A 57,671-nucleotide genomic window follows, 5' to 3' on the forward strand; every position below is an offset into this window, starting at 1 on the left:
GGGCCATACAGCGTGGTGTTGAAGCTGATCACACCCAGGGTGCGGGTGCGTCGGGTCGCCAGCGTCCGGGCGGCGGCGTTGGGGCGGTAGCCGAGTTCGCGGACCGCCGCGAGCACACGGTCCCGGGTGGCGGGCCGCACGTTCGGATGGTCGTTGAGGACCCGTGAGACGGTTTGGTGCGAGACGCCCGCGATCCGGGCCACGTCCGCCATCACCGGTGCACGAGTCCCGTCCATGCTCTCCACCTCCTGACGCGTCATCACGTTCTGGATCGGGTGCGTTCTCCGGTGGGAGCTGACGCGCCGTGGGGAATTGTTAACGCACACATTCTGAAGGGGTCAATTACTCCAGCCGCTCTCTTTCGGAATTCTTAACAGCACCGCCATCCCTCCCGGGACCGTCTGACCTGCTCATACGTCACCAGAAACACGCTGCTACGCCACGGCCGAGCATCGGAATCAAAGGAGTACATGACCTTTGTTTCCACACTCTTGACTGTTCAACATGTGTTGCCTGCTGTTCACACCAGCGTAAAAAGATGGGGTCGCGAGACCGGTCGATCACCGTCGGCTGTCCGAGAACGGCGCAGCTCGGCAGCAGTGCTCCCAAAAGAACAGCACGCAGTCCGGTCGTACCCGTCCCCACGGAGCTCGGATGAGTGTGGGCATCCGAGGGTCTTGATTGTTAGCGCGCACATTCCCCTGTCGGGCTGTTGGCGAGTCGCGTTCAGCGCCAGCTCCGCGGCCCGGCGTCAGTTCCCCCACGACGGAAGAGGTTCACAGTGAAAGCCAGACACCTGAGAGGACTCCGGCTGAGGGTGGTGGGCGCGGTCCTCGCGCTGCTCGCCGGCATCCTGGCCGGAGTCATCGGCACCGCGGGGACGGCTCAGGCCGCTTCGTCCCTGCCGTGCGACATCTACGCCTCCGCGGGGACACCCTGCGCCGCGGCGCACAGCACCACGCGGGCGCTCTACACCTCCTACAACGGGGCTCTCTACCAGGTCAAGCGCGCCTCGGACTCCGCCACCGCCGACATCGGCGTACTCACCGCCGGCGGCTACGCCAACGCCGCGGCGCAGGACTCCTTCTGCGCCGGCACGACCTGTGTCATCACCAAGATCTACGACCAGAGCCCGCACCACAACGACCTGACCATCGAGGGACCGGGCGGCAACGGCGGACAGGACGTCGGCGCGATCGCCAACGCCCTGCCGGTCACGGTCGGCGGCCATGCGGCGTACGGCGTCTTCGTGTCGGCCGGCGTCGGCTACCGCGACAACAGCACCACGGGCATCGCCACCGGCGGCTCCCCGGAGGGCGCGTACATGGTGACCAGCGGCCACCACGTGAACCACCGGTGCTGCTTCGACTACGGCAACGCCGAGACGTCCACCAACGACACCGGCAACGGCCACATGGACGCGATCAACTTCGGCACGGAGTGCTGGTTCTCTCCCTGCTCGGGATCGGGGCCGTGGGTCCAGGCAGACCTGGAGAACGGTCTGTTCGCCGGCGGCAACGGCTCGAACACGAACAACAAGGGCAACTCCAGCGAGTACGTCACCGCCATGGAGAAGAACAACGGCACGACGACCTACGCCATCAAGGGCGGCAACGCACAGTCGGGCTCTCTGACCACCTGGTACAACGGTGCCCTACCCAACCTCGGCGGATACACCCCGATGCACATGGAGGGCGCCATCGTCCTCGGCACCGGCGGTGACGACAGCAACGGCTCCAACGGCTCCTTCTTCGAAGGCGTGATGACCTCCGGCTACCCGACCGACGCCGCCGACAACGCCGTACAGGCCAATGTCACCTCCGTCGGCTACACCACCCCGGCCGCCACCTTCCCCGTCACCGGCACCGCCTACCGCCTGACCAACACCAACTCCGGCAAGGTCCTGGACGCGGTGAACTGCGGTACCGCCAACGGGACTTCCATCGACATCTGGTCCTCGCTCGGCACCACCTGCCAGCAGTGGAAGTTCGCGAGCGCGGGCAACGGCCACTACACCATCACCAACCTCAACAGCGGCACGGTCCTGGACGACAAGAACTGCGGGGACAGCAACGGCACCGCCGCCCAGTTGTGGGCCTCGCTCGGCAACACCTGCCAGCAGTGGGACGTCACCAGGGCCGGCAGCCACTACACCATCACCAACGTCAACACCGGAATGGCGCTGGACGTCGCGAACTGCGGAACGGCCAACGGCACCGCGGTCCGCCAGTGGCAGCAGCTCGACAACGCCTGCCAGCAGTGGAACATCGCCCCCTGACCGAACCGACCGGGTCACCGCCGGCGGCGGCGAGCAGTGCGGCACCGAGGGCAGTACGCCCGCCGTTCGCCGACGGTGGAGGCCCACACCGGACTCCGGATCCGGCCGCGCGCCAACACCGGCATCCACGCCCGCACGGGCCACCCAGGCCGTTTCTCCCGCGGCAGCGTCGGCGTCGGCGTCAGGGCTGCCGCTGCGGTTTCACCCGGGACAACAGATGGATGTTCTTCCCGGGATGCCCGTTCGCCATGGTCCTCCCCCGCCACACCCCACCCCGCCAGTTGCCTGACCGACTCGTCTCTCGTTAAGGAACGTCGCACATGTCTTCAGAAGCCGGGCTGCCCCGCAGGACCGTCCTCACAGCCGCCCTTGGCGCCGCGTCCCTTGCCGGGACCTTCGCCGCCTCCGCTCCCGCCCGGGCCGCCGAGCGCTCCGGCGCGGCAGCGGACGCCCCCGCCGCGGACCTCCCCGCCGCAGCCGCTCACTGGACCTTCGACGAGGGCTCCGGGACCTCCGCCGCCGACTCTTCGGGCAACGCTCGCACCGCGGTCCTCCAGGGCGCGGCCACCTGGGACACCGGCAAGGTCGGCGCCCACTGCCTGAGCCTCACGGCAGGCGGCAACGCCGCGGCGTCCGGGCCGGCCCTCGACACCTCCAAGGCATTCTCGGTGGCCGCGTGGGTCAACCTCGCTCAGGCGGGCGGCTACCAGACCGCCGTCAGCATCGACGGCCAGGTCGTCAGCTCCTTCTACCTGGGGCTGCGCGACGACACCGGCACCTTCGCCTTCGCCCGGCTGAACGGGGACGCCACCGGAAACGCCGCCGTGGCGGCCGCCGCCTCTGCCCCCGCCATCGGCGTCTGGACCCATCTGGTCGGCGTCAGCGACCCCTCAGCCGGCGTCAACCGCCTCTACGTCAACGGCGTGCTGGAAGGGGAAACCGCCTACACGGCAGGCTGGGCCGGCAGCGGCGACACCGCCATCGGCCGCGCCCTCTACGGCGGCGGGCACGTCGACCAGTGGCACGGCCTGATCGACGACGTGTGGATGTTCCCGTCCGTCCTCACCTCCGACCAGGTCGCGGCGCTGGCCGGGGTGCCGGTGGAGACCACGACACCGCTGCTGAGCGTGGACGTCGCCAACCCCGCGCACGCCGTGTCCCCCATCCTTCCCGGCCTGATGTTCGAGGACATCAACCACTCGGGCGAGGGAGGTATCTACGCCGAACTGGTGCAGAACCGCTCGATGATGGCCAGCGACACCGCGCCGGTCCACTGGTCCGCCGTCGGTGGGACGTCTCTCGCGCTCGACACCGCCACTCCACTCAACGACGCGCTCAAGCGTTCCCTCAAGGTCGTGCTGCCGGGCAGCACCGGGGCCGGAAACCGGGCCGGGGTGGCCAATGACGGCTTCTGGGGAATACCGGTGCGGCCCCGAACCACGTACACCGCCCGGCTGTTCGCCAAGGCATCACGCCGGATCGGGCCCCTCACGGTGACCATCGAGTCGGCGGACGGCGCGACGGTGTACGCGTCCGCACAGGTGCCCCACGTCGGCACCGCGTTCCCCGGCCGTCCTTTCGAGCTCACCCTGCGCACCGGTCCGGGCACCCCCGTGGTCGGTGACGCGAAACTGACCGTCACCACCGCCGACGCCGCCGCCGCGGGCGAGACCCTCTGGCTCCAGCACGTCTCCCTCTTCCCGCCCACCTACAACAGCCGTCCCAACGGACTGCGCATCGACCTGATGGAGAAACTGGTCGCTCTGAAGCCGAAGTTCCTGCGCTTCCCCGGCGGGAACTTCGTCGAGGGCAACACGATTGCCACTCGGTTCGACTGGAAGAAGACCATCGGTCCAGTTTGGGAGCGCCCTGGCCACATGGACGACGCCTGGGGCTACTGGTCGACGGACGGGCTCGGAGTGCTGGAATACCTGGAATGGGTCGAGGACATGGACGCCCAGCCGGTCCTCGCCGTCTTCGCCGGCTACTCGCTGAAGGGCGAACACGTGACCGGCGACGCACTCAAGCCATACGTCCAGGACGCACTCGACGAGATCGAATACGTCACCGGCCCGGTGACCAGCACCTGGGGCGCGAAGCGGGCCGCCGACGGACATCCGCAGCCGTTCCCACTCGAGTTCGTGGAGATCGGCAACGAGGACTTCTTCGACCGCTCCGGATCGTACGAGGAGCGGTATGCGGCCTTCCACGACGCGATCAGGGCGAAGTACCCGAAACTGAAGCTGATCGCCACGACGCCGGTGACGAGTCGCGAGCCGGACCTGATCGACGAGCACTACTACCTCGCGCCGTCCGCCGCTCAGGCCGCCACCCACAAGTACGACAGCCGAGACCGCAACTCGACGAAGGTCTTCGTCGGGGAATGGGCCGCGCAGGAGGGCCGTCCCACACCCGACCTCAACGCCGCGCTGGGCGACGCCGCATGGCTGGCCGGGCTGATCCGCAACTCCGACCAGGTCCTCATGGAGTGTTACGCGCCGCTCTTCTCCCACGTCAAGAACAACGTCTGGGCGACCAACCTGATCGCCTATGACAACCTCACGAGCTACGCCTCTCCCAGCTACTGGGCGCAGCACATGCTGACGAGCAGGCTGGGCAGCACGGTGCTGCCGGCCACCGCCCGTGCGCTGCCGGCCGTCGCCACCGTCGCCACCCGCTCCGGGAGCCGCCTCTACCTCGCGGTCGTCAACTACGGGACGGAGAAGGTGAATGTGCCGGTCGAACTGAAGGGGCTGGCCAGGGGGGTCGAGAGGAACGCCACCGCCACCGTCCTGACCGGAGCCTCACGTACCACCACCAACACGCTGACCGAACCCACCACTGTGGTGCCCAGGACCAGCACCGTCATCAGCGCCGCGGCTTCCTTCACCAGCACACTGCCGCCGCTCTCCGTCACCGTCCTGGAACTCACCCTGACCTGATACGCCACTGGCGGCAACGCGAACGCGGCCCATTGGACCGGGTATCCGGCACGGCAGCCCGAGTAGGTGGTGGTGATGTGCGTTCGGCTGCCCGGCGCGGGCTCGCGCGGGCTCTGGGAGGTGCAGCCGTTGTTGCTGACGAATTTGTCGCGCAGGGACCGTCCTTGCGCGATGTTGAGGACGGAGTCGCTGATGCCGTGGATTCCGAAGTAGGCGATGGGCTGGGTGCCGCCGCTGCACCCGCTGATCTGAGCGCCGGAGATGACCGCGACGGCCCTGAAGGCGTTCGCCCGGCTGCATGCGAGTGCGTAGCTCATTCCGCCGCCCCAGCTGAATCCCGTGGCGAAGCGCTGTGCCGGGTTGACACAGAGGCCGCCCTCGATGCGCCGGATCATGTCGTCGACGAAGGTGATGTCCTCACCGCCCGAATCGGCCCAGCCGTTGCCGAGGCCCTGGGGGGCGACGAGGATCGCGCCGTTGTTCGACTGTTCCTGTTGGCCGTAGTAGGACCAGGCGTTTTCGCTCGTGCCACCCGAGGCGACGTCGCCGGCGGTTCCGCCCCGCCAGTGGAACGCGAAGATCAGCCGGTAGGGGTGGCTGTTGTCGTAGTTGGCGGGAACCCTGAGGATGAAGCTGCGGCTCTTGCCGCCGCTCTGAATCGTGTGCGTACCGCTCGCCAGAGTCGGGGCGCTGCCGCATCCCCGCCGCCACCGGACGACAGCTTGACCATCTGCCATTGCTGGTTGGCGCCGCCCCAGCCGGAGTACTGGACGACGTTGCCGCCGTCGGCGGTGGAGGCGCCCTGCACCTCCACCGCCTTGCTGCTGGTGCGGTTGATCAGCCGGACGTGGCCCGCGTCGGAGTCGGCCAGACGGAACCTTGCCCGAATGCCGGGCCTTGAGGCGGTAGAAACCCCCGCCGGAGTCCACGAACTGCCACTGCTGGTTGGCTCCGTCATGGCGCGCCCACTGGCTGACCCGCGCGCCGTCGGCGGTGGACGTGCCAGAGACGTCCAGCGCCTTGCCGCTGTTGCGATTGACCAGGACGTACCAGGCATTGGTGTCCACCGTCGCCGCCTCAGCGGGCGCCGGATTCACCGCGGCGAGCATGCCGATCGCGAGGGTCGCCGCCACCACGGCGGCGACCCGGGACCATCAGCGACGTCTGCGTGGAGGGGCGGGGGAAGCCGCACCGTAGGTCTTCATCGACTCACCCTTTCGTTTGTGGCAGGTCCCATCAGGTGCGGGTCCAGCGTTGGTTGCTGCCGTTCGAGCAGGAGTAGAGCTGGATCAGGGTGCCGTTGGCGGTGCCGCTTGCGACGGCGTCGAGGCAGAGGCCGGACTGGACGCCGACGATGGATCCGTCGGAGTTGAGGCGCCATTTCTGGTTGTCGCCGCCCCAGCAGCTGTAGATCTGGACTTTGGTGCCGTTGCCGGTGCCGGCGGCGTCCAGGCACTTGTTGCCGTAGACCCTGAGCTCGCCCGCGGCGGTGTGCGTCCACTGCTGATTGGTGCCGCTGTGGCAGTCCCACAACTGGACCTGGGTGCCGTCGGCGGTGCTGGCGTTCGGCACGTCCAGGCAGCGGCCTGAACCGACGCCCTTGGTCTGTCCGGAATCCCCAGGGGGCGTGGACGAGCCGCCGTTGAGTGCGTTGAGGACGGCGGTGTAGGCGGGCTTCTTGCTGCCGTCGGAGTTGAACAGCAGCGGCGTGTGCTGCGGTCGCCAGGAGTCGCTGTCGCGCACACCCCAGACGGTGATGCCGAGGCAGCGCGGGACGGCCAGGCAGTCGTTGGTCACGTTGGCGTAGGTCGAGGGCGAGGCGCCCTGGATGTCGAGTTCGGTGATGGCCACGTCGACGCCGAGGGCGGCGAAGCTCTGCAGGGTGGTGCGGAAGTTGCTGTTGTACGGGCTGTCGTTGTTGAAGTGGGCTTGGAAGCCGACGCAGTCGATCGGGACGCCGCGCTGTTTGAAGTCGCGGACCATGTTGTACATGGCCTGGGTCTTGGCCCAGGTCCAGTTCTCGACGTTGTAGTCGTTGTAGCAGAGCTTGGCGGCCGGGTCGGCGGCGCGCGCGGTGCGGAAGGCGACTTCGATCCAGTCATTGCCGGTGCGCTGCAGGTTGGAGTCGCGCCGGGCTCCCGAACTGCCGTCGGCGAAGGCCTCGTTCACGACGTCCCACTGGGCGATCTTGCCCTTGTAGTGGGCCATCACGCCGTTGATGTGGTTGATCATCGCCTGGCGCAGCGTGCTGCCGCTGAGGCTCTGCATCCAGCCGGGCTGCTGGGAGTGCCAGGCCAGAGTGTGGCCGCGCACCTGCTTGCCGTTCTGTACCGCCCAGTTGTAGACGCGGTCACCGGCGGTGAAGTTGAACTGGCCCCGCTGTGGTTCGGTGGCGTCGATCTTCATCTCGTTCTCGGCCGTCACCGAGTTGAACTCACGGCCCGCGATCGTCGTGTACGCCGAGTCGCCCAGCCTGCCCGAGGCGATGGCGGTGCCGAAGTAGCGGCCGCTCTGCGCCGCCGCGGCGCCGAGCGTGCTCTCGGCGGCGTGTGCGGTCGGCGGCGCGACCAGTGCGGCGACCGTACCGAGGACGCCGACGACCAGCGCCAGCAGCAGGCCGCGGATCTTCCGGCGGATAACGGGTCTGGGAAGGGCATACAAGCCCATGGCTGTGCCTCCAAGGTAGAAATCACGGAAGGACTGAAGCGCAGGGGAATGCGTCGTCCGCTCCCACTCGGCAACGGACGGGGCGGGCCGGAACCCGGGCAGCACGCAATCACCGGACACCGCGGTGATGGGACCGGGCCGATCTCAACCGGCACGGACGGCACCCCGGCCGGCCGCCGGGTGACCTACGGCGGGTGGCGGCGGTGTTTCGACACAGGCATGGGGGTACCTCCATCGCGGCTCAGCCGGGGGACCGCCACGCGGCGTCGCGCACCTCTCCAACTGCGCGAAGAGCCAGGATGCGCTGGTGCGAGCCTCACCGGAACGAAACGGGGGTGGCGCAGGTGCTTTGGTGCGCGGATCTGCCGTGCAGCTGTGCGCGAATCTGCCGTGCAGCTGTGCGCGAATCTGCCGTGCGGCACAGATTGCTCATGGCGACGTGGTTCGATATCTCGAACTGCGGCCGCTTTCTCAGACAGGGATGATTGAGGTATTGACGATGGATCGTCAATACTCCCGCACAAGAAGTTTCGGTTCCTCGCCCGAAACTTTCCGGAGTCCCGGCGAGCCGGAAGGCGAACCCCCGGCGCCGCCGTCGGCGGATGCCGTAGGGCCGGGGCCGGGGCGGTTCCGGTCGACGCGACAGCTTGCCAAGCCCAAAGGGGAGCCGCTGTTTGTGGACAGATCGGCGACAGGCCTTGACCGGAGAGCCCCACATTCCTAGCTTGTGGCGTCACAGCATCCGGGAATTCTTCGAAACATTCGAGATTTTCCCTGCCTCCGGCACGTCCGCTCCACGGTTCATCGGGCTCACCTCACCCCGCCCCTCAAAGGAGTGCCCTCTGATGCGGTTTCGCCACCCGTCCCCGGTCCGCCCAAGACGCTTACTCGCCGTCCTCGCGCCCTTACTGCCCGTGGCCACCTTCCTCGGTGCCCAGCCCGCCAGCGCGGCGGCCGTCGACCCCAACGCCTCATATGTGCTGGTCAACCGCAACAGCGGGAAGGCCCTGGACGTCTACAACCTGGCGACCAACGACGGCGCCCGCATCACCCAATGGACCAGGAACGATCAGACCCAGCAGCAGTGGCAGTTCGTCGACTCCGGCGGCGGCTACTACCGCATCAAGTCCCGCCACTCCGGCAAGGTGCTGGACGTCCACAACTTCTCCACGGCCAACGGCGGCTCGATCGTCCAGTGGGCCGACCTGAATGGCACCAACCAGCAGTTCCGGCTGGCCGACAGCTCGGATGGCTACGTGAGGCTCATCGCGCGCCACAGCAACAAGGCCCTCGAAGTACAAGGCGGCTCCACCGCCGACAACGCGAACATCGTCCAGTACGACGACTGGGGCGGCACCAACCAGCAGTGGCAGCTCGTCAAGGTCGGCAGCGGCAATCCCGGCCAGTGCGATCTTCCGTCGACATACCGCTGGACATCGACGGGCGCGCTGGCGCAGCCCAGGGCTGGGTGGGCCTCGCTCAAGGACTTCACCGTCGCCCCCTACAACGGCAAGCACCTCGTCTATGCGACGACACACGGCGCGGGACAGGGAACGGGCTGGGGTTCGATGAACTTCGGCCTGTTCACCAACTGGCCGGAGATGGCCTCGGCCAGCCAGAACACGATGCCGAATTCCACCGTCGCGCCCACGCTCTTCTACTTCGCGCCGAAGAACATCTGGGTGCTCGCCTACCAGTGGGGTCGGACCGCGTTCGCCTACCGGACGTCGAGCGACCCCACCAACCCGAATGGCTGGTCATCGGAGCAGGCGCTCTTCTCCGGAAGCCTCCCCGACTCCGGAACAGGGCCCATCGACCAGACGCTCATCGCTGACGGCACGAACATGTACCTGTTCTTCGCCGGTGACAACGGCAAGATCTACCGGGCCAGCATGCCGATCGGGAACTTCCCGGGAAGTTTCGGCTCGACCTACACAACGATCATGAGCGATACGAGGGACAACCTGTTCGAAGCCCCGCAGGTCTACAAGCTCCAGGGCCAGAACCGCTACCTCATGATCGTCGAAGCGATCGGCAGGCAGGGCCGCTACTTCCGCTCGTTCACGGCCACCACTCTGAACGGCTCATGGACGCCCCAGGCCGCGACCGAGGCCAACCCCTTCGCCGGCAAGGCCAACAGCGGCGCCACCTGGACCAACGACATCAGCCACGGCGAACTGATCCGCACCAGTGCCGATCAGACCTTCACCGTCGATCCCTGCAACCTGCAGTTCCTCTACCAGGGACGCGACCCCAACTCCGGCGGCGACTACGGCCAATGGCCCTACCGTCCGGGTCTGCTGACACTGCGGCGCTGACGGCGTGACACGGGTCCGGCTCCGGTATGGAGCCGGCGCGGCTGGCTCGGCGCAAGGCCGAGCCCGCCCGGGTCACGCGAGAACGTCAGCGCTCATACGGCGCCGGAGCGCGGGGTCGGGCAACGCTCACCAGCCCGAGGCCATCCCGCAACGCGATGCCGCCGCCGGTGGCGGACCGGCCAGGCTCCGGTGATGTGGGTGAACATCGCCTCGGCCGCACCGCTCGGGTCGTGGGCGGCGATGCGCTCGTACACGCGGCGATGGCCGCGATTGGACGCGACGCACATGGCTGAGAACCTCGACCCGGGCGAGAAGCAACAACCCGTCGCCTTCAGCCGGCAGCCTGCGGACGCACAACTCACTCCCCGTCTCGCCAAGGCACAGCGGTACTGACGTCGCGGGTGGGATCGAGCCATGGAGGAGTGATGGGCAACTGGTGGTTGTGGGAGCGGACGGCTCGTCGTCGAGTCTCGCCGCGGTGGAGACGGCCGCCAGGAAGGCCCGGCGACATCGTGCGGAACTGCGCTTGGTGTACGCCCTCCAGCGGAAAGGGCCTCCTGGTCAGGGACATCCGCAACGCACGACAGGCGTGTGATTCAAGTGACGCTATTTGACTAGAGGTTGAGGAAAAAGAAGGAGCTTGACTCTCCCGCGGGGCCTGACATCGACTGGGGTCATTGGCTGACCACTCGTCAGTTGAAGACGTTTCGGTTTGTCTCCGCCCTCTCACCTCCACCGATGTGCGAGCGCGTCGCTGAGAACCGAACGCGTCCCACGCGCGTGATAGCGGAGAACGCATTGGCATGCACACAAAGGCGGGGGAACGCGAGTGGGATCCACAGTACGCGCGAGAACGGCGGCACTTGCCGCCTTGACGGCCGGGGCGCTGCTCACGGCGGCGGTGTCGGCCGACGGCCTGCCGGCGCAAGGCGTTGGTGCCGCCGCGCATGAGGGGCCGAAGCCACCGGCGGCCGTCACGCTGGTCACCGGTGACCGCGTGGACGTCGGCTCCGACGGCCAGGTCGTTCGGCTTGTGCGCGGCAAGGGCCGCGAGGAGATCGGCTTCTCGGTGCGGCGCGAGGCCGGCCACACGTACGTCGTCCCGCAGGACGCCCTGCGCCTGGTCGCCGACGGCGTGCTCGACCGGCAGCTCTTCGACGTCGCGCAGCTGGTCCGGGACGGGTACGGCGACGCGCACCGCACCACGCTGCCGCTGATCGTCGGCTACCGGCAAGACGGCGCCGGAACAAGGGACTTCACCGGCGGCGGCGACCCGTTCGCGGGCGTGGTCGTCCGGGAGCGCCGTGCGCTGCCCGCGGTCGACGGCGAGGCCTTCGAGGCACCCAAGGCCGGTGCCCCTGCCCTGTGGGCGGCAGTCACAGGCCGCTCTTCGGCCCGTACGTCAGGAGGTAGGGCCGCCCCCGCGCGGCCCGTCGCCCATGTCTGGCTGGACGCGAAGGTCCGGGGCACCCTGGCCGAGAGCGTGCCGCAGATCGGTGCGCCCGCCATGTGGGAGTCGGGCTACACCGGCAAGGGCATCAAGGTGGCGGTCCTGGACTCCGGCGTGGACGAGACCCACCCGGACCTCGCGGGCGTCGAGATGGCGCAGAAGAACTTCAGCGACTCCCCCGACGTCAAGGACCGCTTCGGGCACGGAACGCACGTGGCCTCCATCCTCGCCGGAAGCGGTGCGAGGTCCGGTGGCCGCTACACGGGCGTGGCGCCCGGTGTGAAGCTGCTCGACGGCAAGGTTCTGGACGACAACAACCTGGGATCCACCTCGGACATCGTCGCCGGCATGCAATGGGCCGTCGACCAGGGCGCGAAGATCGTCAACATGAGTCTGGGCTCCCCCGACACCCCGGGCGTCGACCCGAAGGAGGCGGCCGTCGCCCGGCTCTCCGACAAGGCCCTGTTCGTGGTGGCGGCGGGCAACTCGGGCGACGGGCCCCGCACGGTCTGGTCGCCCGGCAGCGCCCCCGCGGCGATCACCGTCGGCGCCGTGGACAAGCAGGGACAGATCGCTGGCTTCTCCAGCCGCGGCCCGAACCTCGACGGCACGCCGAAGCCGGACCTCACCGGCCCCGGCATGGACATCACCGCCGCTCTGACCACGCAGAGCGAGCTGCCCCCGAGTGAGGATTACGTGCCGCTCTCCGGCACGTCGATGGCCACCCCGCACGTCGCGGGCGCCGCCGCCCTGGTGCTCCAGCAGCACCCGGACTGGAGCGGAGCCCGGCTGAAGGCGCTGCTGACCGGTTCGGCCAAGCCCAACCCGCTGCTGAACGCCCATCAGCAGGGCGCGGGGGGGGTGGACCTGGCGCGCGCCGCCACGGCCTCGGTCGTCTCCGAGCCCGGCTCCCTCGGCTTCGGCACGCACGCCTGGCCGCACGCCGACGACAAGCCGGCCTCCAAGACCCTCACTTACCGCAACTACGGCAGCCGGGCCGTCACCCTGCGGCTGAGCGTCTCCGGGACGGACCCGGCGGGCCGCCCGGCCCCGGACGGCATGTTCACCGTCAAGGACGCCCAGCTCACCGTTCCGGCCGGAGGCACCGCGAAAACCACCGTCACCGCCGACCCCCGCAAGGGCACCGTCGACGGCGTCTTCGGCGGCAGCGTGCTGGCGTCGGGAGACGGCCAGGAGGTGCGCACCGGTCTGGTGGTCGACCGGGAGGTGGAGTCGTACGACGTCAGGGTGCGGCACATCGACGCCGACGGGGCGGCCCCGGGCACCTACGCGACGACGATCACCCCCATCGGCGGGCTCGGCGACCGCGTGGAGCTCGCGTACAGCGCGAACGGCACGGTGGTCCAACGGCTGCCCAAGGGCTCGTACCAGCTGGAGAGCCTGGTCTTCGCCAGGGACAACGAGCTGGGCTTCTTCGTCCAGCCGGTTTTGAACGTGACCGGGAACGTCACGGTCACCCTCGACTCCCGCAAGGCGAAGCCTTTCGCTGTGAAGGCTCCGGATCCGGCCGCGAAGCTCGTCACCTCCACCGTCGGGTATGACGACGAGGCCGCGGACGTGTCCAACACCTGGTCCAGCAGCGGCGTGCCGCCGATGCGCACCGCTGCCCTCGGCCCGGCGTCCGACACGATGCGTGCCCAGTTCATCGGGGTGTGGAAGAACCCCGGCGCGGCCGGCAAGAACGTCGACTACCGGTTCGCTTTCAACCGCGAGGGCAGCTTCTTCACCGGCCTGACCCGCACCGTCACCCGGGCCGAGGTCGCCGAGGTGAAGCTCGGCTTCGGCGCCTCCGCCACCGGAGCCAAGGGCCAGGTCCACATCACGCCGATGGACGAGCGCGGGAGGACCGTCGGCACACAGGAACCGTTGGAGCAGAAGCTGCCGCAGGCCACCACGCATTACCTCAGCGCGGCCGGCGTGCGATGGTCCTGGACCGCCACGCAGCTCAACGCCCGCGGCGAGGAGCGCATGCAGTACACGAAGGAGTGGGTGGCCTACCGACCGGGCTCCAGCCACACACTGAGGTTCAACACCGGCGTGGTCGGACCCGATCTGGCGGCGGGGAGCCCGGAGCAGCAGGGCGCCGAGCGGACCGGCGACCACATCAGCGCCAAGGTCCCGCTGTTCAACGACGGTAGCGGCAACCCGGGGTCCTCGATCGTCACCGGCGGCTTCGCCCGGCTGGAATCCGGCGGCCGGGTCCTCGCCGAGGGCTCGCCCACGGACTGGGTGGACGCCGAGGTTCCCGCCGCCTCCGCCGCGTACCGCCTGACGGTCGAGGCGAGCCGCTCCGCCGAGGACACGTCCACCAGCACGAAGGTGGCAGGGGTGTGGACGTTCACCTCGGCCCGCCCGGCGTCGGACCGCACGACCAGGCTGCCGCTGTCGACGGTGCGGCTCGCGCCGAAGCTGAGCCTGCGCGGTACGGCTCCGGCGGGCAGCACACTCACGGTGCCGCTGAAGCTGAGCGGCGCGGCAGCCGCGGCCGGGCAGGTCGCCGCGCTGACCGTGAATGTCTCCTACGACGGCGGCCGGACCTGGAAGCCCCTCACCGTGACGACCGACGCGAGGGGCGCGCGCTCGGTGAGCGTGAAGCACCCGGCGACCGCCAAGGCCGTGTCCTTCCGGGTGGACCTGAAGGACACGGGGGGCAACACCGTACGCGAGACGATCACGAACGCTTACCGGCTCACTCCGTGAGGTGACCCCGAGACGGTGACCGTCACCCGGCGCCGGTGAACCCTCCGGCCTGGTCCCCGCACCTGCGGGGACCAGGCCGGATCACACAGCACGGCGGGAAACAGCGAAAGTGTTTCAGCGCCGGGCACCTCGCGGATCACCGCCCGGACAGCGGAACGGAACCGCGCCCACTTCGGCGGACACGCTGCGGCTGCTGTCGAGCGGAGCGCAAGGGCCCCAGCGCCAGTCGCTCCGACACCTGGCACCTGGCACCTGGCACCTGGCACCTGGCACCCCGAACGCACCGGCCGGAGCGCGAGCCGCCGATCAGGCTGCGGCTGATTCGCGATACGTCCCTGATCTGCGAGGTCTCCGACGCCAGCAACCCCGCTCCGCACCAACGCCGGGCCCCGCCTTCGACGACGGCGGCCGGGGCCTGTTGCTCGTCGCCCAGCTCGCCCAGGGATGGGGCACCCGGCACACCACCAACGGCAAGACGCTCTGGTGCGCGCAGACCCTCCCCTAGTTCCTCACGATGCGCCACCGGTTGTCGGCAGTGCCATTGTCCGAGTCCTGGACAGCGAACGCGCCGACAGCGGTGGAGTTGTTCGCGATGGCGAGCAACTTGCCGCTGTGCACGTTGCGGATCTTGTGGGTCCCGTCTCCCTGGTCGAGCAGCGTCCATCTGTGGTCGGCGGTGCCGGTGTCCGACCACTGCAGGACGGTCGCGTTGTCAGCCGTGGACATGTCCTGGACGCCGAGCACCTTGCCGCTGTGGGCATTGCGGAAGCGGACCGCGTTTCCGTCGGTGATCATTTGCCAGTTGTGGTCGGCGGTCCCTGAGTCGTTCCACTGCAGAGCGCGGCCACCGTCGGCCGTGGACATGTCCTGGATGCCCAGCACGAGACCGCTGCCCACGTTGGCGAGACGGACGGTGCCGCCGGTGTTCCAGTAGACGGTGTAGTTGTGGCCATGCGCGTCGTGGAACGGGCCGAGGTTGACGGTGGCGCCGTTGGCGGTGGCGGTGAAGGCGAGCGAACTGGTGCTGGTCCGTCTGATCGAGGACGTGTTCAGCGTCGGGAGGGAACTGAGCGAGGAGTTGCCGTAGTTGCCGGACAGGACCACCGGGCCGTAGGTGATCGCGGCGACGTTCGCGTTGTCGTTGGCCGCTCGCATGACGATCCGCATGGGCAGGCGGACGGTGACCGTGTCGCCGGAGGTCCAGGAGCGGGTCAAGGTGGCGTAGCTACCGGGCGTGGTGGTGATGGTTTGCGCCGCGCCGTTGACGCTGACAGTGGCCCCGGTGGTCCAGCCCGGGATGCGGATGCGCATCGCCCAGGTTCCGCTGACGTTGCCGGTGACGTGCAGGGTCGTGGTGTCGCTGTTCGGGTACGACGTGGTCTGGGTGACCGTGATGCCGCGCTCCGACCAGTTGAGCACCGAGGGCACGAACAGGTTCACGATCAGCGTGTTGTCACTGCGGAAGTAGATGGAGTCCATCAGCCTGGTGTGCATCTCCAGGCCCGTGCCCTGACAGCACCAGAAGGTGCCGTAGTCGGTGCTCCAGGTGCCGCCGCCCCATGCCGGGCCCACACCGCGTCGGCCTCCCGGGTTGAGCGGGGTGAAGTAGGTGACGTGGCCGTGGTCGTCGGCCGGGTTCTGCTGGCCGATCATCTGGTTCAGCCATGCCCGCTCGTAGTAGTCGAACAGCGCGACCCGGTTCGGGTCCAGCGCGAACAACTCCCGGGTGAGGGTGAGCATGTTGAAGGTGTTGCAGCTTTCGCAGGTGTCCTGGTTCAGGTAGCCGGCGATGGCGTTCGGGGCGCGGAAATGCTCCGCCTGGCTGTTGCCGCCGATGGCATAGGTGTGCGTGTTGACGCAGATGTTCCAGGCGTTGGTGGCGATGTCCCGGTAGCGGGTGGTGCCGGTGGCCTTGTACTCCCGGGCGGCCCCTATCCACTTGGGTACCTGGGTGTTGGCGTGCAGTCCGTTGAGCCGGTCCTGGTTGGACGCCAGCGGGTCGAACACCGCGGCGTGGTCGAACCGCCGGGCGACGGTGAGCCACCGCGCGTCGCCTGTCTGCTGGTAGAGATCGGTCAGCACGGTGTTCATGCCGCCGAACTCGGTTTGCAGCATGGCCTGCATCTGCTGGCCGCTCAGCCGGCCGGTGCGCCGGTCGACCCATCCCGCCAGGGCGAGCAGCACATCACGGGCTTGTGTGCTGCCGATGTGGCGCCATACGTCCAGCAGGCCGACGAGGGTCTTGTGGATGGTGTAGTACGGCACGTTGCCGTTGCTCAGGGTCCGCTGCTCGAGAGCCGTGAAGTCGGACTCGGGGTAGCCGGAGAGGTACCCGGCGCTGAAACCGGCGGCGCTGTTGTTGGCCTGGCATTTGGCCAGCTCGGCGACCATGTGGGTTGCCTTGTCCCGGCAGGTGGTGTCCCCGGTCACGGCGTACAGCTGCGCCCATGCCGTGAGGAAGTGCCCTTGGACGTGGGTGCGGAAGGGGAAGTTCGGCGCGTCCCAACCGCCGCCCGCAGCCGCGCCGTTGGTGGACAGCCGGTGGTTGGCGCGGAAGTTGTACAGCAGCCGGTCCACATCGACGAACCGCAGGTAGTTCCTCGTACGGTTCTGGTTGTCCAGCCACCGGCTTGCGGTGAGCCGGACCTGGTCGAGAGCGAAGGGGTGCGCGGAGACCCCGATGTCGGCCCTTGCGGGCGGGATGGAAGCCGCTCGGGCGGGAGAACTGCCGATGACGGAACCGGTGGCAGAGGCGACGGCGGTGGCCCCGGCTGCTTGCAGGAGGCGCCGTCTGCTGACGGAGGAAGACATCTTGCACCCCTTTCCGTTGGGGGGAAGAGCGGTGAACGGTGGTCGGTGCCGTCACCAACTTGTCGGCAGACCGGCGATGAACGAGGTGAGCCGGTCGGCGATGATCCGGTCGTCATGGGCCGAGTAGTGCCAGTCGCAGCCGAGGAAATCCAGGCCCGAGTCGTCGAGGAACCAGTAGCGGACCCCGCTGTCGCCGGCGTCGTTGCGTGCCTTGACCACCTGCTGGACATGGCCGGCGTACTGGCCGGCACCGACTGCCACGATGGTCGTCCCGGCTCCGTAGCGCGTCCGCAGCTTCTGGAGGAACTCGCCGTAGGCACTTCGGTAGCCGGCCGCGAGGCTGTCCGGCGTCCACGGCTCACCGGGGTTGACGGCGGTCGAGAAGTCGTTGGTACCGAGGTTGACCACCACGACCTGGGGACGCCAGGTGCCCGGGTTCTGCCAGACGTCGCCGGACACGTTCAGCAGGGCACGGTCGTAGAAGGTCCGGTACGTGACGTCCGGCCGGCCTCCGTTGTAGTTGCGCACCATGCCGAGGCCCGAGTAGCCGTTGATCTGGTAGTCGGCGTTCAGTTGCCGCGCGGTGAGGGCGCCGTAGCTCACATCGGAGTTGGTGGTCCGTTTGACCTGGTCCGCAGTGCAAGTGCGGGAGGTCGAGAGGTTGCCGTAGCCCACCGTGAGGGAGTCACCGATGAACTCGATCTGGCGGTTGCGGGCGGCCGGTTTGCTCAGTACGGCACCGCCGGGCGCCGCGACGAAGCCGCCGAACGTGCTGGTGTCCCCCGGGGTGTCGTTGCGCTTGACGAGCCGGACGGTGTGCGTGCGGTCCTGCAAGCCGTTGATCCAGTGCGTGGTGTTGCCGGGCGTCACGAGCGTGGCGACAGTGGCTCCGTCGATCTGGACGTCGTAGTCGGCGGCCGAGTCGTTGAGCACGATCCCCACGCCGGTGCCCCTGACGGTGCCCTCGAAGTACACGCCGGGCCAGCTGTACTGCACCGTGTTTCCAGCGTCCTTGACCCGCCCCGCGGTGTGCACCTGCGCCAGCACTCCCGACGCGCGCACCAGTCGCCACTGCTGGTTGGCCCCGCCCCAGTCGGTGAACTGCACGACCTTGGCACCGTCCGCGGTGGAGGCGTTCTGGACCTCGACGGCCTTGCCGCTGTTGCGGCTGATCAGCCGGACGTAACCGTCCGAGGAGTCCGCCAGCCGGAACTGCTGGTTGGCGCCGCCCCCATCGCTCCACTGCACGATGTCCGCATGGTCGGCGGTGGACTTGTTGAGGACGTCCAGCACCTTGCCGGAGTGCTGCGCCTTCAGCCGGTAGTAGCCGCCGCCCGAGTCGACGAACTGGAACCGCTGATTGGCGCCGCCATGGCGGGTCCACTGCGACAGGCCGGCCCCGTCGGCGATGCTCCCTCGCGACACATCGAGCGCCTTGCCGCTGCCACGGTTGACCAGCGCGTACCACGCGCTCGTATCCACAGTGGCCGCCTGCGCCGTCCCAGCAGCGCCAAGTCCGGCCAACAGCGCCGCCATCAAGGCGGTCACCGCGGCGAGCACCCCCGTACGCCTCCCGCATCCGCGCCACGGAAACCTGAATGTCATATACATGCCCTTCATCCGGGTCTCCTTCTCCGGACGCGATACTTCCGGCGCACACCATATTGTCGAAGCGCTTCGAAGAGAACCGTGCGGACCACACGGCATCTCAGCGCGGTCCGCTGGAAGTTGGGGCGGACGAACGGCAGGAGCCTCCATCGAAGCGCTTGATCAGAACAAGGAGCAGCAGTTCCGGCGCCGGGTCAAGGGCGAGCGCCGTCCCCCACCTTCTCGAAGAAGAACTCGTGCTTGAGGAAGGAGACGTTGTACTCGTGACCGGGCTGCGGCGGCAGCAGTTGGGAGGCCTGGAACAGGCGCCGGCCGTCGTGCAGCGCGGCAAGCCCCGTGGGGTAGGGCGGCTCGTCGCTGTCGCCGGTCGTCGGACGGGTCCGGCCGGTCCCGTCGTATCGGGACCAGCCCACGACGTCGGAGTCCAGCGCCGAAGTCGCGAGACAGAGGACCAGGACCTGCTGATCTCCAGTCGGGCCACAGCCCACTCGTACCAGGGGAAGTACGTGTTGAGTTCCGCGGTCACCGCAGGGTCGTGCAGGTCGGAGGTGTCCCACAGACGCACCTGCGGCACGGTCGGGTTGAGGCGGAGTCTGTACATGTAGCGACGGCCCGCTGTGTCATTGCGGCGGCCACCGCGCCAGATGCCGTGGTGAGGTTCTGGACGCGGCCGATGTCCGTCTCGTTGATCCTGCGCGGATGACTACCGGGCACACTGGTGCCGCCCATCTCGGCGGTCACCTCGTGCGGGTAGTACATGAGCTGGATGTCGAACGCATCCGGCCGTACGTCGATGATCGCGTCGCCGTGGAGCGGCTGCGCGTGTCCCTCGTGCGGCTCGCGCACATGAACCGCAGGGTTCGGTACGGGAGCCCCTGCCACCGAGGAGAGCTTCCTCGACGACTCCTCCACATCGTTCAGGGGGCGCGCCCCGGCAATTGTCCGAGCCACTGGGGAACCGGGGTGGATCAGGGTCACAACCCAAGCGCACGGACTCCCGGACACCTCCGCCGACATCGGCCGGCTCGCCCACCATCGAGGTCGGCCCGAAGTGGCAGCGGCCTGACAGGGAGTTGCTGGAGGAGTTCCAGCGGCACTCGGTCGCGAACATCGGTGACGCGCTCGGGCGCCTGGGCATGCCAGACGGTGGCCTCACGCCTGTCTGGGAAGGCTGCTGCCGTGCCGTGGGCAGCGCCCTGACGGTCCTCACGGGCGCCGGGGACGATCTGGCCGTGATCGACGCCGTGGCGCACATCGAACCCGGCGACTTCCTCGTCATCAACGGGTTCGGCTACGCGGGCCGGGCGGTGATGGGCGACATCCTCGCCCAGTACTTCTCCTCGCGGGGTGCCGTAGGAGCGATCGTCGACGGAGCGGTCAGGGACCGCGACGAGATCCGGCGGCAGGGATTCCCCGTGTGGTCGCGTTCGGTCACGCCCGCAGGGCCGTGGAAGGCGTCGTCGCAGTGCCCCTGAAGAAGCCGCATGGCATCGCCGCCGAACTGGCGCGGATCGCGGGGGCCGAGCAGAGCATGCGCGCCCAGGCCAAGCAGGCACCCGAGAACTGAGCCGCGTAGATGAAAAGGACGCGCACACGCAGGGACCAGCGGTTGAACAACGCCAAGCTGGTCCAGGCCGCTGCGGAGCTCTTCGAGCGGTCCGAGCAGCCCATCAGCCTCGCCGACATCGCTCGCCGGGCGGATGTGTCCGTTGCGACGGCCTACCACGCTCTCAGTGCCTACCGGCGGGACATCACGGGCAAGTTCCGCGACTACGGCCTCGGGCAGTCGAGTAACGGTCTTGCCCTGCTCGAAAAGCGGCTGCGGCTACTGGGTGGATCTCGTCCTGGCCGAAGGTGCCGCGCTGGTGCATCGGCGGTCGCCCGAGGGATTTCTCGCTCGGTACAAGGCCGATGAGTCCTATCTGGAAGGCCAGGCAGAGGCCCTGGCCCGGCCCATTCGCGAACTCGTGCTGATCATCGGAGTCAGCGAACTCGCAGGGATCGAAGACGAGGCCGCCTTCCTGTGGAGCGTCCTCTTCGACCCCCGGGAGATCTTCGACCTGCGTGACACACTCTCACTGCCGCCCGCTCACATCACGCGCCGACTGGTATCGGCGTTCCGCGACGCACTGCTCGGCTGGGCGACTGCCCGGCTGAGCGAACCAGCCTGACGGTGCGGAAGCCATCGCTCCGCACGAGCAGGCGGGCGGGACCCTCAGCAGCCCCGGATTGTTGTGAGGAAGAGGACGATGACTGCATCCATCACCGAGACCGAGCAGCCAGGCGGCCGACGCTTCCGTCTGGACGACCGCTATCGCCGTGAGGAAGGCGTCGTGCACCTCTCCGGGATACAGGCTCTCGTCCGCGTTCTCCTGGACCGGTCCAGGCACGACCGTCTGAACGGACTGCACACAGCGACCTTCGTCTCGGGGTACGAGGGATCCCCCCTCGCCGGCTACGACATCGAGTTGGGCCGACGCGGGGCGTTGTTGCACGAGCACGACATCGTCCACAAACCGGGGCTGAACGAGGAGCTCGCGGCGACCGCCGTCATGGGCAGCCAGTTGGCCGGCCAGGTCGGCACCTCGCGGTGCGACGGCGTCGTGGGCATCTGGTACGGCAAGGCCCCCGGCCTCGACCGCGCCTCCGACGCCCTCCGCCACGCGAACCTGGTGGGAACCGGCCCCTCCGGCGGCGCCGTCGCGCTGGTCGGCGACGACCCGGGAGCCAAGTCATCCAGCGTGCCGTGTGCCAGCGAGGCGACGCTCGCGGACCTGGCGATTCCGACGCTCTACCCGGCCGATGCGCAGGATGTCCTCGACTTCGGGCTGCACGCGCAGTTCCTCTCCCGGTTCAGCGGCCTGTGGTCGGGCCTGAAGATCACTACCGCGGTGGCGGACGCGGCGTCCACGGCCGTCGTGGCGCGCGATCGGATCACGGTCACCGAGGGCGGCGCCGGCCCCAGCCCGCACAAGCCGAGCTCGATGCTCCTGGGCGCCAACCTCATGGCCCTCGAACGCAGCCTGCACGACATCCGCCTCCCTCGCGCCGCGGAGTACGCCCGGCTCAACGGCCTCAACCGCGTAGTCCAGCGCGGGCCGTCGGACAAAATCGGCATCCTGACATCCGGCAAGACCTATCTCGACGTCCGCGAGGCCCTCCGCATCATCGGCCTCACCGACAAAGACCTCGCACGGTACGGCATCAGGATCCTCAAGCTCGGCATGATCTTCCCCCTCGAACGCGACGCCATCATCGACTTCGCGACCGGTCTCGACCAGCTGGTCGTCGTCGAGGAGAAGCGGCCGTTCCTCGAAACCGCCGTCAAGGAGATCCTCTACCGCCGCCCCAACGCCCCGGTCGTCCACGGCAAACAGGACCAGGACGGGCGATCGCTGTTCAGTCGCTCAGGAGAGCTCGACGCGGACAGCATCGCGACCGGACTGTCCAGGGTGCTCGCTCCGCTCGGCATCGAAGCCGCCCGCGCATGGCGTCAGCGGCCCAAAACCCGTGCGGCGTTGGCGCTGCCGCTCCTGGCCCGCAGCCCGTACTACTGCTCGGGATGTCCGCACAACACCTCGACCACCGTCGGCGGGGACTCACTGGTAGGCGCCGGCATCGGCTGCCACTCCATGGTCGTGTTCATGGATCCCGTACAGGTCGGCTCGGTCGTCGGCATGACCCAGATGGGCGGGGAAGGGGCTCAGTGGATCGGAATGGAGCCGTTCGTCGACGCGGACCACTTCGTGCAGAACATCGGTGACGGCACCTTCATGCATTCGGGCAGCCTGGCCGTGCGGGCGGCGATCGCCGCGGGGGTGAACGTCACGTTCAAGCTGCTCTACAACGGAACGGTCGCCATGACCGGCGGGCAGGACGCCGTCGGCGCCCTCCCGGTCGACCGGCTCGCCGCCACGCTGCTGCACGAAGGCGTCGCCAAAGTGATCATCACGACGGAGGACAAGGCACGGGTACCCCGGGCCCGGCTGCCGAAGTCGGTGAAGGTTCTGGACCGGGCCGAGATCGAGGGAGCGCTGGCGGAGCTGAAGGCCACTGCCGGTGTCACGGTCCTCATCCATGACCAGGAATGCGCCGCCGAGAAACGGCGTGCGCGTCGGCGCGGCAAGGCCGAGGCGCCGACGACGCGAGTGTGGGTCAACGAGCGTATCTGCGAGGGCTGCGGTGACTGCGGCCGCAAGTCGAACTGTCTGTCGGTTCACCCGGTCTCGACCGAGTTCGGCCGCAAGACCATGATCGACCAGTCCTCGTGCAACCTGGACTACTCGTGCCTGGACGGCGACTGCCCGGCGTTCATGACCATCACGCCCGCAGGCAAGCCGAAGCGCGCCGGGCTTCCCGCCCTGGGGGCCACTGACATCGCCGAGCCGGCCCGCACGGCCGCAGCCGACTCCTTCGACATGCGGATCACCGGGATCGGGGGAACCGGCATCGTCACCATCTCGCAGGTGCTGGCGACCGCGGCCGTCATCGACGGCCGCCACGCCCGCAGCCTCGACCAGACCGGACTGGCCCAGAAGGGCGGCGCGGTCGTCTCCGACATCAAGATCACTGCGGATGCCGTCGAACAGGGCGCCAAGATCGCCGAGGGGCAGTGCGACCTCTATCTCGCGTGCGATCCGCTCGTCGCGACCGACCCGAAGTACCTCTCCGTAGCCTCCGCGGACCGCACCGTCGCCGTCATGACCACGACCGAGATACCCACCGGGCAGATGGTGGTCGACACCGCCGTCAGTTTCCCGGCTCCCGATGTCGTACGTCGTGCCGTCCACGATGCAGTGCGCCAGCTCATCGCTCTGGACTCCGGCGCGCTGGCCGAGCGGCTGTTCGACGACGAGCAGTACGCCAACATGCTGCTGGTGGGAGCCGCGTACCAGACCGGGCTGCTGCCGATGTCGGCTTCGGCCATCGAAGAGGCCATCGCCCTGAACGCAGTCGCCGTCGACCGCAATGTGCAGGCCTTCCGACGAGGCCGCCAGGCGGTCGCCCACCCCGAAGCGCTGAGTGCCGCGCTGGACGACCCGACGCTCCCAGACGTGGAACTGCGGCTGCCCGCCGGAACCACCGAACTCGTGGCGATGGTCTCCGACGACGAGGAATCGGAGCTGCATCGCCTCCTCACCGTGCGCGTGGCCGACCTCATCGACTACCAAGACAGGCGCTACGCCCGCGCCTACGTCGACTTCGTCCGGACGGCGGCGGCCACGGAGCGCGCTGCCGCCGTCGGCTCGACCGAGCTGACCGAGGCTGTCGCCCGCTATCTCCACAAGCTAATGGCGTACAAGGACGAATACGAGGTGGCGCGGCTCGCCCTCGATCCGGTCGTGGACGACCACATCACCGCAACATTTGGAAGCGCGAGCCGACGCGCCTACCGGCTCCATCCACCTGTTCTGCGAGCCGCGGGCTTGAAGAGGAAAGTCGCTCTGGGGAGCTGGTTCCTTCCGATCCTCCGCATGTTGCGTGCGCTGCGGCGCGTTCGAGGGACCCGCCTTGATCTGTTCGGACTTCAGCACATGCGACGCATTGAGCGTGAGCTCGTCGATGAGTACCGCGAGTCGATCAACGCCGCGCTCGCGCTCTTGACCGAGGAGAACCTGGCCGAGGTCCGCCGGCTCGCGGAGCTACCGGATGTCGTTCGCGGATACGAAGGCGTCAAACTCGCGACCGTCGAGCGCTACCGTGCCGAGAAGGCACGCACACTTCATGAGCTGCAGGAGAGCGCGGATCCCGTCTCGACAGGTACCGGGCAGGACTGTTGAACTCGGTGGCACAGCGAGTGCCGGTGCCAGGCGCGCCTCCGACGCATGGTCTTGGGCACACGCCCCTGCGCCGGACGTCGGTTTTGAGGGAGCGGTGACCTCTACCTGCGCAGGGCCATCGCGGCAGGCTCTCCTTGAGAACGCGGGAGTACGGTCGTGAGCCGTGTGGCTGTCAGATGGGCCGAGGCAGAGAGAGGGGTTCGCCGGAGCGCAGGTGTTCCCTCAGCCACTGCTCGGTGTTGCTCACGTGGAGCAGTGCGGCGGCCTGGCTGAGGGCGGCGTCACGGGTGGACAGTGCGTTGAAGATCGCCTCGTGCTCGGCGAGAGTGCGGCCCGCGGCCTTGTCGTCGACGAGACCGCGCCAGATGCGGGCGCGCAGGGTGCGGCCGGAGATCCCTTCCAGGAGGGTGAGGAGGGTCTCGTTGCCCGTGGCCGCGACGACGGCGCGGTGGAAGGCGGCGTCGTGCGCGTTGAGCTGTTCGACGTCGTCGCAGGCCTCGCGCATGGCGTCCAAGTGCCGCTTCACCTCGGCCAGTTGGGCGTCGGAGATTCGGTTGGCGGCAAGTGCCGTGGCCATCGGTTCGAGGAGCCGCCGTACCTCCATGAGGTCCTGCAGGGCGACCGAGTCGCCCTGCAGCAGTTCCACCGCGCCGCCGAGCCCCTCCAGCAGCAGGCTCGGCTGGAGGCTGGTCACATATGTGCCGTCGCCCCGCCGGACCTCCAGGACCCGCGCGACGGCCAGCGCCTTGACCGCTTCCCGGGCGAGGTTGCGGGAGAGCCCCAGCTGAGCGGCCAGGTCCGGCTCCGGTGGAAGCTTCGAGCCCGGCGGCAGGGCACCGGTCCGGATCAGCTCACGCAACTGCTCGATGGCCTTGTCCGTCAGTGACACCGCTCATCCCTCCCTCCCCCCACTGTGCCCCGCGAGCACGTCCGACCTGATCAGCCCCCGAGTGACGTTGATGATACTGGGATGCCGGCATTCCGACTTTGGTCGACGATGCCGCTACCTCAGGACGACTGCGCACCATCTCGTGCTGCCCCCAGGGTGGAACTCCGTACATCGAGGAGGCAGCATGGCGATCTTCCGTACACGGACAAGAGCAGGCGTCGTGACGCAGGCGGCGGTGGCGATCGGGCTCTCGATGGCGGCCGTGCCGTCTCCGGCGGCGGCCTTACCGGCCCAAACGGCGACTCCCACGCAGCTGTACGTCGCTCCCTGGGGCAAGGACTCCTGGCCCGGCACCCTGGACCGGCCCTTCGCCACACCGGCACGCGCGCAACAGGCCGTACGCGCCCGGGCTCCGCGAATGACGTCGGACCTGGTGGTGAACCTGCGCGGCGGGACGTACCACCTGAAGGCGCCGCTGCGCCTGTCGGAGGCCGCGGGGGACTCCGGCCGGGGCGGCCACCGGGTGATCTACCAGGCGTACGGCCACGGGACACCGCGACAGGAGCAGGTGACGATCAGTGGCGGCCGTCAGATCTCCGAGTGGCGGCCGGACCGACGGCTCAGGGGATTCTGGCGCGCGGACGTGGGCGGGCTCGAGACCCGCCAGCTCTACGTCGAGGACCGGCGCGCCACGCGGCTCACGCGCGACGGTACGGGCTTCCCGGGCACGCTGAAGACAACCAGGACCGGTTACGTCACCACCAGTACCGTCCCCCGAACCTGGCGGAACCCCGGTGACATCGAGTTCGTCTACCGATCCGGCTATGTCGAGGGCCGCTGCGGAGTCGCGGGGGTCTCCGGCAGCGCCCGCCGGACCACCATCACCATGGACCAGCCGTGCTGGGATCTGGCCCAGGAGCTGTACGGGGGCCCGGAGTTGCTCGAAGCGCCGAACAGTGTGGAGAACTCCCCCAGCTTCGCAGCCAAGCCCGGCAGCTGGTATCTCGACCGTTCCCGGCCCGGACACCACGAGCTGCTCTACTTCCCCCGGCCCGGACAGGACATGCGCCGGGCCAGGGTGGTCGCCCCGGTCCTGGAGAACCTGGTCACCGGCACCGGCCGTCCCGGCCGTCCCCTCCACGACATCGGCTTCCGCGGCCTGACGTTCGCCTACGCCACCTGGCTGGCGCCCAGCGAACCCGCCGGGTTTCCCGCCGCGTGGAGCATGTACCTGCGGCCCGGGGAGGGCGACGACGCGAGGCTGCTCACGGTTCCCGGCGCAGTCGCCTTCCGCACCGCCGAGCGGATCACCTTCGAGGGCAACCGTTTCACCCACCTGGGCGCCCAGGCGCTGGAGTTGTCCGAGAACAGCTCGTACAACGTCGTCGACGGCAACGTCATCAGCGACGTCTCCGACGGCGGCATCCTGATGGGGGTGGTCCCGCCCGACCAGAAGGGGACCAACCGCGGCAACCGGATCACCAACAACTGGATCCACCACATCGGCGCGGAGTACCACGCGGCCTCCGGCATCTGGGACACCGCGACCCAGGAGACCACCATCGCGCACAACCAGGTCAACGACGTGCCCTACACCGGCATCCTCTCCGGGCCCAGCGACGACCTGCGGGGCATCATGCGCCGCAACCGCATCCTCGACAACCGCATTTTCGCGACGAACCGGCTCCTCGAGGACGGAGGCGGTATCTACCTGCGCGGCGAACAGGGCAGCTCCTTCGCCGACGGGGCCGTCATCAGCGGCAACGCGGTGACCGACAGCAAGTACGGCGTCTGGAACGTCGGGATCTACACCGACGACAGCACCAACTGGGTCACCGTGGAGGGCAACACGGTCTACGACTACGTCGCCTCCATCGGCGGCTGCAGCGAGGAATGGGGTAACCGCCCCGTCCAGAACGTGCGCTACCGCGGCAACTTCTGGGACGACGCCGTGCCCGAATGGCTCGAACGACGGGAGTTCCCCGGAGCCTGGCCACCGGCCGACGAGCAGAACCCGCAGGAGGGGTGCGGAGACCCCCACCGCCTCGCCTTCACCGACAACACCCTGCTGCCTCCCCGCAACCCCGGCCCGGCCTGCGCCACCAACACCGCCTGCGCCGCCGTCCTGGCGAACGCCGGACCTCTCCCGTCCCACCGCCAGCGCTTGGGCATGCCATGACGGAAGGGTCGCCCGACAGCAGCAAGACCCTCGGCTCGGACCGGATCAACCTCTCGTCACTGACCTCGGTGAAGCTGCTCGGCACCACCGCCGGCACTTACATCGACCTGCCCACGCCGGCCCAGAACACGTCCGGCCTCACGGTCACCCTGCCCAACAACCAGATCACCTCGCTGAGGGTCCGGTTCAACCCGGCGACGTGCTTCCGGATCACCAACGCCACCAACGGACTCGCCCTGGACAGCGGCGGCAACGTGGCCTCCGGGTCGAACCTCAAGCAGTGGACCTGGGACGGCAGTTCCAACCTGCAATGGCAGGCGGAGGCGGTCTCAGGCGGCTACTACAGGCTGGTCAACCGCACGAACGGCCTGGTCGCCGACGGCTGGGGCGCCACCGCCGACGGCTCAGCCGCCAGACAGGCCCCCTGGAACGGTGGCACCAACCAGCAGTGGACGATCACCCACCGGGGCGGCGACCGCTATTCGATCGCCAACCGCACAACCGGTCTGGTCCTCGACGGCGGCGGCAAGGTCGACTCGGGCTCCGTCACGAAGCAGTGGACGTACGGCAGCAGCACCAACCTGCTGTGGACCTACACTGCCCTCTGATCCTCGGGACGTACGGTCACCAAGCCGCAGGACCACAGGCCGTACGGCAGACCGTGGAACTGACGGTGCAGGCGTTGTGGAGCAGAAGGGTGATCTTCACGGGTCTCGTCACTCGCTCATGGCGCCGATGAATATGGCGGCAGTCCTCCACCCGGTGCCGGAAGCACGGGGGCGGAGCGACCAGGACACGGAAGTCCGGTCCTGGCTGAGGGAGTTCCAGCGAGCGGCGTAGACCTGGTCCCGTTCATTCACGTACTCCTCGTGGGCTTGACCTGCACCTCCATCCCATCGCCGGCCACTCTCGTTTTCACCCCGCCGACCAGCGGGGGCCACCCCCGCCGACAGGCCGGACTCGGCCATCCCGGAGAACGACCCGCACCACCCCGGCGGTTGACGCGCGCGACCGTGCCCGGGCCGGCTGCGCCTCACCGTTCCTTGCGAAATCGTCGGCAACCCTTTCGGCTTCGGTGGTCACTGAGCAGTGCACCATCGGCTCGATCTTCCGAACGGACGGGTAATGAAGACATCGAGACAGGCCGCACGGCAGCGCAGGCAAAGGCGCAGGCTCGTGTTGGGCGCCACCTTGGCGGTGACCGCCGTGAGCGTTCTCGCCTACCTGGTCATGGCGTTGCCGCCCGACCGCAAGACCGATGCGGGGCCTACCGCGGCAACGCCCATCACCACCACCCAAGAGGCAGCCACCGCGACCGGGACGGCCACTCCGACCGCGACAGCGAAACCGACTGCGACCGACACCCCGTCCCCCACGCGCAGTGCGACCACCGCGGCAGCCCGACCGTCACCGAAAGCCACCCCTCGGCCTCCGCGAACGGAAGCCGGCACGGCATCGTCGACAGGACGCATTCAGCCGAAGACCACCTACCAAGGGGTCGCCACCGCCTACGAGGCCGCCGACGGAGACGGCGCCTGTCTGTTCGGCCCGAGTCCCGACCTCATGATCGCGGCGATGAACACCACGGACTACGAGACGTCCAGGGCGTGCGGTGCGTACGTGCTCGTCCGCGCGGCCAACGGCAAGTCGATCACGGTACGGATCACCAACGAATGCCCCCTGCCCTGCGCACCCGGGCAAATCGACCTCAGCCAACAGGCCTTCGCCAAACTCGCCGACCTCAAGGTCGGCCGGATCCCCATCACCTGGCAGCTGCTGAGCCCCAGCACGTCCGACACGATCTCCATCAGGTACAAGACCGGGTCCAGCCCCTATTGGTGCGGCATCCAGGCGATCGGCCACCGGAATCCGGTAGCGGGCCTGGAGGTCCGGACGAGCGACGGCTGGCGGCAGTTGCCGCGCACCGAATACAACTACTTCATCTCCGCCAACGGCAGCGGCTGCGGCAGCTCGATCAGAATCACGGACATCTACGGAGAACGGCTCACCATCACCGGAATCGCGGTGCGGCCGAACGTCGTGCAACCGACCGGGGTGCAGTTCGCCCGGCGCTGATCCCGCCGTCCTCGTGTGCACGTGAATTGTCGAAGCGCATCGACGCCCACCCGCTGCCCCTGTTTAACGGTCAATTGACCGCTGGCAAAGAAACTTTCCTTGCGTTCAAGCTCTTGTTTCGCAAAAAACAAGTCCGTTACCTTCCCCATCAAGTGAAGCGCTTCGACAACTCCGAGGGAAGGGCCGTAACCGTCATGACGGAACGCAGCATCACCGACGGCCTGGGCGGCCTCGCCTCCGGCGGTGATTACTCATGCGCCGGGCCAGGGTCAACCTGGCCACTCTCGGCGTCTTTTCCTGGGCCATGCTCGAACCGGAGCAGGGGCGCTACGACTTCGCCTGGTTCGGCGCCCACATCGAACGCCTGCACGCGAACGGCGTGGCCGTCGACCTCGCCACGCCGACGGCCTCCCCGCCGCCCTGGTACGGCAGCCGCGACACCTACTGCCTCGCCTCGCCCGCCTACCGCAGCGCGGCCCGCCGGATCGCCTCCGCGCTGGCCGAACGGTACGGCGACCATCCCGCGCTCGCGCTGTGGCACGTGCACAACGACCTGCCCGACGAGGCGTTCTTCCGCCGCGACGGCGTCCGCGTCACGGAGGCCGGCCGACACCACCTGGACCTGCGCCACCCGGCCGCCCGCGCCCACCCCGGCGAGACCCCGGACGCCGGCCTGCTCGGCCACAACCGGGCGCACCTCGACTGGCTCGACGGCATCCTCGACCGGTACCCGCACCTGGTGGCGGAGAACTGCGCCTCCGGCGGCATGCGCTGGGACCACGCCATGCTGTCCCGGCTGCAACTGCAGTCGCGCTCCTCGGCCGCATCCATCTCTCCGGCGGCCTGCCGGAGCTGGGACCCGAGGCCCGCAAACTGGTCCACGAAGCGGTCGCCACGTACAAGACCATCCGCGCCGACCTGCCCCGGGCCGTGCCGTCCCGGCCACTGGGGCTGCCCGGCTGGGACGACCTCTGGATCGCTCTCGCCCTGCACACCCCCGCCACCACCTACCTCACCGTCTGGCGCCGCCGGGGCGGTGAGGCCACCACCACCCTCCGGCTGTCCGAGCGGGCGGGCAGCGCAGCGCGTTTCGAGGTGCTGTACCCCGCCGCATGTCAGGCCGTTGCCGTCTGGAACGCGGACACGGCCGACCTCACCGTGACCCTGCCCACCGCGCCGTCCGCGGCGCTGCTCCGCATCACCCGCACGGAGCCGGACGCTCTCTGAGCGCCGCCCTGCCGCGCACCGACGAAAGGACGACCAAGGGTGCCCGCTCAGAACCGGCCCGCCCGCGCCGCCAACCCCGTACTCCCCGGCTTCCACCCCGACCCGAGCGTCTGCCGGGTCGGCGACGACTACTACCTCGCCTGCTCCAGCTTCGAGTACTTCCCCGGCGTACCCCTCTTCCACAGCCGTGACCTGGTGCACTGGCGGCAGATCGGCAACGTACTGGACCGGCCGGAGCAGTTGCGTCTGCCGGCCTCCATGCCGTCCTCGGGCGGCATCTACGCCCCCACCCTGCGCCATCACGACGGCCGTTTCTGGCTGATCGTCACCAACACCCGGGAGGGCGGCGGCAACCTGATCGTCACGGCGACCGACCCGGCCGGACCATGGTCGGATCCGGTCCCGGCACCAGGCGTGCCCGGTATCGATCCCGACCTGGCCTGGGACGAGGACGGCACCTGCTGGTGCACGGTCGCCGGGGTGTCGCAGGTTCGCATCGACCCGTCCACCGGACAGACGTACGGCACACCGCACAAGCTCTGGTCCGGCGGCCCCGGCGCCAAGGCCCCGGAGGCGCCGCACCTGTACCGGATCGGCGACCACTGGTACCTGCTCATCGCCGAGGGCGGCACCGAACGCGGCCACGGCGTGTCGATCGCCCGCGGCCGTACGCCGACCGGCCCGTTCGAGCCGTGCCCGGCCAACCCGATCCTCACCCACCGCGGCACCGACCACCCCGTGCAGAACACCGGCCACGCGGACCTGGTCCAAGGCCCCGACGGCTCCTGGTGGATGGTCTTCCTCGGCGTACGACCGCGCGGCGGCACCCCCGGCTGGCACGTGCTCGGCCGAGAGACGTTCCTGGCCCCCGTGACCTGGGAGGACGGCTGGCCGGTCGTCGGCGAGGTCACCTCGGACCTGTCCGCGCTCCCCTGGCCGCTCTCCCCCGCGCCCGCCGAGGAACGGCGCGACGACTTCGAGCTCAGCGAACTCGGGCCGACCTGGATCTCCGTGCGGGACCGCCCCGCCGAGCTCTGCACCACCAAGGAGCGCCCCGGCTGGCTGACGCTCCGCGCGCGGGGCGGCTCCCTGGACGAGCCCGACGTGGTGTTCGTCGGACGGCGTCAGCAGCACCTCACCTGCCGGGCACGCGCCCTGGTCGACCCGGAGCAGGGGCGCGGCGGCCTCGCCGTCCGGCTGGACGAGCGGCACCACTACGCGATCGAGGCGTCCGGGACGGACGTACGGGTGATCGCGCGCGTCGGCTCCCTGCGCACGGTGGTGGCCGAACGCTCCGTACCCGCCGGGCCACTGGTCCTCGCCCTCACCGTCACGGACCCATCGCCGCCGCACGGACCGTGCACCGGACCCGACGTCGTCTCCCTCGGCATCGAACAACCCGACGGCACGTTCACCGAGTTCGCGGCCCTCGACGGCCGCTACCTGTCGACCGAGGTCGCCGGCGGCTTCACCGGCCGGGTCATCGGCATGTACGCCAGCGCAGGCACCGTCCACTTCGACTGGTTCGACTACGAGCCCCTCGAAGGCTGAACCGACCGAACGGCACGACCGAAACCGAAGGGCACGACCGACCGAAAGGGACGACATATGAAGGACATACGGCACCCCGCACACCACCGCAGCCGCGCCCCCGGCCGCCTGGCCTCTCTGCTCCTGGTGCTCGCCGTCATGCTGGGACTGGCAGGCGGCACCTCGACCGCCGCCACCGACGCCGCGGCGGAGCCGACACGGTCCACCGTCAGAGTTCCGGCCCGCGCCATGGACGCCGTCGCCGCGATGCAGCCCAGCTGGAACCTGGGCAACACGCTGGACGCCATTCCCAACGAGGACTCCTGGGGCAACGGGCAGACCAGCAAAGCGACGTTCGAGAAGATCGCCAAGGACGGGTTCCGCAGCGTCCGCATCCCGGTGACCTGGACCGACCACCAGTCCGCTACCGCGCCGTACACCATCGACGCCACCTACATGGCCCGCGTCAAGCAGCTCGTCGGCTGGGCGCTGGACAGCGGCCTGTACGTCGTGCTCAACGTCCACCACGACTCGTGGCAGTGGGTCGAGAAGATCACGAGCGACCACGACAACGTGATGGCCCGGTTCAACTCCACCTGGTCCCAGATCTCCACGACCTTCCGTGACGCGCCGCGCACTCTGGTCTTCGAGGGCATCAACGAGCCGAGCTTCGCCGGCGCCACGGATGCGCAGAAGTTCCAGTACCTGAGGGAGCTGCAGACCTCGTTCCACTCCCTGGTCCGCGCCTCGGGCGGCGCGAACGCGAACCGCCTGCTGAGCTTGACCACGCCGGCCGGCAGCCCCGACCAGGCCTTCATGGACGACCTGTACAAGACGATCACCTCGCTGAACGACGATCAGCTCGTGGCGCAGGTGCACTTCTACAGCTGGTACCCGTTCAGCGTGAACGTCGCGGGCGGCACCCACTACGACGCCACCGCGCAGAAGTTCCTGGACGACACCTTCGCCAACATGCACAACACCTTCGTCGCCAAGGGCATCCCGCTCTACATCGGCGAGTACGGCCTGCTCGACTGGCCCAACCACTTCCACCCCTCCCGCGTCGAGCGGGGCGAGGCGCTGAAGTACTTCGAGCATGTGGGGTACACGGCGCGCAAGTACGGCCTCACCACCGCCCTGTGGGACCCGTTCGCCTACCTGAACCGCGACACCCTCCAGTGGCGTGACCCGGCCCTGATGAACTGGATCAAGTCGAGCTGGACCACCCGCTCGGGCACGGCCTCCTTCGACAAGGTCTTCGTGCCGAAGTCCAGCCCGGTCACCGCCAAGTCGCTCACCCTGAACCTCAACGGCACCAAGTTCCGAGGGGTGTGGCAGGGCGACACGAAGCTGACCGCGGGACGGGACTACACCGTCTCCGGCAACCGGCTGACCTTCACCGCCACAGCGCTGACCCGCCTGGTCGGCAACCGCGAGTACGGCGTCAATTCGACGCTCCAGGCTCGGTTCACCAGTGGGCTGCCCTGGAACATCGGCATCGTCACCAACGATGTTCCGGTGCTGTCGGACGCCACCGGCACCACCGACTCGTTCATCATTCCCACCCAGTACCGGGGCAACGACCTGGCGACGATGCACGCCACGTACGCCGACGGCACCAACGCCGGCCCGACCGACTGGACGCCGTTCCAGGAGTTCAACAAGGCCTTCTCGCCTGACTATCCGAACGGCACGATCATCCTGACCCCCGAGTTCCTCAAGACGCTCCGCGAGGGGGAACCGGCGACACTGGCCTTCCACTTCTACAGCGGCAGCACCGTCACGTACCACGTCACGAAGTCCGGCAGCTCGGTCACCGGCACAGTCTCCTGACCGACTGACCGCCCCTTGCCCTGGTTGCCCTCCCCGGCAACCAGGGCACACGTGTCCACAGGCTCCCTCACTCCTCCTTCGGCGGAGCCGTGCTTTCCCGGACGGTGAGGGTGGTCGCGATCTCCAGTCCCACCTGCGGCACTTCCTCACCGCGGCCGAGCGCCAGAGCCAGCTCGGTGGCGGCCACCGCCATCTCGGCCAGCGGCTGATGGACCGTGGTCAGGGGCGGATCCATCCAGGCCACGGCCGGTACGTCGTCGAAACCCACCACGCTGAGATCGTGCGGGATGCGCAGGCCCAGCTCGCGCGCGGCCTGGTAGACACCGAGCGCCTGCATGTCGTTGGCGGTGAACACGGCGGTGGGGCGGCCGGGGCGGGTGAGCAACCCCCGTGCCGCGGCGTACCCGTGCTCGCGCGTGAGCTGCGTCTTCACCACCAGGCCGGCTTCCGTCGGCAGTCCGGCTTCCGCGAGAGCGGAACAGTAGCCGGACAGCCGTGCGAGGCAGAAGGAGTGGTCAGGTCCGCTGATCATGGCGATGCGCCGGTGCCCCAGGTCGACCAGATGCCGGGTCGCCGCCTGACCGCCCCTCCAGTTCGTGGCACCCACGAACGGAACGTCGTCGGGCAGCTCGTCGATCGGGTCGAAGACGACGAACGGGATGCCCTTCGCCGCCAGTTGGTCCCGCTCGGCTTCGGAGAGCTGCGCGACCGAGAGGACACATCGAGGGCGCCTGCCGACCGTGTCGTCCATGGTCATGCCCACGGTGTCGTGGAGACCGAACTCCGACACCAGCACACCGATCCGGTTCCTGCGGGCCACGCGCTCGACACCGCGGATGATCTCCACGGCCCACATGCTCTCCAGCTCGCGGAACACGAGCTCCACCAGGTTGCTCCGGCTCTTCGGAGGCTTGCGGTAACCGTGCTGATGGATCAGTTCCTCGACGCGGGCCCGGGTCTCGTCCGACACCCCCGACCGGCCGTTGAGCACCTTCGACACGGTGGGCACGGAGACGCCCGCGGACTCGGCGATGTAAGCGATCGTCACCGATGCGGGTCCCCCGCCGCGCTCTGAGTGGTCCTCCGTCGAAGGTCTTCCCGCTCGGTTGTCCGGCACAGTCGCCTTTCCCATCCCCTCGCCTGCTGCCGCCACCATTCTCACAGCCTGCGGAGGAACCGGCACAGTGCGTTGGACACAGCCCCGACGAGGAGGGTTGTCATGGGCATGCACGCGCCCTACAGTCCGCCGGAGACAGCTCATGGGAGCGCTCCCAGTCGCCTCCGAAAGAGGGTTCACCATGCGACCGTTACCGCACCTTCCCCGCACCGTGCGCGGCACATGGGGCGCGCTCGCCACCGCGCTCGTCACCGCGCTCGCCACCGTCGCCGCGCTCTTCGCCGCCACACCCCCGGCCCAGGCCGACACCACCGTCTGCGAACAGTTCGGCTCGACCGTCATCCAGGGGCGATACGTCGTCCAGAACAACCGCTGGGGCACCAACGACCCCCAGTGCGTCACCGCCACCGACACCGGCTTCCGGCTCACCCGGGCCGACGGTTCCGTGCCCACCAACGGCGCGCCGAAGTCGTACCCGTCCCTCTTCAACGGCTGCCACTACACCAACTGCTCGCCGGGGACCAACCTCCCCGCGCAGCTCTCCGGCATCTCCAGCGCACCGAGCAGCATTTCGTACGGCTATGTCGGCGACGCCGTGTACAACGCCTCGTACGACATCTGGCTGGACCCGACGCCCCGCACCGACGGCGTGAACCGGACCGAGATCATGATCTGGTTCAACAAGGTGGGCCCGATCCAGCCCATCGGCTCCCAGGTCGGCACGGCCACCGTCGGCGGACGCACCTGGCAGGTGTGGTCGGGCAGCAACGGCTCCAACGACGTGCTGTCCTTCGTCGCCCCGTCGGCGATCGACAGTTGGAGCTTCGACGTGATGGACTTCGTCCGGCAGGCCGTGGCCCGCGGACTGGCGCAGAGCAACTGGTACTTGACCAGCGTTCAGGCCGGTTTCGAACCCTGGCAGAACGGCACCGGGCTGACCGTGAACTCGTTCTCGTCGACCGTCGACACGGGTGGTGGACCGGGCGGCCCGGGTGGCGCCACGACCTGCGCGGTGTCGTACGCCACGAACGTGTGGCAAGGGGGCTTCACCGCGGACGTCACCGTCGCCAACACCGGTTCGGCACCCGTCGACGGCTGGCGCCTCGCCTTCGCTCTGCCCTCCGGCCAGCAGATCACCAGCGCCTGGAACGCCTCCGTCTCCCCGTCCTCGGGATCCGTCACGGCGAGCGGCCTGGCGCACAACGCGAGCATCGCCCCCGGCGGCAGCCGGACGTTCGGGTTCCAGGGCACCTACAGCGGCGCCTTCGCCGCGCCGGGCGGGTTCAGCCTGAACGGGACCGCCTGCACCAGGACGTGACGTGACGGGCGCCGGATGCCCGCGTGCCGTCCGGCGCCATGACAGCCATCCGCGGCGACGGCCCTCGCCGCGGATGGCGTCAAGAAGGCAGACCGTCTGCTCAACTCCCCGTGCCAGCACAGGCAGTGCCGTTGAGGGTGTAGGAGGTGGGCGGGGCGGTGTTCCCGGTGTGGGCTGCCTGGAAGCCGATGTCGACCGAAGCGCCTGGAGCGATGGTGGCGTTGTGGGAGACGTTCCTGGCCGTCACCCGGCCCGAGGCGGCCGAGTAGTCCGCGTTCCAGCCGGAGGTGATGGTCTGGCCGTCGGGCAGGGCGAAGACCAGGGACCAGCCGTCGATCGCGATGGTGCCTGTGTTGGTGATGGTGATGCTCGACGTCAGGCCGGTGTTCCAGGCGCTGACCGTGCCGGTGACCCGGCAGGTCGGCGTCCCCGGTGACGGGTTGGAGTTCTGGAACTGCGTGAAGAACTTCCAGACCTCCTGCGGCACCCAGGTCCTGGAGCCGCTGTCACCGCGGGCCCCGTCCTGCGGAGCGGCGATGTGCCCTTCGTCGAACGCGGCCCAGGCGACCGGATGCCCGGCCGAGCAGCCCGAGTAGGTGGTGACCCGGTGCGTCAGGCTGCCCTGCGCCGGCTCCGGCGGGTTCTGCGGAGTGCAGCCGTTGTTCCTGACGAACCTGTCCCGCAACGCCCGTCCGCCGGAGATGCCGAGGACGCTGTCTCTGAGGCCGTGCACTCCGAGGTAGGCGATCGGCTGGGTGCCGCCGCTGCATCCGCTGAGCTGTCCGCCGCCCAGGACCGCGACCGCGCGGAAGACCGTCGCGCGGGAACACGCGAGGGCGTACGACATGGCGCCGCCGTAGCTGAATCCCAGAGCGAAGCGCTGTGCCGTGTCGACGCACAGGTCCGCCTCGATCCGCCTGATCATGTCGTCGACGAAGGTGACGTCTTCCCCGCCGGCATTGGCCCAGCCGTTGTTGAGGCCTTGGGGCGCGACGAAGATGGTGCTGTTGTTCGCAAGTCGCTGGAGCCCGTAGTAGGCCCAGGTGCCCGTTTCCACGGTGCGGCCCGTGGCGACGTCGGTGGAGGTGCCGCCCAGCCAGTGGAACCCGAAGACCAGCCGGTGGGGACGGTTGCGGTCGTAGCCGTCCGGAATCCGCAGGATGAAGCTCCGGTTCTTGCCGCCGCTCTGGATCGTGTGCGTACCGCTCGTCAGGGTGGGGGCCTTGCCGCATCCGGGGGTGTCGGCAGCGGTGCCGACGGTTGCGGCAGCCGTGCCGGAGGCCGCGACCGGCGTGTTCTCGCGGTGGCCACTGCCCAGCGCCGTGCCTCCCATGGTCAGGACGAGCAGCACCGCGAGCACGGGGGGCCATAAATGGAATCTTGAGCTTTTCGTCATGCAACTCTCCTTTTCCTGTTGGAACATCGCCTTGACCGGCCGGAGCGGGGTGTCACACGCGGGTCCACTTCTGGTTGGCCTGGCCGTTGCAGGTCCACAGGACCAGCGGGGTTCCGTTGGCGGTGCCGGCGCCGTTGACGTCGAGGCACAGCCCGGCGTGAACATTGCGGATCGACCCGTCGGAGCCGGCGGTCCACTTCTGGTTGTTCTGGCCGTTGCAGGGCCAGGTGATGACCCGGGTGCCGTTGGTGGTGCCCTGGTTGTAGGCGTCCAGGCACTTGTCGCCGAAGACGCGGATCTCGCCGCCGGCCCACGTGGTCCACAGCTGGTTGGCAGCCGTGTGGCAGTCCCACAGCAGAACCGTGGCCCCGGCGGCGGTGGATGCGTTGTCCACGTCCAGGCAGCGGCCGGCGCCGTTGCCCCGCAGACGCGAGGTGGTGGCGGCCAGCGGGCTGCCCCCGGTCACCCGGAACACGGCCACGCCGTGCGGGGGGACGCTCGCCGAGATCTGCCCGGACGTGCTGGACGTGCCGCCGGTCCACAGGTCCGTGAGCGTGAACGGCCCTCCGGACAGGCCGACTTGCGCGGCCGTGGTGGTGACCGTCGTGGTGCCCTCTCCCCGGTTGAACAGGCCCACCGCCACCGAGCCGTCGGACAAGGGCTTGGCGAACACCTCGGTGCCGCCGTCGTCGCGCACCCTGCGCCCGCCCGCGCCCAGCGGGTCCTGGTTCACCGCCAGCAGACGAGGGTTGCGCAGGATCGCACTCACGTCGGCGGACATGGTGCGGATGTCGTTGCCGGCCATGAGCGGGGCGCCCATCAGCGCCCACAGGGCGAAGTGCGAGCGGGACTCGGTCAGCGACAGGCCGGGACGGCCGACGACCAGCATGTCGGGGTCGTTCCAGTGTCCCGGGCCCGACTGCGCGGCGAGCGGCGCGGTGACGTCCAGGACGTTGCCGACGCCCATCGGATAGCTGTTGGTGTTGCCGTTCTGCCAGATGTCGAGCAGGTCCTCGGTCGTCCGCCACAGGTCGGCGACCTCGCCCCAGTTGTACGTGGCGCCGGTGATGGCGTGGAAGCTGTTGGGGTTGATGCTGTAGACGATCGGCCGCCCGGTGGCGCGCAGGGCGTCGCGCATGAGCGAGAACCGCGCGACCTGCTCGTCACGAGTACCGCTGGAGGAACACCAGTCGTACTTGAGGTAGTCGACGCCCCACGAGGCGAACGTGTTGGCGTCCTGGACCTCGTGCCCCCTGCTGCCCGTCGCCCCGGGATAGGCGCCGGTCGTCTGCGCGCAGGTGCGCTCGCCCGGCACCTGGTAGATGCCGAACTTCAGGCCCTTGCTGTGGATGTAGTCCCCGAGGGCCTTCATCCCGCTCGGGAACTTGGCCGGATTGGCCCGCAGGTTGCCTGCCGCGTCGCGCTGCGGGTCGAACCAGCAGTCGTCGACCACGACGTACCGGTAGCCGGCGTCGCGCATGCCGGAGGACACCATCGCGTCGGCGGCCTGGCGGACCTGCGCCTCGGTGATCCCGCACCCGAAGCTGTTCCAGCTGTTCCACCCGAGAGGCGGGGTGAGCGCCGGGCTGCCCGGCGCGGCCGAGGCCGTGGGTTGAGAGGATGCCGTCACGGACGCGGTGATCGTCAGCACAGCGGTCGCGAGGAGACGGAGCAATCGTCCGCCTGATCGTCTGGACACCTGGGGCTCCTTTTCCGGTGGCTCACGCAGGGGGTCCGAAATTTCGGATGTCATTCGGAAACCGAGAGCCTCACGGATACTAGAGAGGCGAGCGGTCATGTCAACACGTCCGGCAAACCTGCCACGCCTTGCACGTCAAGGACTGGGGAAGCGGCACACCCGGGCTCATCCGACTAACCGACCTGCGTCGCTTCGCACCTAAAAGGTTCGAATGTTTCGAGACATCCTACGAATCATGCGGGAGCCCATGAACCCGCTGAAACGACTCGGCCGTCGCCGAACCTCGGTGTTGGCCCTCCTGGCGGCGGTCACCCTGGTGACGCCCGGGACCGCGACCGGCGCACCCGACGACGTCAAGGCCTCCACTCTGGGCGCCCAAGCCGCCCAGTCCGGACGCTACTTCGGAACCGCCGTGGCCGCCGGACGGCTCGGCGACGGCACGTACACCTCGATCCTGGACCGCGAGTTCAACTCGGTCATGCCCGAGAACGCGATGAAGTGGGACGCGAACACCCTGCGCAGCGTGATGAACAACCACATCACCACAGTGATGAACCGCTACAAGGGCCGGATCCACTCCTGGGACGTGGTCAACGAGGCCTTCGCGGACGGCGGCAGCGGTCAGCTGCGCGGCTCCGTCTTCCGGGACGTGCTGGGCAACGGCTTCCTCGATGAGGCGTTCCGCACCGCGCGGTCGGCCGACCCGACGACCATGACCAACGGGTTCTACGTGGACCCTGACTCCAGCGCGAAGCGGTGGGTCGCCGCCGACTCCGGCGACGGCCGGGCACCCGCGATCAACGCCTCGATCGCGAACACACCGACGGCCCGCTGGTTCGGCTCCTGGAGCGGCGCCATCGGCACGGCGACCGGTGCGTACGTGGGCGCCGCGGACGCCCGGGACAAGCTGCCCGTCCTCGTCGCCTACAAGATGATCTACGGCTACTGATCCGGGTGCGGGCCGAGGTCGACCGTGCCTGTGGAAGGACGCGGACCGGCCTCGGCCCTGATGTAGCGTCAGCCGCCGTTGATCGTCAGGTTGTTGGTGTTGAAGTTGAGTCCGCCGGACGACGAGGTCACCTCGTAGCCGAACTGGACGTCGCCGATCGTCTCGTTGCCGGGCATCCAGCCCTTGGTGTGGGCGATCCACTGGAGGACCGGCTTGACGTCCACGGTGCCGGAGGTGGAGTCGGACGTCCGCAGGAACGAGAACACCTGGTTCGACCCGTTGGTGCCCTTGTAGACGTTCCAGTTGTGGCCGCCGAGCGTGACGTTGCCCTCGTAGCCGCCGATCGGGCCGACGGCTCCGTTGTAGTTGACCCAGAGCATGATCTCGTACTGGTGGTCGCTGTCCCAGATGTCGTACGACGTGTTGTACGCGCCGGACGACGGGACGCTGACGTTGTAGTTGCTGGTGAGCCGGCCGAGTGAGTCGATCGTCTTGTTGATCGCTTTGGTCGAGTTGGCGTAGGACTTGATGCCGCCGGTGTTGGGGTGGTCGGCCCAGACACCCCAGTTGGTCCCGGAGTTGGCCCAGGCGCACTGGCTGCCGGCGCCGGAGCCCCAGACGTTGTTGTAGAGCTTGTAGCCGTCCAGGCTGGTGCTGCCCCACTGGTCGCAGGAGTTCCAGACTGCTGCCGAAGCGGGGGCGGAGGCCAGGCCGACGGTGGCACCGAGAGCCATCGCCGGCGCCAGCACCGCCATGCTGACCTTGCGTATCGCGCTTTTTACCATGGTGTCCCTTCCACGGGTGGGGGGAATTGTGGGGGGGTGCTACCACGCCCTCTGGCTGAGGACGTGGTCCTCTCCGGCAACGAGATCGATCGGCTGCGCGTCACCGGAAGAAGTCCTGCCTTCGATACGGCGGTCGGGCATCAGACGGGCTCCCCGTACTGCACGCCGCGCCCGTTGGTGGCGAGGTAGACCCGGCCGTACACACGCGGATCGCCGGTGATGGCCGCTCCGGTCCAGCCCCACTGGTGCCGGTCGTCGTTGATCCGCGTCCAGGTCCTGGCCTCGTCGTCGGAGCGGTAGATGGCGTTGAAGTCCTCGATCCCGCCGGCCATGTAGATCGCCGGGTAGGAGGCGCCCTTGGCAGCCTTGCCGAAACCCAGGGTGTGCGAGGCCCGGCAGCTGCCGACCTTGGTGAAGCTCGCGCCGCCGTCGGTGGAGCGGTGGAGCCCGTTCTCCTTGGCGCTGAGCCACAGGTCACCGGAGCGTCCTGGGGCCGCGGCCAGTTGGTACCCCGCGTCGCCCGAGCTCAGGCCGGTGGCCCGGGCGGTGAAGCTCAGGCCGCTGTCGGTGCTGGCGTAGAGCGTGCCGGCGGTCGTGTCGAAGGCGTAGAAGCGCGTCGGGTCCACGGGGTCCGCGACCAGGACGGCGCCCTTCGGGAGGGAGGTGACCTCGGCCCAGGTGGCGCCGTTGTCCGCCGAGCGGTGCGCCGGATACACGGTGCCGTCCCAGTGCGCGAGGGACCACAGCAGCACACTGCCGTCCGCGTTGGTGACGATCGGGCCGGGTGCGTCCTTGGCGACGGCCGGCTGCGACGCGAAGGGCGCCCAGGTCTTTCCGCCGTCGTTCGACCAGGCGCCGTTGCCGTTGTCGCCCCAGCCGGTGCGCACGACGTACGAGGGTCTGCCCGCCGCCTGGGCGAGTCCCGTCGCCGACCCGAACACGGGGTTCGTGGCCATGCCGCGCGAGGGGGATGCCGTGAGCGACTCGTGGTACATCACGCCGATGTCCCCGTTGCCGCTGATCAGATGTGCCTCCCCGACCGGGGGCGAGATCAACTGGCGAACGGCCGTTTCCTCCAGGCCGCGGATCTGCGGGGCCCATGTCTTCAGGTCGCGCGTGCCGTAGAGGGTGGCGCCGGTGCCGTAGACGATGTGCCGGGAGTCGAACGGGTCGAGGCCGAGGGCCTGGATCCACCAGCCGAACTTGGGCTTGTCGTTACCCCACTTGAGGTAGGGGGTCTCGGAGACGTCGAACACGGCGGTGTCCTTGAGGGACTTCCAGGTGCGGCCGCCGTCGCTGGAACGGAAGACGGTGTCGATCTCGGCCCAGCGGTTGTTGGTGGACACGACGAGCGTCCCGGGCCGACGGGCGTCGACGGCGACACCGCCGTAGCCGAAGGCGTCGGTCCCACCGTCGCTCGTTACCCCGCCGGGCTTCACGGGGGTGACCTCGGTCCACTTCCCGTTCGTCGTACGCAGCTTGTGCACGCTTCCATCGGACTGACCGTTGGGTCCGGGGGCGTTGGCGTACGTCACGTACAACTCACGGGTGAAGCGGTCGTAGGCGGCGCGGATCGGTACCTTCGCGGCGGTGCCGGTGGGCTGCCCGGGGACGGGCTCCCAGGTCTTTCCGTCGGACGTGCGGTACAGGTTGGGGGCGTCGGCGTCGCCCCAGCCGGCATAGACGCTGCGGCCCGCGGCGACGAGGAGGGTGATGCCCTGGCCGGTGGCGCTCGGGGTGGCCGGGAAGCTCACGGACTTCCAAGTGGCCCCCCGGTCGGTCGACTTGAGCAGCCCGTCGTGCCGGGTGCCGAGCCACAGGGTGTCGCAGTCGCGCGGGTCGACCAACAGCCGTTCCCCGCATCCCCGCCCGTCCTCGTTGGCGCCGAGCTTCACGGTGAGGTCGGTGCGCTTCCAGGTGGCACCCCGGTCCTCGGAGCGCAGCACGGCCCCGTTGCCGGCCCAGGGCTGGGCGTACGTGCCGAGGGCCAGGTACACCCGGTTCGGGTGGGCGGGGTCGATGGCCATGGCCTCGACGCCGAGGAGGTTCCAGTCGTCCCAGCCGATGTGATCGGTCAGCGGAATCCAGCGGCCGGTCCGGTCGTCCCAGCGGTAGGCGCCCCCGATGTCGGTCCGGGCGTAGGCGAGCCCGCGCACCGACGGGTGGAACAGCACCCCGGTGACGAACCCGGTGCCGCCCATGACGGCGTTGCGCCAGCGGTAGCCGGTGGCGGACTCCGCGGCTCGGGCGGGTCCGGCGAGGACGGGAAGGCTGGTGAGCGCGGCGGCGGCCGCGGTCCCGGCGAGAACGGTTCGCCTGCTGGGGCGAGACGTGCGCATGACATACCTCGTTCTGAAATAATCTGAAATAAGGAGGGAGAGGACCTACTCAGGGGCGCGGGGAACTGCGCGACCAGCCACAACGAAGCCGTCAGACGGCGTACAACAGGCAGCCCAACGGCGAGAACCCGTCAGCCTTTGATCGCCTCCGTAAGCATGCCCTGCTCGAAGTGCCGCTGGACAAAGGGGGACGCAACCGCGACGGGATCAGCGCGAGCACCAGAATGCCGCGCAGCGCGCCGCCGAAGATGCCCATCCGCCAGGCGTCGGACGGTATCGCGGCCAGGTTCGGGTACTTCTTGACCTTGTCGCCCGCCAGGTAGGAGCCGAGGTCCACGCACTTCGCGGCGACCGCGCTCCCGATCTTGCTGTTGTTCAGTTCCCAGCTGGGCACGACCACCATGTCGGTCAGGGAGTTGGAGGCGAGGACGGCGCCGAGCTTCTGGCCGTACGTCATGCCGTTCTGGTTCTGCCAGGTGAAATTGGTGCCCGCCGCCTCGTCGACCGCCTTGTAGTACGCGCAGCCAGGCTTCGGCGGGGTACCCCAGAACGAGGACATGATCTTGACGTCCGGATCGGCCACCTTGCTGGCGACGTAGGTCGGGAGCAACCTGCTGGATCCGGAGGGGGCGGAGGCGGCGTTCGGAGTCATTGCGTCAACCCTTCATGGCGCACCTGGACACCCGGCGGTGGGCCGTCGGCTGCGGTGTCGTGACTGGACTGGCTGAGCTGAGGCGGACACCCAATCATTGCGACGCGATTCGCAGTCGAAGCGCTTCGATGTTGCTGCGAGGTTAAGTGAACACCTATAGGCGCACAAGGGTCGCTTCCAAGATTCCTCAGAGGTGCAAGAAGGGGCTCTCGGCGTGCCCTTGCTTGATGCAGCGGCGCTGACCACTTGGGCTCGCGCCCCGATGCCAGAGCGTCATCGAAGCGCTTCGAAATGCTTACTTCTTCACCTCAAGGGCATCCCATGTGTCCGTCTCACACGCCGCACACACACCACCTGTCCACGATCCGCAACTGCCTTTCGCGAACCGCATCGACGGCCCCACCATGTCTCGCCATATCTGCTGGTCGTCGAGTGCGGCGCACGGTCCGTCCAGCCGCGTGCCGCGAACGGCGCCGACATGGTGGAACTGGGTCCGGCGGATGTGCCCGAGATGCTCGACCTCGCCGCGCGGGCGGCAGGCTGGTGGCCATGGCGGGCGAGCGCAACGAGATGGGGACCTCCGGGATGGACCGACTGGTGAGCGCACTCACCGCGGACATCCTGTCCCGGAACGAACGTCCCTTCCTGCACGTGGCCGAGACGAACGCCTCCGCGAGCGCACTCTACGGACGGCTCGGTTTCGAAACCGCACGCACGTGACCTTTCGAGGGTTCCGGACGCCGTGAGCGGTGAAGCAGTCCGGCCTCTTCGTGCCTGCGCAGCGGCCGCATCTCCCGTATGGTGTCCCGGCTCACATGGCATGACCGCGGCGTCGCCGACACCATGGTCCTCGTCACGGGCAGGCCGCGAAGGGATCCAGGATGTTCCGCAAGGTACTGGTCGCCAACCGAGGCGAGATCGCCATTCGCGCGTTCCGCGCCGGCTATGAGCTGGGGGCGCGCACCGTCGCCGTGTTCCCGCACGAGGACCGCAACTCGCTGCACCGGCTCAAGGCGGACGAGGCCTACGAGATCGGCGAGCCGGGCCACCCGGTGCGGGCGTATCTCTCGGTCGACGAGATCGTACGAGCGGCTCAGCGGGCCGGAGCGGACGCCGTCTACCCGGGCTACGGCTTCCTCTCCGAGAACCCGGAGCTGGCCCGTGCCTGTGAGATCGCGGGTATCGCCTTCGTCGGGCCGGACGCGGACACGCTGGAGCTGACCGGCAACAAGGCCCGCGCGGTGGCCGCCGCCCGCGCGGCCGGCGTACCGGTGCTCGGCTCCTCGCAGCCCTCGACCGACGTCGACGAACTGGTCCGTGCCGCCGACGACGTCGGCTTCCCGGTGTTCGTGAAGGCCGTCGCGGGCGGCGGAGGGCGTGGCATGCGGCGTGTGGAGACGCCGGCCCAGTTGCGCGAGTCCATCGAGGCGGCTTCGCGCGAGGCGGCGTCCGCGTTCGGTGACCCGACGGTCTTCCTGGAGAAGGCCGTCGTCGAGCCCCGCCACATCGAGGTGCAGATCCTCGCCGACGGCGAGGGCAACGTCATCCACCTGTTCGAGCGTGACTGCTCGGTGCAGCGCCGCCACCAGAAGGTGATCGAGCTGGCGCCCGCGCCCAACCTCGACCCGGATCTGCGGGAGCGGATCTGCGCGGACGCCGTGCGCTTCGCCCGCGAGATCGGCTACCGCAACGCCGGCACCGTGGAGTTCCTGCTCGACCGCGCCGGCAACCACGTCTTCATCGAGATGAACCCGCGCATCCAGGTCGAGCACACGGTCACCGAGGAGGTGACCGACGTCGACCTGGTCCAGGCACAACTGCGCATCGCCTCCGGCGAGACACTCGCCGACCTCGGCCTTGCCCAGGAGACGCTCACCCTGCGCGGCGCCGCGCTGCAGTGCCGTATCACCACCGAGGACCCGGCCAACGGCTTCCGCCCCGACACCGGCCGGATCAGCGCCTACCGCTCACCGGGCGGCTCGGGCATCCGTCTGGACGGCGGTACCACGCATGCCGGTACGGAGATCAGCGCGCACTTCGACTCGATGCTGGTGAAGCTCACCTGCCGGGGCCGGGATCTCACCGCCGCGATCGGCCGGGCCCGGCGCGCGGTCGCCGAGTTCCGTATCCGCGGCGTCGCCACGAACATCCCGTTCCTGCAGGCCGTCCTGGACGACCCCGACTTCCAGGCCGGCCGTGTCACGACGTCGTTCATCGAGCAGCGACCGCACCTGCTGACCGCGCGGCACTCCGCGGACCGCGGCACCAAGCTGCTGACCTATCTCGCCGACGTCACCGTCAACAAGCCGCACGGCGAGCGGCCGGACCTCATCGACCCCACGACCAAGCTGCCGCCCCGGCCGGCCGGTGAGCCGCCCGCCGGCTCCCGGCAGCGGCTCGCCGAGCTGGGCCCCGAGGGCTTCGCCCGAGCACTGCGCGAGTCGCCGCTCCTCGGCGTCACCGACACCACCTTCCGCGACGCCCACCAGTCCCTGCTGGCCACCCGGGTGCGCACCAAGGACCTGCTGGCCGTCGCCCCCGTCGTCGCGCGCACCCTGCCCGAACTGCTCTCCCTGGAATGCTGGGGCGGCGCCACCTACGACGTCGCCCTGCGCTTCCTCGCCGAGGACCCGTGGGAACGCCTGGCCGCCCTGCGCGAGGCGGTGCCCAACGTCTGCCTGCAGATGCTGCTGCGCGGCCGGAACACCGTCGGCTACACCCCGTACCCCACCGAGGTGACCGACGCGTTCGTGCAGGAGGCCGCGGCCACCGGCATCGACATCTTCCGCATCTTCGACGCGCTCAACGACGTCGGCCAGATGCGCCCGGCCATCGACGCCGTACGCGAGACAGGGACGGCGATCGCCGAGGTGGCGCTCTGCTACACCGCTGACCTGTCCGACCCCTCCGAGCGGCTCTACACCCTCGACTACTATCTGCGCCTCGCCGAGCAGATCGTCGAGGCGGGCGCCCACGTCCTGGCCGTCAAGGACATGGCGGGCCTGCTGCGCGCGCCCGCCGCCGCGACCCTCGTCTCGGCGCTGCGCCGCGAGTTCGGCCTCCCGGTCCATCTGCACACCCATGACACCGCGGGCGGCCAGCTCGCCACCTACCTCGCGGCGGCCCAGGCGGGCGTGGACGCGGTGGACGGGGCGGTGGCCTCGATGGCGGGCACGACGTCGCAGCCGTCCCTGTCGGCGATCGTCGCCGCCACCGACCACTCCGAACGGCCGACGGGCCTGGACCTCCAGGCCGTCGGGGACCTGGAGCCGTACTGGGAGAGCGTCCGCCGTGTGTACGCGCCGTTCGAGGCGGGCCTCGCCTCACCCACCGGGCGCGTCTACCACCACGAGATCCCGGGCGGCCAGCTGTCCAACCTGCGCACCCAGGCCGTCGCGCTCGGCCTCGGCAACCGCTTCGAGGAGATCGAGGCGATGTACGCCGCCGCCGACCGCATCCTCGGCCGACTGGTGAAGGTCACCCCCTCGTCGAAGGTGGTCGGCGACCTGGCCCTGCACCTGGTGGGAGCCGGTGTGACGCCGGAGGACTTCGAGGCGACGCCCGACCGGTTCGACATCCCCGACTCGGTCATCGGCTTCCTGCGGGGCGAGCTGGGGACCCCGCCGGGCGGCTGGCCGGAGCCGTTCCGCACCAAGGCGCTCCAGGGACGCGCCGACGCAAGGCCCGTACAGGAGCTGACCGCCGAGGACCGCAACGGCCTGGAGAAGTCCCGCCGCGCCACCCTCAACCGGCTGCTCTTCCCGGGCCCGACGCGCGAGTTCGCGACGCACCGTCAGTCGTACGGCGACACCAGCATCCTGGACAGCAAGCACTTCTTCTACGGCCTGCGCCCCGCCAAGGAATACGCCGTCGATCTCGAGCCCGGCGTACGCCTGCTCATCGAGCTCCAGGCCATCGGCGAGGCCGACGAACGCGGCATGCGCACCGTCATGGCCGGCCTGAACGGCCAGCTGCGGCCGATCCAGGTCCGCGACCGGGCCGTCGCCTCGGACGCCCCGGTCACCGAGAAAGCGGACCGGACCAACCCCGGGCATGTGGCGGCGCCGTTCGCGGGCGTGGTGACGCTCGCGGTCGCCGAGGGCGATGTGGTGGAGGCCGGCGTGACCGTGGCCACCATCGAGGCGATGAAGATGGAGGCCGCCATCACCGCTCCGACGTCGGGCCGGGTCACGCGGCTGGCCATCAACCGCATCCAGCAGGTGGAGGGCGGAGACCTGCTGGTGGAGGTCGTGTAGCGGCACGGTACCGCGCCCCCTAAGGGGCGCGGGGCGTGCTTCCAGCGGAGCGCTTAGGCCGCGCAGGCCCGGACGAACGGGGGTCTCGATCATCAGGGGGTTCTTCAGGCGCTGGGGGAAGCGCTCGGCCCAGTGCCACTCGCCGGGGAGGGAGAAGTCGTCCTGGGACAGGACGTACGCGGTCGGGATGTCCAGCGCGTAGAACGCACTCGTGTCCGGCTTCTCCGTGAACGTGCCGAGCGGCTGCGGTACGAGCAGGGAGTGGACGATCCGCTGTGTCTCCTCGTCGGCGTCCTGCATGAACGCCTGCTGGAACACCTCGAACGGGAACACCACTGCGTTGTTGCCGGAGGCCGCCGCCACGGCGCGGAACATCTCGCAGTAGTGCGGCGGGCACGCGTCGATCAGCGACTCGCCGTCATTGGGGACGAACGCGCTCCAGAAGACCAGCCGGCGCAGCCGGGAGGCCGGCCGGGGCGCCGCGCCCACGGTCACATCGCGCGGGTCGTCGCCCTCGCCCAGTCCGGCCGGCGTGGGGGGTGTGCACCTCATGCCCGGCGGCCCGCAGCTCGCCTGCGACGGGGCGCCGGGCCCATCCTCCGTGGCAAGCGCCGGTCACCAGGACGAAGGTCTCGCTCATGCCGATCTCCTTTGATCGTTGACAGCCAATCGGTCATAACCAGCGAGGGAGCTTGGACAGCTCGCCGCGCAGTTCTTCGGTGCCGCCACGGCCGGTGAGCCAGGCGGCGAGTGCGTACGGCGGGCCGGAGACCTTCGTACGGGGGTGAGAGAGGCCGAGTACGGCCGTGCCGTGGCCGTCAGCCACGAGTTCGGCGCCGACGTCGGGGCCGACCCGCGACGGCATCCACCCGGCCGCATCGCGCACGAGGGCCCACGCCAGGTCGGGCGGCAGTACGTCCATGCCGACGCCGACGCGCAGGTCGACCAGGTGGATCCAGACCTCGCGGGCCCGCAGCCACGGCACTTCGGTCGCCGGGATCTCGCGGCCCTGTGCGCTGGTGACGGTGGCCGACCAGGCGTCGCCGGACAGCGCCTCGGCGGCTTGCGCGAAACGCGCGGCGGACTCCCGTACGTCTTCCCGCTGTTCGGCGAGGGGCCGTCCCGCGCCCGCCTCGATGTCCGTGGCCCGCTGGTCCGGCGAGGTGTACATCGGCGTCGGGATTCCCGTCCGGGCCCAGGTCAGCAGGTTGGCCAGGGCGTCGGCGTTGCGGGCGAGGTGGGTGAGGAGGTGACTGCGGTCCAGCCCGGGAGGGCGGACGGCTCGGTCACCGCCTCCGCCGACAGCGCGTCGACGGCCTGCGCCAGTCGACGCTGCCCGTCGGCGACCCACTCAAGGACCTTCACTGCTTGTCCTCGACGACGGTGTTGACGCACTCCCCGACGCCCTCGATCACCGTCCGCACGACCTGACCGGGCTTCAGGAACACCTTGGGATCGCGGGCCGCGCCGACCCCGCCCGGTGTGCCGGTGAGGATGAGATCGCCCGCCTCCAGGGTCGTGAACGTGCTGAGGTAGGCGGCGACATGGGCCGGGGTGAAGATGACACCGAGGCGCAGACACGCGTACGTCAGGATCACGAACTCGGCGGTGTTGGGCGGTTGCACCACGAGCCGGTCGTCCGGGCGCAGGCCCAGCGCGGCCAGGCGCAGAGCCGCGGCGTCGGCGTGCTCGGCGAGTTGACGATAGGTCAGCCGACGGTCGCCGTCGACGAGCGCGATCGTGTCGGGCGTCGCGTCGGCGACGGCGTGGAGCCGGTCGCCGAGGGCGATGCCTTCCCAGTAGCCCTTCGCGGTGTAGCGCTCGGCGTACTCCGCGGGCCAGGCCACAGCGCCGTTGCTGCTCGGCCTGGGCATGGTCGTTCTCCTCAGCAGATGAAGCGGTGAGGCACGATCACGGCGTCCAGTGCGGATCAGCCCGTCGGCGGTGAGCCGCAGGGGATTGATCTCGATCTCGGCGGTGTCCGGGCCGGCGGCCAGAGCGCCGGCGAGGGCGCACCCCGGTCGCCGGGGCCCGCGTCGAGGTGTGGGAGGCCGACGACGACGGGATGTACGACCATGGCGCCCTCGCCGGGCGCGCGCACCTGTTCACCGACGCCGAGGGCCGCTACCGGTTCTGGGGGCTCACCCCCACGCCGTACCCGATCCACATCTTCGTCGCGGACCACCCCTGCCTGGACAGCGACTCGCTCATCCGCCCCTTCACCCGTCACGAGGCCGTAACACCGATGCCGGGCGGCCGCCGGCCGGCGGGCTCGTGGACCTCGGCGACCTTCGACATGGCCCTCGGCAGGCAGTGGCCCGTCCCCCTGCAACCCCCTCGCAACCTCCCGCGTGCTGCGCTGTCGGCATGTATGAAGAGACCCCGCGTGTCGAGCTCACGCCCGCGGCCGCCGACCTGTTGCGTCGGCTGCGGCAGGCGCACGGTCCGCTGATGTTCCATCAGTCCGGCGGCTGCTGCGACGGCAGTGCGCCCATGTGTTACCCGGAGGGCGAGTTCCGTACCGGCGGCTCGGACGTGCTGCTTGCGGAGTTGGCCGTGGACGGGGTCGAGGAGCCGGTGGGCTTCTGGATGTCGAGGAGTCAGTACGAGGTGTGGAGCCACACCCGGCTGATCGTCGACGTCGTCGAGGGCCGGGGCAGCGGCTTCTCGCTGGAGGCACCCGAGGGGGTGCGTTTTCTGATCCGTTCGCGCGTAGTCGGCGCTTAGGCACCCCGGCGGTCCCGCCCTCTGTTCCAATTCCCCTGAGTTCCAGGACATGTGACGAGACCTCAGGGGACACTGTGACGCGTCGTCAGAAACGGTTCGGAGCGGGTAGATCGGTACTGGCGCTTCTCACGGCATTCGGCGCGCTGACCGGTGCGGCCCTGATGGGGGCGGCACCGGCCGGCGCCGTTCAGGGCGGCACCCGGATCGCGCCGGGTGTCACGTACGAGCAGTTCGACATCCAGGCGGCCAAGGGTCTGACGCGGGCGCATGTGCTCAGCGTCGACCTGCGCAATCCGAAGGTCCGGCTCGGACTGCTGTATCCGGGGGCGGTGGCCGCCCGCGGGACCGTGTCCCGGCTGGCCGACGCTCAGGGCGCCGTAGGAGGCGTCAACGGCGACTTCTTCAACCTCACCGAGACCCAGCACCCGGGCGTGCAGGCGACCGGCGCGAGTGTGGGACCGGCGATCGCCAAGGGCAGCGCGCTGAGCGCCGCGGTACCGGGTGGCCAGCGCTTCGGACCCGCGCTGCCGCCCGGCACGAGCACGAAGGACGTGTTCGGAGTCGGCGACGACCGGCGGGCCCGGCTGGACAGCCTCTCCCTGACCGGGTCGGTCCGCACGCCCGACGGGAAGGTGCCGCTCGGCGGGCTCAATCAGTACGCGCTGCCCGTGGGCTCGGTCGGCGCCTACACCGCCAAGTGGGGCAGCGTCTCCCGGGTGCGCGCCACGTGCGGGACGGACACCAACCGTGCCGCGCCGTGCAGTACCGACACATACGAGGTGACGGTCCGCGGGGGACGTGTGGTGTCGACCGCCGACACCCCGGGCAGCGGCACCATCGCCCGGGACAGCACCGTGCTGGTCGGCCGGGAGGGGGGTGCGCAGCAGTTGCGAAAGCTGTCCAAGGGGGAGCGCGTCACGGTGCAGCACAAGCTGGTGCCGGCCAAGGCCCGGAAACCGTTCAGCTTCGCCCTGGGCGGCTTCCCGGTCCTGACGGACGGACAGCCGTTGCCCGGACTGGACAACAGGACCGCGGCGGTGCGCACGGCCGTGGGCATCGCGGATGGCGGGCGGCGGGTGATTCTGCTCGCGCTGGACGGCGCCGCCGAGTACCGTACCGGCCTGACAGTCGCCGAAGTCGCCGACGCCATGCGGAAGTTGGGCTCGGTCGACGCGTTCAACCTCGACGGCGGCGGGTCAACGACGCTGGTCGCCCGCGCGCCGGGTGCGACCGCCGTGACCGTACGCAACCATCCCTCCGGCGGCGCGGAACGCCCCGTCCCGAACGGCATCGGGGTCTTCTCGGCCGGCTGACCGCCGCGGTGGCCTCACGGTCTCAGACTGCTGACGATGTCCGCGGTCGCCGTGAGGCCGCTCTCGATGGTCGGCGCCATGCTCGAGCTCGCCATGTAGAACCCGAGCAGCGCGCAGACGATCGCGTGGCTGGGCTTCAGCCCGCCGTGGCGCAGGAAGATCACCGCCAGGATCAACAGCAGCAGCACCACAGAGATGGACACGGCCATCGAAAACCTCCTCCGCCACGTCCGCTTCGCGGCGTTCGGCCACGAGTGTGGCGTAGCGGAGGGTTCGTCCGGGCGGCTGGCGTGTCCTCCGAACGTGTGGTGTCTAGGCCGACGGGTGTGCGTCCAGGAAGGCTTCCAGGCCGATCAGGTCGTCGGTGTTGAGGTAGTCGACGTCGGCGGCGAGGAGTTCCGTCCACAGGGCGTCCCGGGCGGGGCCCGCGATGTCCGGGGTGGCCCAGAAGCGGACCTTCTGCCCGCGCGCGTGCGCGGCCTGGACGATGGTGTGCAGCTTCTGCCGCTCGGCGGCCGGGAAGGCGCCCACGCCCCGCCAGGTGAAGTTGAGCGTCCAGTTGTCGCTGATCAGCGGGACGAAGGAGGCGGGCGCGGAGGTGCCGAGGTCGGCGAGCCGGCCGTCGTAGAAGGCCCGGCGTACGGTCTGGGCCTCCATGGGCACGCGGGCCGCGCGGTCGCCGGAGATCACCGCGGTGACGGGACCGGGGTACACCCGGCCGTGCGCGTACGTGGTGAACAGGCCCTTGTAGCGCCGCAGGTGCCGGTCGAGTTCGAGGTACGTGGAGGAGCCCTCGGTCTTGATGTCGATGAGCAGTTGGAGCGAGCCGCGGTAACCCCGGTAGACGGAACCGTGGTTGGCCTTCACACGGGACGCGAGCGTGTCCAGGTAGAGGGATTCGAGGGTGCGCGCCGGGTCGAGGTCCACTTGGTCGTGCGCGACGAGGAGTTGGTCGCCGACGAGCCAGATGTCGGCCTCGACGCTGCCGAAGCGGTGGTCGAGGGCGTCGAGGAGGGGACGGGGGTGCTCGTAGTCGTTGTGTGCGTGGGCGCGCCAGAGCGGGCGCGGGTGATGCTTCTTCTGCTCGCCCGCCAGTGCCTGTGAGGCGGGCACCACGACCGCGCCCGCGAGGGCGGCGCCGAGGGTGAGGACTCTGCGACGGGTGGTGTGGGCCATGCTCTCTCCCCGAGGTGGTCTGAAGGGAAACCTCAGCGAGTATGCGTTCGAGCGGGGCTCAAGAAACCGCCTGAGAAAGTGAGTTGGCCGGACTGCCGCCGTGAGTTCATTTCCTTGGCCGAAGGCACACCGAAAAGCCCGCCCCTGGTGGGACGGGCTTCTCGCGGTCTACTCCCAGGTGTACGTCAGGGGGCGCGCAGGTCGACCAGTTCGGCCAGCGCGGCGCGGTGGCCGCCCGCGGTGCCGTACGCGATCGAGTCCGCCTTGGCCCGCTTCAGATACAGATGCACCGGGTGCTCCCAGGTCATCCCGAGACCGCCGTGCAACTGCACCGCCTCCTCGGCGGCGTGGACGGCGACGCCCGCCGCACAGGCCTGCGCGACGGCGACCGCCACCTCGACGTCCTCGCCGGCCGCGAGCGCGTCCGCCGCGTTCCGGGCGGCTGCCCGCAGGTTGACGACCTCCAGCCACAGCTGCGCGAGCCGGTGCTTGATCGCCTGGAATCCGCCGACGGCCCGGTTGAACTGCTTCCGCTCCTTGAGATACCGGACCGTCTCGGTCAACGCCCAGTCGGCGAGGCCTAGCTGCTCGGACGCGAGCAGCCCGGCTCCGGCCCGCAGGGCCCGTCGTACGGCGGGTTCGGCATCGCCCAGCCGACGCCCGCGAGCGCCTTCCAGCACCACGCGCGCCACCGGCCGCGTCAGGTCCAGCGAGACCTGCGGTACGACGGTCACGGCATCGGCGTCGACGGCGTACAGCCCACCGTCGTCCGCGGGCACGAGCAGCACGTCCGCGGCCGACGCGTCCGCGATGCCGGTCAACTCGCCGTGCAGGGTGCCGTCTTCATGTCGTACGGCCTTGAAGGCGCCGTCCGCAGCGACGTTCAGTGCGACGGCGAGGACGCCGATCCGCCGCCCGGACGCCAGCTCGGCGAGCAGGTCGCCGGCGTCGCACGCCAGCAGGGCCTCCGTGGCGACCACGGCGCTCGTCAGATACGGCACGGGGGCGACGGCCCGCCCCAACTCCTCCAGCACGACGGCGACTTCGCGGTGGGTGGCGCCCTGGCCGCCCTGCGCCTCGGGGACGAGCAGCCCGGCGAGTCCCATGCCGTCGGCGAGGGACTTCCACAGGGAGAGGTCGTGCGGGGCGTCGGACTCGGTGCGGGCGATCACGCCCGCCGCGTCGCAGTGGTCGGTGAGCAGGTCACGGACGGCGGCGCGCAGCGCCTCTTCCTCCTCCGAGTACAGCAGGTCACGCTGTGCGGTCATCGGGCCAGGTCCTTCCACGCGACGTCCTTGTCGGTGCGCGGCTCCGCAGGCAGGCCCAGGACGCGCTCGGCGACGATGTTCAGCAGGACCTCGCTGGTCCCGCCCTCGATGCTGTTGCCCTTGGAGCGGAGGTAGCGGTAGCCGGCGTCGCGGCCGGTGAAGTCGACCAGTTCCGGGCGGCGCATGGTCCAGTCGTCGTACAACAGGCCCTCCTCGCCGAGGAGTTCGACCTCCAGGCCGCTGATCTCCTGGTTGAGGCGGGCGAAGGACAGCTTCATGCCGGAGCCCTCGTAGCCGGGCTGGCCCGCGACGAGTTGCTGGCGCAGGCGTTCGCCGGTGAGGCGGGCGACCTCGGCCTCGACCCAGAGCTTCAGCAGGCGCTGGTGGAGGTCGTGGGTGCGCAGTTCGGGGCGTTCGCGCCAGGTCTTCGCGATCGGCCCGATCATGCCGCCCTCGCGCGGGATGCGCATGCCGCCGATCGAGACGCGCTCGTTCATCAGCGTCGTCTGCGCGACCTTCCAGCCGTCGCCGACCTCGCCGAGGCGGTGCGCGTCCGGGATGCGGACGTCGGTGAGGAACACCTCGTTGAACTCGGCCTCGCCGGTGATCTGGCGCAGCGGCCTGACCTCGACGCCCGGGTCGGTCATGTCGCAGATGAAGTACGTGATGCCCGCGTGCTTGGGCAGATCGGGGTCGGTGCGGGCGATGAGGATGGCCCAGCGGGCGAGATGGGCGCTGGAGGTCCACACCTTCTGCCCGTTGAGGACCCAGTCGTCACCCTCACGTACCGCGCGCGTGCCGAGCGCGGCCAGGTCGGATCCGGCGCCCGGCTCGCTGAACAGCTGGCACCAGACCTCCTCACCCACCCACAGCGGCCTGAGGAACTGCTGCTTCTGCTCCTCGGTGCCGTACTTCAGGATCGTCGGCGCCGCCATCCCGAGGCCGATGCCGATGCGCCGCGGGTCGTTGTCGGGGGCGCCCGCCGCCTCCAACTCGGCGTCCACGACGGCCTGGAGGGAACGCGGAGCGCCGAGTCCGCCGAGGCCCTCCGGGTAGTGCACCCAGGCGAGTCCGGCGTCGAAGCGGGCCTTGAGGAAGTCGATGCGTTCCGTGGTGGCAGACAAGGGGGGCGGGCCCGCAGGGCCTTCGGTTGAGGGCGGTGGTGGGAGACGGGTGGGCGGGTGCGCGGCCAGCAACTCCCGCGTGCGGCTGCGCAGTTCTGCGGCGTCGGTCATGCGGCGGCTCCGTTCTCCAGGGAGGGAACGACGGCGACCCGGCCCGTCGTGGCCCCGTCGGCGACCCGCTGCACCGCCGCCGCGGCCCCCTCCAGCGGCACCCGCTCGCTCACCAGCGGCTTGATCGCGCCCCGCGCGGCCAGCTCGGTGAGCTGCTCGTGGCAGTGCTGGACCAGCTTCGGGTTCTTGGTGTTGTACAGGCCCCAGTGCAGGCCGAGGATCGCGTAGTTCTTCACCAGCGCGTGGTTGAGGCCCGGGCTGGGGATCGTCCCGCTGGCGAAGCCGACGACCACGATCCGGCCCTCGAAGGCGACGACCTTGGCGGACTGGGTGTAGGCCGCGCCGCCGACAGGGTCGTAGATCACGTCGGCGCCCCGGCCACCGGTGGCCTCCTTCACGGCGGCGACGACATCCTCGGCACGACGGTCGACGACGACATCGCAGCCCAGCTCCCGGGCGACGGCTGCCTTTTCGGCACCGCCCACGACGCCGATGACGGTGGCGCCGGCCGCCTTCCCGAGCTGCACGGCCGCGCTGCCGACCCCTCCTGCGGCAGCGTGGACGAGCAGCGTCTCGCCGGCCTCCAGCCGGGCCCGCCGGTGCAGGCCGAACCAACCCGTCTGGTAGCCGATGTGCAGCGCGGCGGCCTCGGCGTCGTCCAGAGAATCGGGCGCGGGCAGCACAGCTGCGGCATCCGCGACGGCGTACTCGGCGAAGCCGCCGTACGGCAGGGCGGGGTTGGCGATCACCCGGCGCCCGTCCTCGGTCTCGCCGCAGATCTCGACGCCCGGCGTGAACGGCAGCGGCGGCTTGACCTGGTACTGACCCCGGCACATCAGGGCATCCGGGAAGTTGATGTTGGCAGCACGCACCTTCAGCAGGACCTGGCCGTCGCCGGGCGTCGGCCGCTCGACGTCCGCCAGCCGCATCACCTCGCCCGGCTCACCGATCTCGTGCACTTGCCATGCCTGCATGCGGGGCCTCCACAGACTGCTTCGTCCGACCAGGTCCCTCGCATACTAAGCGGTCGCTTGCCGATCAGGGAACAGTCGCGTCCGTCACGCCCGCTTCGGCCGCGCCCGCACATGCATCCGCTCCCCCTGCGGCCCGAACAGACTGAGGAACTCCACCG

The 57,671-nt window shown here is 69.4% G+C and carries 37 protein-coding genes and 11 pseudogenes (2 of these 48 cut by a window edge); 25 read left to right on the forward strand and 23 right to left on the reverse strand.

Features of this window, described 5'->3' with window-relative positions:
- Window positions 1-236, reverse strand: partial view of a substrate-binding domain-containing protein gene (locus QQY66_RS05755; RefSeq protein WP_301977996.1) — the start only. It extends 796 nt beyond the left edge of the window; only the first 236 of its 1,032 coding nucleotides appear in the window; it begins with the start codon at window positions 234-236; its stop codon lies beyond the left edge, outside the window.
- A 545-nt stretch (window positions 237-781) separates the two neighbouring features.
- Here QQY66_RS05755 and QQY66_RS05760 point away from each other — a divergent pair.
- Window positions 782-2,278, forward strand: coding sequence for an arabinofuranosidase catalytic domain-containing protein (locus QQY66_RS05760; protein ID WP_301977997.1), 1,497 nt, complete (start codon window positions 782-784; stop codon window positions 2,276-2,278).
- Between the two features lie 320 nt (window positions 2,279-2,598).
- Window positions 2,599-5,220 carry an alpha-L-arabinofuranosidase C-terminal domain-containing protein gene (locus tag QQY66_RS05765; RefSeq protein ID WP_301977998.1) on the forward strand — a complete coding sequence of 874 codons (2,622 nt, stop codon included), beginning with the start codon at window positions 2,599-2,601 and terminating at the stop codon, window positions 5,218-5,220.
- 20 nt (window positions 5,221-5,240) lie between these two features.
- Here QQY66_RS05765 and QQY66_RS05770 read toward each other — a convergent pair.
- Together QQY66_RS05770 and QQY66_RS05775 are read right to left on the reverse strand one after the other, a co-directional pair.
- Window positions 5,241-6,356: pseudogene (locus QQY66_RS05770) on the reverse strand (RICIN domain-containing protein); the annotation flags it as partial.
- A gap of 100 nt (window positions 6,357-6,456) precedes the next feature.
- On the reverse strand, window positions 6,457-7,887 hold the full coding sequence (locus tag QQY66_RS05775) for an endo-1,4-beta-xylanase (RefSeq protein ID WP_301977999.1): 1,431 nt from the start codon (window positions 7,885-7,887) through the stop codon (window positions 6,457-6,459).
- An 845-nt stretch (window positions 7,888-8,732) separates the two neighbouring features.
- Between QQY66_RS05775 and QQY66_RS05780 the strand changes: the two genes are divergently transcribed.
- The 4 genes and pseudogenes from QQY66_RS05780 to QQY66_RS05795 form a co-directional block, all read left to right on the forward strand.
- A complete protein-coding gene (locus QQY66_RS05780) occupies window positions 8,733-10,205 on the forward strand; it encodes a non-reducing end alpha-L-arabinofuranosidase family hydrolase (protein WP_301978000.1) in 1,473 nt (490 codons plus the stop codon).
- Window positions 10,206-10,647: 442 nt separating this feature from the next.
- The gene (locus QQY66_RS05785; RefSeq protein WP_301987185.1) at window positions 10,648-10,800 is read left to right on the forward strand and encodes a universal stress protein; all 153 of its coding nucleotides are present in this window, start codon (window positions 10,648-10,650) and stop codon (window positions 10,798-10,800) included.
- A 234-nt stretch (window positions 10,801-11,034) separates the two neighbouring features.
- The gene (locus QQY66_RS05790) at window positions 11,035-14,376 is read left to right on the forward strand and encodes a S8 family serine peptidase (RefSeq protein WP_301978001.1); all 3,342 of its coding nucleotides are present in this window, start codon (window positions 11,035-11,037) and stop codon (window positions 14,374-14,376) included.
- A 296-nt stretch (window positions 14,377-14,672) separates the two neighbouring features.
- Window positions 14,673-14,881, forward strand: a pseudogene (locus tag QQY66_RS05795) (ATP-binding protein); the annotation flags it as partial.
- Here the strand turns inward: QQY66_RS05795 and QQY66_RS05800 are convergent.
- The 4 genes and pseudogenes from QQY66_RS05800 to QQY66_RS05815 form a co-directional block, all read right to left on the reverse strand.
- A complete protein-coding gene (locus QQY66_RS05800) occupies window positions 14,878-17,187 on the reverse strand; it encodes a beta-L-arabinofuranosidase domain-containing protein (RefSeq protein WP_301978002.1) in 2,310 nt (769 codons plus the stop codon). The pseudogene QQY66_RS05795 and the gene QQY66_RS05800 sit on opposite strands and share 4 nt — an antisense overlap.
- A 51-nt stretch (window positions 17,188-17,238) precedes the next feature.
- The gene (locus tag QQY66_RS05805; protein ID WP_301987186.1) at window positions 17,239-18,723 is read right to left on the reverse strand and encodes an RICIN domain-containing protein; all 1,485 of its coding nucleotides are present in this window, start codon (window positions 18,721-18,723) and stop codon (window positions 17,239-17,241) included.
- Between the two features lie 266 nt (window positions 18,724-18,989).
- Entirely contained in the window at window positions 18,990-19,283 is a 294-nt protein-coding gene (locus QQY66_RS05810) for a hypothetical protein (protein ID WP_301978003.1), read from the reverse strand.
- Window positions 19,259-19,650: pseudogene (locus QQY66_RS05815) on the reverse strand (phytanoyl-CoA dioxygenase); the annotation flags it as partial. The pseudogene QQY66_RS05815 and the gene QQY66_RS05810, both read right to left, overlap by 25 nt.
- 58 nt (window positions 19,651-19,708) lie before the next feature.
- On the opposite strand from QQY66_RS05815, the pseudogene QQY66_RS50245 reads away from it, so the two are divergent.
- The 4 genes and pseudogenes from QQY66_RS50245 to QQY66_RS05830 all read left to right on the forward strand — a co-directional run.
- A pseudogene (locus QQY66_RS50245) lies at window positions 19,709-19,861 on the forward strand (hypothetical protein); the annotation flags it as partial.
- Between the two features lie 7 nt (window positions 19,862-19,868).
- Window positions 19,869-20,270 (forward strand): RraA family protein, encoded by a 402-nt coding sequence (locus QQY66_RS05820; protein ID WP_301978004.1) that lies wholly within the window; start codon window positions 19,869-19,871, stop codon window positions 20,268-20,270.
- Window positions 20,271-20,594: 324 nt separating this feature from the next.
- Window positions 20,595-20,966 carry a hypothetical protein gene (locus QQY66_RS05825; RefSeq protein ID WP_301978005.1) on the forward strand — a complete coding sequence of 124 codons (372 nt, stop codon included), beginning with the start codon at window positions 20,595-20,597 and terminating at the stop codon, window positions 20,964-20,966.
- A 78-nt stretch (window positions 20,967-21,044) separates the two neighbouring features.
- Window positions 21,045-24,575 carry an indolepyruvate ferredoxin oxidoreductase family protein gene (locus QQY66_RS05830; RefSeq protein WP_301978007.1) on the forward strand — a complete coding sequence of 1,177 codons (3,531 nt, stop codon included), beginning with the start codon at window positions 21,045-21,047 and terminating at the stop codon, window positions 24,573-24,575.
- 172 nt (window positions 24,576-24,747) lie between these two features.
- Here the strand turns inward: QQY66_RS05830 and QQY66_RS05835 are convergent, their stop codons facing one another.
- A complete protein-coding gene (locus QQY66_RS05835; RefSeq protein ID WP_301978008.1) occupies window positions 24,748-25,464 on the reverse strand; it encodes a FadR/GntR family transcriptional regulator in 717 nt (238 codons plus the stop codon).
- Between the two features lie 184 nt (window positions 25,465-25,648).
- On the opposite strand from QQY66_RS05835, the gene QQY66_RS05840 reads away from it, so the two are divergent.
- The 6 genes and pseudogenes from QQY66_RS05840 (at window position 25,649) to QQY66_RS05870 (ending at window position 34,309) form a co-directional block, all read left to right on the forward strand.
- On the forward strand, window positions 25,649-27,643 hold the full coding sequence (locus QQY66_RS05840; protein WP_301978009.1) for a right-handed parallel beta-helix repeat-containing protein: 1,995 nt from the start codon (window positions 25,649-25,651) through the stop codon (window positions 27,641-27,643).
- 23 nt (window positions 27,644-27,666) lie between these two features.
- Window positions 27,667-28,251: pseudogene (locus QQY66_RS05845) on the forward strand (RICIN domain-containing protein); the annotation flags it as partial.
- Between the two features lie 517 nt (window positions 28,252-28,768).
- Entirely contained in the window at window positions 28,769-29,719 is a 951-nt protein-coding gene (locus QQY66_RS05850) for an expansin EXLX1 family cellulose-binding protein (RefSeq protein ID WP_301978010.1), read from the forward strand.
- A 194-nt stretch (window positions 29,720-29,913) separates the two neighbouring features.
- A pseudogene (locus QQY66_RS05860) lies at window positions 29,914-30,946 on the forward strand (beta-galactosidase).
- 39 nt (window positions 30,947-30,985) lie between these two features.
- The gene (locus QQY66_RS05865; RefSeq protein ID WP_301978011.1) at window positions 30,986-32,497 is read left to right on the forward strand and encodes a glycoside hydrolase family 43 protein; all 1,512 of its coding nucleotides are present in this window, start codon (window positions 30,986-30,988) and stop codon (window positions 32,495-32,497) included.
- Window positions 32,498-32,554: 57 nt separating this feature from the next.
- Complete coding sequence (locus tag QQY66_RS05870; protein WP_301978012.1) at window positions 32,555-34,309, forward strand: cellulase family glycosylhydrolase; 1,755 nt, start codon at window positions 32,555-32,557, stop codon at window positions 34,307-34,309.
- 67 nt (window positions 34,310-34,376) lie between these two features.
- Here QQY66_RS05870 and QQY66_RS05875 read toward each other — a convergent pair whose 3' ends face one another.
- Window positions 34,377-35,357 carry a LacI family DNA-binding transcriptional regulator gene (locus QQY66_RS05875; RefSeq protein WP_301978013.1) on the reverse strand — a complete coding sequence of 327 codons (981 nt, stop codon included), beginning with the start codon at window positions 35,355-35,357 and terminating at the stop codon, window positions 34,377-34,379.
- Window positions 35,358-35,607: 250 nt separating this feature from the next.
- On the opposite strand from QQY66_RS05875, the gene QQY66_RS05880 reads away from it, so the two are divergent.
- Window positions 35,608-36,744, forward strand: a complete 1,137-nt coding sequence (locus QQY66_RS05880; RefSeq protein ID WP_301978014.1) for a cellulose binding domain-containing protein — start codon at window positions 35,608-35,610, stop codon at window positions 36,742-36,744.
- A gap of 100 nt (window positions 36,745-36,844) precedes the next feature.
- Here the strand turns inward: QQY66_RS05880 and QQY66_RS05885 are convergent, their stop codons facing one another.
- Both QQY66_RS05885 and QQY66_RS05890 read right to left on the reverse strand, forming a co-directional pair.
- Entirely contained in the window at window positions 36,845-38,095 is a 1,251-nt protein-coding gene (locus QQY66_RS05885) for a cellulose binding domain-containing protein (RefSeq protein WP_301987187.1), read from the reverse strand.
- A 97-nt stretch (window positions 38,096-38,192) separates the two neighbouring features.
- Window positions 38,193-39,839: a ricin-type beta-trefoil lectin domain protein gene (locus tag QQY66_RS05890; RefSeq protein WP_301978015.1), complete on the reverse strand. Its 1,647-nt coding sequence runs from the start codon at window positions 39,837-39,839 to the stop codon at window positions 38,193-38,195.
- 247 nt (window positions 39,840-40,086) lie between these two features.
- Between QQY66_RS05890 and QQY66_RS05895 the strand changes: the two are divergent.
- Together QQY66_RS05895 and QQY66_RS05900 are read left to right on the forward strand one after the other, a co-directional pair.
- Window positions 40,087-40,491, forward strand: a pseudogene (locus tag QQY66_RS05895) (endo-1,4-beta-xylanase); the annotation flags it as partial.
- Window positions 40,489-40,767 (forward strand): annotated as a pseudogene (locus tag QQY66_RS05900) (hypothetical protein); the annotation flags it as partial. The pseudogenes QQY66_RS05895 and QQY66_RS05900, both read left to right, overlap by 3 nt.
- Before the next feature lie 89 nt (window positions 40,768-40,856).
- On the opposite strand, the gene QQY66_RS05905 reads toward QQY66_RS05900, so the two are convergent.
- From QQY66_RS05905 to QQY66_RS05915, 3 genes and pseudogenes are all read right to left on the reverse strand, one after another.
- Complete coding sequence (locus QQY66_RS05905; protein WP_301978016.1) at window positions 40,857-41,573, reverse strand: hypothetical protein; 717 nt, start codon at window positions 41,571-41,573, stop codon at window positions 40,857-40,859.
- Window positions 41,574-41,713: 140 nt separating this feature from the next.
- Window positions 41,714-43,912, reverse strand: coding sequence for an exo-alpha-sialidase (locus QQY66_RS05910; protein ID WP_301978017.1), 2,199 nt, complete (start codon window positions 43,910-43,912; stop codon window positions 41,714-41,716).
- 223 nt (window positions 43,913-44,135) lie between these two features.
- Window positions 44,136-44,564 (reverse strand): annotated as a pseudogene (locus tag QQY66_RS05915) (Tat pathway signal sequence domain protein); the annotation flags it as partial.
- 466 nt (window positions 44,565-45,030) lie between these two features.
- On the opposite strand from QQY66_RS05915, the pseudogene QQY66_RS05920 reads away from it, so the two are divergent.
- The 3 genes and pseudogenes from QQY66_RS05920 to QQY66_RS05930 all read left to right on the forward strand — a co-directional run.
- Window positions 45,031-45,310, forward strand: a pseudogene (locus QQY66_RS05920) (GNAT family N-acetyltransferase); the annotation flags it as partial.
- Window positions 45,311-45,445: 135 nt separating this feature from the next.
- Window positions 45,446-48,820 carry a pyruvate carboxylase gene (locus tag QQY66_RS05925; RefSeq protein WP_301978018.1) on the forward strand — a complete coding sequence of 1,125 codons (3,375 nt, stop codon included), beginning with the start codon at window positions 45,446-45,448 and terminating at the stop codon, window positions 48,818-48,820.
- A gap of 211 nt (window positions 48,821-49,031) precedes the next feature.
- Complete coding sequence (locus QQY66_RS05930; RefSeq protein WP_301978019.1) at window positions 49,032-49,205, forward strand: hypothetical protein; 174 nt, start codon at window positions 49,032-49,034, stop codon at window positions 49,203-49,205.
- A 288-nt stretch (window positions 49,206-49,493) separates the two neighbouring features.
- Here QQY66_RS05930 and QQY66_RS05935 read toward each other — a convergent pair whose 3' ends face one another.
- The 3 genes from QQY66_RS05935 to QQY66_RS05945 are packed head-to-tail and all read right to left on the reverse strand — an operon-like array spanning window position 49,494 to window position 50,694.
- Entirely contained in the window at window positions 49,494-50,084 is a 591-nt protein-coding gene (locus QQY66_RS05935) for a maleylpyruvate isomerase family mycothiol-dependent enzyme (RefSeq protein WP_301987188.1), read from the reverse strand.
- The gene (locus tag QQY66_RS05940; protein WP_301987758.1) at window positions 50,021-50,185 is read right to left on the reverse strand and encodes a hypothetical protein; all 165 of its coding nucleotides are present in this window, start codon (window positions 50,183-50,185) and stop codon (window positions 50,021-50,023) included. Before QQY66_RS05940 ends, QQY66_RS05935 begins: the two co-directional genes overlap by 64 nt.
- Window positions 50,182-50,694 carry an AMP-binding protein gene (locus QQY66_RS05945; RefSeq protein WP_301978020.1) on the reverse strand — a complete coding sequence of 171 codons (513 nt, stop codon included), beginning with the start codon at window positions 50,692-50,694 and terminating at the stop codon, window positions 50,182-50,184. The genes QQY66_RS05940 and QQY66_RS05945 overlap by 4 nt, the downstream gene beginning before the upstream one ends.
- 143 nt (window positions 50,695-50,837) lie before the next feature.
- On the opposite strand from QQY66_RS05945, the pseudogene QQY66_RS05950 reads away from it, so the two are divergent.
- The 3 genes and pseudogenes from QQY66_RS05950 to QQY66_RS05960 all read left to right on the forward strand — a co-directional run.
- Window positions 50,838-51,272, forward strand: a pseudogene (locus tag QQY66_RS05950) (hypothetical protein); the annotation flags it as partial.
- A complete protein-coding gene (locus QQY66_RS05955; protein ID WP_301978021.1) occupies window positions 51,188-51,547 on the forward strand; it encodes a DUF779 domain-containing protein in 360 nt (119 codons plus the stop codon). The pseudogene QQY66_RS05950 and the gene QQY66_RS05955, both read left to right, overlap by 85 nt.
- Window positions 51,548-51,621: 74 nt before the next feature.
- Complete coding sequence (locus QQY66_RS05960; RefSeq protein ID WP_301978022.1) at window positions 51,622-52,860, forward strand: phosphodiester glycosidase family protein; 1,239 nt, start codon at window positions 51,622-51,624, stop codon at window positions 52,858-52,860.
- A gap of 14 nt (window positions 52,861-52,874) precedes the next feature.
- On the opposite strand, the gene QQY66_RS05965 is transcribed toward QQY66_RS05960, so the two are convergent.
- The 6 genes from QQY66_RS05965 to QQY66_RS05990 all read right to left on the reverse strand — a co-directional run.
- Window positions 52,875-53,069 (reverse strand): hypothetical protein, encoded by a 195-nt coding sequence (locus QQY66_RS05965; RefSeq protein WP_301978023.1) that lies wholly within the window; start codon window positions 53,067-53,069, stop codon window positions 52,875-52,877.
- Window positions 53,070-53,172: 103 nt separating this feature from the next.
- Window positions 53,173-54,036: a phosphatidylinositol-specific phospholipase C/glycerophosphodiester phosphodiesterase family protein gene (locus QQY66_RS05970; protein ID WP_301978024.1), complete on the reverse strand. Its 864-nt coding sequence runs from the start codon at window positions 54,034-54,036 to the stop codon at window positions 53,173-53,175.
- Window positions 54,037-54,221: 185 nt separating this feature from the next.
- A complete protein-coding gene (locus tag QQY66_RS05975; protein WP_301978025.1) occupies window positions 54,222-55,304 on the reverse strand; it encodes an acyl-CoA dehydrogenase family protein in 1,083 nt (360 codons plus the stop codon).
- Window positions 55,301-56,539: an acyl-CoA dehydrogenase family protein gene (locus tag QQY66_RS05980; protein ID WP_301978026.1), complete on the reverse strand. Its 1,239-nt coding sequence runs from the start codon at window positions 56,537-56,539 to the stop codon at window positions 55,301-55,303. Before QQY66_RS05980 ends, QQY66_RS05975 begins: the two co-directional genes overlap by 4 nt.
- Window positions 56,536-57,513 carry an NADPH:quinone oxidoreductase family protein gene (locus QQY66_RS05985; protein ID WP_301978027.1) on the reverse strand — a complete coding sequence of 326 codons (978 nt, stop codon included), beginning with the start codon at window positions 57,511-57,513 and terminating at the stop codon, window positions 56,536-56,538. The genes QQY66_RS05980 and QQY66_RS05985 overlap by 4 nt, the downstream gene beginning before the upstream one ends.
- Window positions 57,514-57,597: 84 nt before the next feature.
- Window positions 57,598-57,671, reverse strand: partial view of a helix-turn-helix domain-containing protein gene (locus tag QQY66_RS05990; RefSeq protein WP_301978028.1) — the 3' portion only. Its footprint extends 511 nt past the window's final position; 74 of the gene's 585 nt are visible here — the last part of the coding sequence; the start codon falls outside the window, past its right edge — the gene reads right to left on this strand; it ends in the stop codon at window positions 57,598-57,600.

The sequence above is a fragment of the Streptomyces sp. DG2A-72 genome (assembly GCF_030499575.1).
Classification (GTDB): domain Bacteria; phylum Actinomycetota; class Actinomycetes; order Streptomycetales; family Streptomycetaceae; genus Streptomyces.

Bases quoted from the DNA above. Each gene is read 5' to 3' on its own strand.
- QQY66_RS05765 (WP_301977998.1), top strand. From the start codon at position 2,599: ATGTCTTCAGAAGCCGGGCTGCCCCGCAGGACCGTCCTCACAGCCGCC.
- QQY66_RS05775 (WP_301977999.1), bottom strand. From the start codon at position 7,887: ATGGGCTTGTATGCCCTTCCCAGACCCGTTATCCGCCGGAAGATCCGC.
- QQY66_RS05780 (WP_301978000.1), top strand. From the start codon at position 8,733: ATGCGGTTTCGCCACCCGTCCCCGGTCCGCCCAAGACGCTTACTCGCC.
- QQY66_RS05800 (WP_301978002.1), bottom strand. From the start codon at position 17,187: ATGTCTTCCTCCGTCAGCAGACGGCGCCTCCTGCAAGCAGCCGGGGCC.
- QQY66_RS05805 (WP_301987186.1), bottom strand. From the start codon at position 18,723: ATGGCGGCGCTGTTGGCCGGACTTGGCGCTGCTGGGACGGCGCAGGCG.
- QQY66_RS05830 (WP_301978007.1), top strand. From the start codon at position 21,045: ATGACTGCATCCATCACCGAGACCGAGCAGCCAGGCGGCCGACGCTTC.
- QQY66_RS05840 (WP_301978009.1), top strand. From the start codon at position 25,649: ATGGCGATCTTCCGTACACGGACAAGAGCAGGCGTCGTGACGCAGGCG.
- QQY66_RS05850 (WP_301978010.1), top strand. From the start codon at position 28,769: ATGAAGACATCGAGACAGGCCGCACGGCAGCGCAGGCAAAGGCGCAGG.
- QQY66_RS05870 (WP_301978012.1), top strand. From the start codon at position 32,555: ATGAAGGACATACGGCACCCCGCACACCACCGCAGCCGCGCCCCCGGC.
- QQY66_RS05880 (WP_301978014.1), top strand. From the start codon at position 35,608: ATGCGACCGTTACCGCACCTTCCCCGCACCGTGCGCGGCACATGGGGC.
- QQY66_RS05905 (WP_301978016.1), bottom strand. From the start codon at position 41,573: ATGGTAAAAAGCGCGATACGCAAGGTCAGCATGGCGGTGCTGGCGCCG.
- QQY66_RS05910 (WP_301978017.1), bottom strand. From the start codon at position 43,912: ATGCGCACGTCTCGCCCCAGCAGGCGAACCGTTCTCGCCGGGACCGCG.
- QQY66_RS05925 (WP_301978018.1), top strand. From the start codon at position 45,446: ATGTTCCGCAAGGTACTGGTCGCCAACCGAGGCGAGATCGCCATTCGC.
- QQY66_RS05945 (WP_301978020.1), bottom strand. From the start codon at position 50,694: ATGCCCAGGCCGAGCAGCAACGGCGCTGTGGCCTGGCCCGCGGAGTAC.
- QQY66_RS05955 (WP_301978021.1), top strand. From the start codon at position 51,188: ATGTATGAAGAGACCCCGCGTGTCGAGCTCACGCCCGCGGCCGCCGAC.
- QQY66_RS05965 (WP_301978023.1), bottom strand. From the start codon at position 53,069: ATGGCCGTGTCCATCTCTGTGGTGCTGCTGCTGTTGATCCTGGCGGTG.
- QQY66_RS05970 (WP_301978024.1), bottom strand. From the start codon at position 54,036: ATGGCCCACACCACCCGTCGCAGAGTCCTCACCCTCGGCGCCGCCCTC.
- QQY66_RS05975 (WP_301978025.1), bottom strand. From the start codon at position 55,304: ATGACCGCACAGCGTGACCTGCTGTACTCGGAGGAGGAAGAGGCGCTG.
- QQY66_RS05980 (WP_301978026.1), bottom strand. From the start codon at position 56,539: ATGACCGACGCCGCAGAACTGCGCAGCCGCACGCGGGAGTTGCTGGCC.
- QQY66_RS05985 (WP_301978027.1), bottom strand. From the start codon at position 57,513: ATGCAGGCATGGCAAGTGCACGAGATCGGTGAGCCGGGCGAGGTGATG.